Raw genomic sequence first — 57671 nt, forward strand, 5'->3', positions numbered from 1 at the left:
CCAGACTCATAGAACACAGGGTCCTCGTTCCTCCGGGAATCGGAGGAGAGGTTACCTGGGCCGCGGGCCCCGGAGAGTATAATGTTACGGAAACTGTTCTGAAGTTGAAAGAGCCGGGAGGCGGGGTCAGAGAGATCAATTTTAACCATAACTGGCCCGTACGGCAGCCGCGCCCGCTAAAGGAAAAACTGGCTATTTCCAAACCTCTTATTACGGGGCAGAGGGTTATTGACACACTCTTCCCTGTTGCCAAGGGCGGAACCGTTGTGATTCCCGGAGGGTTTGGAACGGGGAAGACGATGACCCAGCACGCTCTGGCAAAATGGAGCGACGCTGATATTATTGTGTATATAGGCTGCGGAGAACGGGGAAATGAAATGACTGATGTCCTTCAGGAATTTCCTAAGCTGATAGATCCCAGGACTAAACGCCCCATCATGGAGAGAACTATACTGATAGCTAATACTTCGAATATGCCTGTAGCCGCGCGGGAGGCATCTATCTATACGGGAATTACAATTGCCGAGTACTATAGGGATCAGGGGTATCATGTGGCAATTATGGCCGATTCCACCTCTCGCTGGGCCGAGGCGCTGAGAGAACTTTCCGGGCGTATGGAAGAAATGCCCGCTGATGAAGGGTATCCGGCGTATTTACCGACGAGGCTTGCCGAGTTTTATGAAAGAGCCGGGGTTGTTTCAACACATTCGGGTTCCGAGGGCTCGATCAGTATTGTAGGATCTGTTTCGCCTCCCGGCGGAGACTTCTCCGAACCTGTCACACAGCACACAAAAAGATTTGTCAGATGTTTCTGGGCCCTCGACCGCCAGCTCGCTAACGCGCGTCATTATCCTGCTATCTCATGGCTGGACAGCTACAGTGAGTATGTCGATGAGATAAGCGGCTGGTGGCAGGATAAATCAGGCGGCCGTTGGATAGAGCTTAGGCGCAGGATTATGGACCTTCTTCAACAGGAAGGTAAACTGCAGCAGGTTGTAAAATTGGTCGGTCCGGACGTTCTTCCAGATACCAAGAGGATTGTTCTTGAAACATGCGTGATGTTTCGAAACGCCTTTTTACAGCAGAACAGCTTTGACAAGGTCGATATGTACTGCACACCTGAAAAACAGATCAAGATGCTGCAGATTATTCTTGATTTTTATGAGTTGGGACTGGAGAACATCGAAAGGGGAGCCAATATACATCAGATCAAGAAATTGAAAGTTGTTTCTCTGATCAACAGGATCAAGTTTACCGTCTCAAATGATGATATTGATAAAATAGACGAAATAAGAGATGAATTAACGCGCTCTATGAAAGAAATTGAAGATATGTTTGAGTAAGAAACGGTGAGTTTATGACTGAAAAGAAAATCGTGAGCGGAAGGGAATATATAGGCATCGAGGAGGTTTCAGGGCCTCTCGTTATGGTAAAAGGGATTCATAACATTGGGTATAATGAACTCGCGGAGGTGATAGATCCTGACGGGAATGTCAGGCTCGGGATGATACTCGAAACCAGTGAAGGCGCCGCTGTCATACAGGTTTTTGAAGGTACATCCGGGCTTTCCATACCCGAAACTAGAGTGCGTTTCCGGGGCGAGCCTTTAAAGTTCGGAGTAAGCGGCGAGATACTGGGCAGGGTTTTTAACGGTCTCGGGCAGCCCATAGATGACGGGCCGCCGCCCAAAGAGGATATGAGAATGGATGTTAACGGTCTTCCGATTAATCCAACGGCCAGAGAATATCCCCGGAAATTTATTCAAACAGGTATTTCCGCGATAGACGGAATGAATACACTCGTACGGGGGCAGAAACTGCCCGTTTTTTCAGGTTCCGGACTTCCCCATAACAAAATAGTGGCTCAGATAACCAGGCAGGCGAAGATAATCGGCGAGGAAGCCCAGTTTGCCGTAGTCTTCGCGGCGATGGGAATAAAACACGATGTGGCCAGTTATTTTATAAAGAACTTCGAGGAATCGGGAGTTCTAGAGAAGGTTGTCCTTTTTCTGAATCTGGCGGATGACCCGTCTGTCGAAAGGCTGGTTACTCCCCGGACAGCACTCACGGCGGCGGAATTTCTGGCTTTTCAGATGAATATGCATGTGCTTGTGATACTGACCGACATGACGAATTACTGTGAGTCGCTTAGAGAAATTTCCACGATACGCGAGGAAATACCCAGCAGAAAGGGATATCCGGGATATCTTTACAGCGACCTTTCTAGTATTTATGAACGCGCTGGAATGATCAAGGGTGTCGAGGGCTCAATAACACAGATGCCCATTCTTACGATGCCGAATGATGATATTTCGCACCCCGTTCCCGATCTGTCAGGTTATATCACCGAAGGTCAGATAGTTCTCGAGAGGGAGCTGGACCACAGGAATATTTATCCGCCTATAGCCGGGCTGCCTTCACTTTCACGTCTTATGAAGGACGGGATAGGTGAAGGAATGACAAGGGAGGATCACGCTCACGTCGCGAGCCAGCTATTCGCCGCGTATTCACACGTGAAGGATGTCAGAGCTCTTGCCGCTGTTATCGGCGATGAGGAGCTTACGCCGCTCGACAAAATATATCTTGATTTTGGAGAAAGATTTGAGCGTGAATTTCTGTCTCAGGGTGAGTATGAGAACAGGGATATTACTAAAACTCTTGAGATAGGATGGGAAATAATCTCCTCTCTTCCAAAGGAAGAACTCTACAGAATTTCAGAAGAGGAGATAAATAAGTATTACGGCAAGGAATAATCAGGCCGTTGACAGTTATTTATAGCGGAGAAGTGATAAAATGGCAAAATATGAGATTGCGCCTACGAAAAGCAATATGATGAAGATTAAGCGTGAACTCGGCTTTGCCCAAGAGGGATGGGAACTCCTCGATCAGAAGAGACAGATTCTTGTAGTTGAACTTATGGGACTTATCGACCGTGCCGTGGAAGCACAGCGTGAAACGGAAAAGAGACTGAGCGAGGCGTTCGAAGCCCTTGATCAGTTAACTCTCCGAATGGGAAGAAGGGAAATAAGCCTCACGGCTCCCGCGGTGAATATCAAATCTGACATTTCTTTCTCGCAGAGAAGAGTTATGGGGGTTTCTCTGCCGAAAGTAAAAGTCAACTTCAGGGATAATCCTCCTTACTTCGCGGCCCCGGAGAGCAGTATCTGGATAGATGAAACGATAAAGAGGTTTCGCGAGGTGCTTCATCTTCTCGGCGATCTGGCTGAAGCGAGGATTTCACTTATGAGACTTTCCCGTGAAGTGTCAAAGACTATCAGGCGCGTGAATGCTCTGGAAAAAATATTTATTCCCGATTATAAAGAAACACTCGGATATATTGAAATGGCTCTGGAAGAATCAGAAAGGGAAGCGTTCTTTGTCCTCAAGCTGGTCAAAGACCGTATTTCCCGCAGAAAAGGGGAAATCAATGGATAGTGTAAATCCCTTAGGTAATATTCTTCTCTACATCGACGGAAGTGAGTCTTCTGTCCTGGCCGCGCGTATGGCTATCACAATGGCCAAGGTGTACGGTAGCAATCTGCGGGTGATTTATGTTGTTAATGAAAAACTCCTGAACGAACTTCTCAAAGCGAAGGTTTTTGTTGAAGTGGAGAAGATGGATTACGAAAGGGATATAGAGAATGACGGGAAAAGATATTTGAACTATGTCAAGAAACTCGCCGAGGGTAAGGGAGTGCATTTAGAAACCGTTCTTCGTAAAGGTGTTGTTTATGAAGAAGTATCGAAAGAAGTGGAAGAACACGAAGCGGATCTTGTTATTCAGGGTGAACTCGGCGAGGTGCAGAGTCTCAAGGATTCTTTCTATGAAGAGGGAGAACGCATATTGCGCAAGGTTTCCTGTCCGGTGATGGTGGTAAGGGGAGAGGATAAAATCGAGGCTATCTTTGGAAACCTATAGTTTAATTTTTACTCCGAGGAGCTGTTCCTTGCGTTCAACACTCGAATTAATTAAGTTTGTCTAAAGTAAACCCAGACTCGGGGAAGATCTTCAAAGGCAGGTTATGAGATGAGATTAACAGATTACATCAAACCGGAGAGTATTGCCACCGATCTTATAGCTGAGGATAAGGAAGAAGTTATAGAAGAGCTAGTTGAGAAACTTTCCGAGAATACTGATTGCTGCGATATGGACAAGGTTTATCAGGCTGTAATGGATCGAGAAAAGAATGGGAGCACCGGTCTGGAAAAGGGAGTTGCTATTCCTCACGCTAAATGTGATGATATAGACAGATTGAGGATTGTGGTAGGTATTTCCGAGAAAGGTATTGATTTTGATTCCCAGGACGGAAAGCTGTCACATATTTTCTTCCTTATGATTGCTCCTTCTTCAGAAGCGGGCCCGCACGTTCAGGCTATCGCCAGAATTGTCAAGATGATCAGCATAGAGGGTGTTAGTGAAAGACTTATTAAAGCTGGGAATGCTGAAAAACTACTTGAAATTATAAGTTACGTTGAGAATGGCGGTTAGCAGTTTTTCTATTAATATTATTCTATGGAAAATCTTAAGTCGAAGAAGTTGATCGGATATTACGGGTTCCCCAGGCCCTCTGTGCTTGGATCAGTAAGAGAGCGTTTTGGATACAATCTGGAGCTTGTAGATCTCGACATCGCCCACGAAGCTCCCGATTCGAGGGTTGTTCAAACCACTACCTGTCGGATTATAGCAAATATCATAGATAACGCGATCGAATATTCAGAGAGACTGGCAGCTATAGTGGCGGACGTGGGAGAGGGAAAATGTGACAGGGGCAGATATGCTGCCCTTATTTTGAAAGAGATGGGGTTCAATGTCATTGAATCGCGTTTTCCCCCGGAGGAATTTGAAAACAGACCTCTTGTCTATTCAACCGGCGGGGGTTCTCTTGCCGAGAGGATAGATGCGATAATGGAGACTGTTATACGGCCACGCGATTCCGCCGGTGCCGCGCGCAAGTGTGAACCCACCCACGGTTTCTGGGGGGTTCCTCCCAGCGATTTCAGGATCCTGGATATTTTCCCGCAAACAACGCATATATACGGTTGGACGAGGTGTGTCGAGGCGGGAAGACCGGGTGATCTGCAGTTGGAATATTTCGTTGATGAAAATGTTCCCACGGTGTTTTTTACTCAGAGTTTTTGTGCTAAGCAGGATATGGCCCATTATCTCGCTGAGAAGCATGACGGGCTTTTTGTCGACTGCCATCGTAATGTCAACGATTCGATACTTTCAAAGGTCGAAGCTTTTATCAAGCTGTCTTAGTTAAATGTGAAGGAGACGCTGTCTTCATTGATACAGACGGAGAAGAAATTGAAACTCGCCGATTGCGGTAGCACATGGACTAAAATACTGGATGTAGAATCGGATTTCCTTGAGATCATAACAACTCGCGAGCTGGTTCGAAAAGACCTGCCGCTTTTCGACATTGCAACGGGACACAGCGCTAAAAAGCGTTGTGCTAAGTTCAAGAATGAATTGCTGGCACTGGCTGAAGGCGCCCTTTCTCTTGTTGACAAGGAGGATTTTTCGATTGTTGATGTTGGCGGAAGGGATGTTAAATTCATCCGGTTCAAAGGGAGAAAGGTTAAGAAGATTGACTGGAATCTTGCCTGCGGCGCTACGACCGGCGCTACAATCGAACTTCTAACGAATTATTACCAGATTGATTACCCGTCACTTGAGCCGGTCGATACATGGATAAATGTAACTTGCGGTGTTTTCGGTATGGAAAGGGTCTTAGAGTCCGTTTCAAAGGGAAAATCACCGCAAAGGAGTGTGGCTGAATTTATACACGGCATGGTCCGCAACGTTTTTGATTTCACGCAGAGACCTTCCGAAATATACCTGTCGGGCGGTTTCTGCGGCAACAGGTGTTTTCTGGACTCAATGGCGAGATATAGCAAAGTTATACCTCTGGGAAGAGCTGTTCTAATCGAAGGGCTTAAAGAGGAAACTGCGGGATAGTAATCAGCGGAAGAAGGAGATTATGAAATATCTGAAGCGCAATAATACTCTATCGGAAAGCAGGCGGAACAATTTATTTCAGGCGAAAACCGCGACTCTTTTTTTTGTCATTCTCCTGGTTCTTTCGTCCTTCTCATGCCGAAGACTGAAGTTTTCTTCTATAGATTTTCAGGAAAGAAAGCAGAAGCCGGGAGCGGGAATTGAGCTGTCAGCTCAATTCCTTTCCGACCCCGAAGAAATAAACCAGCTTTTTCACACCTTTCTGCCGGATTCAGGGGTCATCCCCGTTCAGGTAGGTCTGCGTAATAATGACACATTGCCGATTATAGTTAATGGATATTCCACAACCGGATTATGGGATAAGGTTGGCGGGATATCCCTTGTGTTAAAAGGCGAAGAATTTCTGCCTCTCGGGCCTGTTCAAGTTATGAAAAGGATGATTGGCGATAGAGCGGTCGAGTACAGGCCGAAAGGTCCCGGAGCATTCGTTAAGGGTTCTATTTTGCCGCCTCTGGGCATCTATTACGCGTATGACGAAGCAACGACCGGGAGACTCTTCAGAGGGCTCGCTGACAATTCTCTTTACGGGATAAATAGTCTGTTCTTCTTTGAGCCCATCGTTCTCGAGCCGGGTGATCAAAAAACGGGATATCTTTATTTCCCTATCTCTACCCTTCTCTCCCCTTATGAAGTTACCACGATTGAGGTAAAGGGGAAAGAGGATGAAATACGTAAAGTGACAAAATTAAAGGATGATTATTCGACTCCTTTTTCAGTAAAAGTAAAGGCAGTTTCCGCTGATTCTGATTTTGCCTTAAGGGGTTTGGGCCGGGATGGACTTTCTTTTTATGATATCTGCTTTGATTCGCGGAAATTATCGAATACAGAGAAGATCCGGGCATTCCTTCTTAATAAGGATAAGGAAGACAGCGGGAAAAGCAATCTCGTGTTTGTGGAATTTCCGCGTCCCCTTCGAAAGCCGCTTCAGCCGGAGAATAAAATAAAGTTAGATGATATCAACGCTATGGCTGAAATAGCAGACGTTGTAACGGAGAATGGCTTCGCCGCCTGCGGAGTGAACTTCACGCGCAAGTCCAGAGTTTATTTTTCCGCTTTCGACGGCGGCGGCGGGCCTCGCCGCTGGCAAAGTGATCTCGAAAGTAGTATTCTAAGGCTCGCCTTTGCCGATGACGGCGTTCTTGCCGTTTGTGATAATGGTTATTGTTATTATCTTTCCAGAGAAGACGGAGAAATTGATAAAAGATACGTAAAATTCAACGCTGACCTAGATGACATTTTCTGTTATTCAGACAGAATGTGCGTGTTCGGTAATAATAAACTGAAAGTATTATCAATAGACGGAAAACATCTTTTTGAAGAGATAGGCACATTTGACATCGGAGATGCCGACAGAAAAGTGGTCGGGAATATAAGTAACAAGGCCGTTCTTATTTACCACTCTAATGATACACCGGGAGACACGCTCGTTTTGATAGATCCGGAAGAAGGACGAGAAATCGCAAGAGAATCTATTCCCGGGAAAATAGCCGCCGCGAGCTGCGGCGGCGAGATAGCAGTTCAGCTTGAGTCCGGAGTTATTCTTCAATACTCATTTACGCGGGGCAGCCTTCTTCTGAATGAGAGTTCGTTACTTTTTCCCCGGGCGGATGAAATAGTGGAGGCGGGCGGGGTGATCCTCGCGGCGAGAGAGGAAGGCAGAATCGGTTTATTTGATATTAAGGACAGGCTGTTCTCGCCCCCTAATTTCAGACGTGAAACACCGGTAGTTTTCTCTCCGGCCAGGGAAAAGCGAGGAGCCGATGACAAGTAGCTGTTTTCTTCCGGATTAATCGGGTTTTTAAGTTGAAAGGCACCTTAAATGGAGAAAAGCAGAACAGATGTAGAACGGGTTCTGGCGACATTTTCAACGCACATGGAGCAGAAACATTCGACGCCTGATAAATTTATTGAGAATATCGAAGGGCTTCTTGATTTGAAGAGAAAAAGAGAGGGGGAGGATTACCTGCGGTCTCTCGAGAAGAATGTTGTGTATTTGCATTATTTCGTGGAAGAGGCAAAAGCGGTTCTGGAATTGATGCTGCGGAGAGTTAACGACGACGAGAAATTTATCCGGGTTGATCCCGGTTTGACTCTTTCTGAAATAGAGGAAAGGGTAAGGGAAGAAATCACAAACGAAAAAAAGGAAATTTCACAAATAGAGCGTTTCTCTGAAATATTAAAGAAGGAAAGCGGCGCGGGGAAGAGTTATGCTGAAAGACTTGAATTTAATTATTCATATCTTATGGCGGCAAGGAGTTTTACAGTAGATTTTATAAATATTATTTACGCACTTCAAAAGGATTATTATGTTGAGGGAATAAATTCTTCAACCCGTGAGAATATATTACGCTATATCGATATGACAGCCAATTATTATATTGGTAACGTAAGGGTTGAAAATGGGGGACAGTAAATTTCAAGTCTGATTATAGGGAAGAATTTATGGGGAGTTAAAAAGTAAGAAAAGAAGAAAGCTTATTCTTGAAAAAGAGAATCAAAAGAAGTATTTTCATTAAGGTCGGAGAGATTAAGGAATAATATCCGGAAGGTGTATTAATATTCATTGAAGGGAGAAAGAATTGTATAGTCAAAGTATGGTTATGACGAGCCCCGGACTTTCAGACAAAGCCGGACTCGCTGTCAATCGCGCGGGTAAGATATTGGCTTTTACTCTTTTTGCAGCTGTCGGGGCGCAGTTTGCTGTTCGCCTTCCCTTTACACCTGTGCCGGTTACCATGCAGACGCTTTTTGTAGTTATGGCCGGAGTCGTGCTCGGCCCGCGTGATGGCTTCTACGCCATGCTTTCATACCTTGCCCTGGGTATTTCAGGGGCGCCTGTCTTTGCCGGGCTTACTTTCGGTCCGGCCGTTTTGTTCGGACCCACGGGGGGTTATCTGATGGCGTTTCCCGCCGCGGCCTTCCTGGCCGGATATCTGCCTGAGATTGCCGGAGGAAATACGGCGGCGAGGGCTTTAGGTATTATTTCAGGTTTGGCGCTCATACTGCTCTCAGGAGCTGCTTATCTCTGTCTTATAACCGGCTTATCCATTGCTGATGCTCTCATGCTGGCTGTTATTCCGTTTATTATTGCTGAAATCGCCAAATTTCTGGCAGCTGTCTTTATAGCCGGCAGGATATAATAAAGGGATAATAAATACATAGATGATCTATTTCCGCCGGAACTCCTTGCTTGAGCGGATCTTAATCCGGAGTCCTTTCCGCCTCGACAGAGTCTTTTTCTTTCAGGACGAAACTGGCTGTTACAGCCACAACAGACGCGACGGCGAATGTCATAAACCTCGAGGTTATAACCTCTTCCATTCCCGTGCTTATCCATATAATTGTAAATAACATGCCTGTAACGATTGTAACAAGAGCGGCTCTTCCGTGAAATCTCTTCCAGAATAATGTGAGCAGTATCACAACGGAAAATGTACCGCCTATTCCGGCCCACACGTATCCTACGAGAGTATAAATCAGATTTGACGGTGAGAGATAAGCCGCGGCGAGAGCGATAACCGCGAGAACAGCTGTTGCTATTCTTGAGTGAATAAGCCCTTTTATATCGGTTTTGCCTCTGGCTTTAAGTGCCGGCTTTATTATGTTTTCTGAAAGTTCTGTTGATGAAAGTATAAGGAGTGAATCAGCGGTTGATATCATTGCCGCTATAGCTCCGGTGATAAGAACAGAGGCTATCGCGGGCGGAAAGATCTTGAGCATTACAGCGGGCATTACATATTCCTGATCTTCAAGGCCCGTTGGGCCGAAGAAGCATATCCCCAGCCAGCCGATAGAAAGAGCTCCTAAATAGGCAAGTACAGTCCAGATAATACCCACCGCGCATCCCCGCTTGGCTTGACTGCTATCCTTTATAGCCATAAAGCGCATGCTCAATTGCGGCTGCCCGCCAAGATATCCGAAGAACCATGAAAGTCCGCCCATTATCACTACTCCGGCGGCAAATCCCGAAGCTGCGCCGGTCATAGAGCTGTAATCTGTTCCGGCTTTGGAAAGGGCTATCGGGATGGATTGAGCGAAGAGGTCGGGATTAGAGCTGACGGCGATTATTCCGAAAATGGGGCCTGCAACTAGAGCGGTAATCATCACAATGGCCTGGACAGCGTCAGTATAAACCACGCTCCTGAATCCTCCGTATATCGTATATGGAACTATGATAATAGCTGTTAACAGCATTCCGAGTTTGGGATCTATTTCGAACATAGTATGAAGTGTTTTACCTCCGCCCAGAAATTGCGCGCCGATATAGAAGAAAAAGAAGAAGACGATCGTCAGGCTCGCGACCGCGCGGATTGACTTTTCAGAAGCGCTGTGCTTTCTGGCTATATATCCGACAAATGTGTTAACATCGTACTTTTCGGCTTCATCGCGCAGTCTTACAGCTATAGCAAGCCAGCAGACAATTATCCCAGCTACGCAACCCAGGGCGGTCCATATTCCTGTCAGCCCGGTAGCGTAAGCCAGTCCCGGGAGGCCGAGGAGCGCCCAGGAGGATTCCCCGGTCGCGCGTTCAGAAAGAGCCGCAATCCATCCGGGAAGATTCCTTCCGGCAATAGCGTAGTCCGAGGTGGTTTTTACTTTTCTGCCCTGATACAATCCCCAGAGTATCAGCAGGAGAAGATAACCTATCATCACAAAGAGTATTTGCTGTGTGTTACTTTCCATTGCTTTTCCTCTCCGCCAGGATTTCTTGATTGGATATTCTAAAACAGGATGAGAGGTTATGTCAAACGGAAGAAGAGAAATTGGAGTTCCCCCGATTTTTAACATTCCTTTGTATATCCGGCTATTGGTATTTCAAAACCCTCTCGGAAGACGAGCGGGCATGGTTTTCCCATTTCCTTTAGGGAAATGGGAAAGAGCGAGTCTGAGAGCGGGAGACGCTATTTCCTCGCAGGGGAAATAGACGGCGTTTTTGACAATACCAATAGCCGGATAGAAACTAAATGTCAATTCCACTTATCATTATGGGTAATTACTTGATAGTTATGCCATTACTAAAATATTGCCCTGATTTTTGGGGAATGTCCTGGAAGAAGAGAAAGACTTAAAGCTGATAAAAAGTAATCTTTGTTCCCGTGAAACAGGCCGGGTCTTTGGCAATATTAATGACCGGGTAAAAACGGTCTTTTAATAGCTGTTTCATCTTTTTCCATTCAGCATGGTCTAATTTACTGAGAGGATAAGGTCGAAACGTGTTTTGTCATTGTCAATACAATATGAGCAGCGAAGACCTGTTCTGATCCTCATATGTTTATTGCTCAAAAGAAAGCTTTCCAGAGGCAGTTCTATTCCGAAAGAACGGTATAAGAGTCTTTTCTCGTTGTCTTCTGTGAGTCCGTAGTCAAAGAAAAAACTGCCGTTAATTCTTTTGATGTAGAGGACCTTCCATATTGATAGATTTGTGTTCATAAGGGGGAAGGTGTAGTTGGCGGAAAACCTGTAGAAATTGTCAAGAATCCTCTCGTCACTCTCTATATATCCGCGGGGGAAGAAAACACTATTACTCCATCTGTACGTGTTGCTAAGCTTTTGTTCTTCAAGAGCCCCCTCGAAATGAAAGCTGTCGTGATCGAAAAGCCCCGGCAGAAATATTGTCGACCTTAAATTCAGCTTGTTACCCCGGTAGCTGCTTCCCACAGTGTGATTCAAAGAGACGATCAGGTTCTGCGCGAAGGAAGGATAGATGTCGTGAGGAGACTTCTGCTTTGAACGTGAAAAGAGAATATAATGATAGAGAGATTCAACCGAGTAGTCATAGTTTTCTGAATAATCGTATAATGAACGGTCTGAGATTTCTCTGTGTTCGGCGAATGAGCCGAAGCGAAGATGCCGGTAGTAAGTACCCCGGGACAGGTTCAGAGGAAAATAGACTCCGATTCTCCCTTCCGTTTCTTTCCATGTTCGAAAGTCATCTGAGTGTTCCAGAGGATCCGCTCTCTTTCCGTATTTACCCCCTATGCTGAACACGGGAAAACGGCCGGCGTAATCTAAGTTCAGGCTTATTGAGCCGGCATTCTTTCTGTAGTTATACCTGCACCCCAGAAGGGTTTGTGTTGTAAGCAGTACATCGTTAGAGAGCAGATTGAAAAATATATCTTCATTAGTCGTGTCGATAGATGGAATCAAGCTGTGGAAATTGAATGTGTGAAGAAGCGGATTGTATTTGCTGACCTTGTATTTCCGTTCTTCCGTCCTCTTTTTCTTACCGCCGGTGACAGATTTACTTATCGGTTTAAAGTAGCTTGATCTTCTGATCTTAACTTCATCGAGTGATTTCCATTTCGAAGGAGCCAGAGGGGAACTTACGATTTCATAACCCTTCGGGGTGTAGTCGCTGAAGTAGAGTTCTTTTTGATTCCCAGAAACTTCCGGGAAAAAGGCTCCATATGGTCTGGAAGTAACTTGAAATCTCTCCCCGGACTTAATTTCAACGGCATAGATATTGTTTATCCCCGAGTAGTCCGATTCATAGAGAATGTAACTTCTGTAAAAACAGGGTGATTTAATATGCTCTCCGGCGGTCGGCGGGATTATTGTCTTGATTATCCGCTTTTCGAGGTCGAATATTTTAAGAGAACTGCCTCTGTCTGTAAGATCGGTAAACGCGATTTTGGTTCCGCCGGTCGACCACGCCGGATCGAAAATGAATTCATTGGCGGGGACCCTATAAGATACTTCTGTTTCTCCCGTTAGCGTATCAATGATCTTTAAAAAGCACTTCCTTTCGGGCGTGAATTCAACTCCGGCTATCCGGCTGCCGTCAGCAGATAGAGCGCAGCTGGTGAATTTACCCTTTTGTGTGATCTGCTCTGTCTTTCCTCTGGCTGTATCCATAATAACTATGTCGGAATAGTTTCTGTACCTCCATCTTATATCAGGTGTTACAGTAAGCCAGGACAGCTTTCCTCCACCGGCGGATATTGACCTTTCATTGCTCATGAGAGGACGGTATGAAGAATTGTAGGGAAGCTCTCTTATGAATTTTTCTTTACCTGAAGGTGAAAAACGGACTACAGCGCAGTTATTGTCCGGGTCGGTTTTAATGGAGAGAATTCCGTTTTTAGTATATTGCGGACACAGATAGTGAGTCCACGGCTCCCGGCAGGGAGGACTTATTCTTTTAACCGGAGTGAACGCGAGGTCCGATTGTTGTTCTTCCCACATCACTTTTACTTCATCCATCGTGTCTTTATAGAGCTGCCTGATAGACCTTCCGGTTATATCAGACAGAGATTTATCGAATGTAGGATATATGACGTATTTACCTGTTTCGCCGAGAACTCTGTCCCATACATCCGCGCCGTATTCCCTGCAGGCGCGTGTTGTCATAAGATATCCGAGTTTGTAGGGGTCCGAGAAAATATACGGGTCGTCGTATGAACCGAGATAGTTTTCCTCGTAAGAAAGGCGCTTGCCGGAGAGTTCCTGGGCGCGCAGCCAAAGATCGAAAAAGGGAAGTCTGCCCCGCCCGCCGTTTGTAAAAATAGTTTCGGCAAGCACAGCGTCCCCTTCACTGAACCAGACGGGTATATACAAGAAATCGAAGGTCGCGGTGCCGATATCGCCGAGACCTAGAGACCATAATCTCTTGCCGGGCCCTGAACCCAGTTTTCTGTTTTGTACTATGTGGCGTCCTTCGTGAGATGCGAGAGTCTTGTACCATTCCGTGGCCGGAAAAGATGAAGGTGTGCTGTACCAGTGTGACATCAACGGAGCATAATTTACGTAGCCGTTTGAATCTGTTGACTGATTAATAAGCACTATCGGCACCGAACTGTATTCTGATTTCATTGTGAGATTATGGAGGCGGGCGAAGTGCTCCATCAGATTCGCTACGCGCTGCGCGTCCGCCTCTATCTCCGCTGGAAATATTATCTCAAAGTGTTCTGTCTTTATCTCTTTCCATTCTACTTCCGGCGGGGATTGCCCAAAGCCTCTGTCTGAACAAAAGAGAAGGAAGATCAGTATAATAACCGGAAGAATGGATCTTTTTATTCTTTTATCAGGTATCATGATATGGTTTTCTCTTTAAGCAGATCATTTCTGAAGATAGTAGACGATTTATCGCGTAAATCCAAACAGAATGTTCATTTGAAACTCCATCTGACCATTCTGTAAATGATGATCAGCAATTCTGCTGCCAATGTTCCGCCTTGTTTAATTAAGCGCGGAAGGTTACTCGAGCAAAAATTGAACGATTTTGTACATAAAAACCCCCCGGATGAGTTAACCTCTTGGTATAAAAACAAATTCCTCTATAACAGCATAATTGCTGTAAGGACTTTTAAATCAAAATAACTGGAACGCTCTTGATTGTCTTTTATTAGTATGGTATAAATTTGCTCGGCAGGGGAGAAGATATGGGTTTTGTACGGAAACTGTATAAGAACTTATTTATTTTATTAAAGTTGAATAAGCACCTTACTTAAAAGGAGATATTGAAAAAATATTCAAAGATAATATGTTGACAAGATAATCAAATATTAGTTTATGAGGAAACCGGATATACAATGATGGCGCGGACGCTTCGCGATTTAAAGAATGAATGGAGAATATTTAAATGAGATTTTGATAGCTGGAGGCGCTGTAGCGCCGCGCCATCGGGCTTGACAATCTGTGGCTTAGTTAGTACAATGTAATTACAGGAGGTGACATATATGAAGTCTAAGATTGTCAAGATAGGCAACTCCCAAGGAATAAGGATACCAAAACCTATTATAGAGCAGGTCGGGATAGAGCGGGATATCGAGATCATAGTTGAAGATAATCGCCTTGTTATAAGTCCGGCACAGAGGCCAAGGTCTGATTGGTTAGCGGCATTTCAGAAGATGGCAGAGCGTGGAGACGACAAGCTCCTTGATCTAGGAGAGATATCACCGACAAAATGGGATGAGGAGGAATGGGAGTGGAAGTAAATAGATTTGAGGTTTACCTGGTAAATCTGGATCCAACTGCTGGAAGTGAGATTAAGAAGACACGTCCGTGCTTGATTATTTCGCCCGACGAGATGAATCATAGTATTAGGACAGTTATTGTTGCTCCGCTTACTACAAAGGGCAGACCATATCCTACAAGGGTGTTATGCAAGTTTAAGGGTAAAAGCGGGCAAGTTGTTTTAGATCAAATCCGTACAATTGACAAGGAGAGACTGTTAAAGAAATTGGGGCGTTTAGATAAACGATCAGCATATGCAGTTCTGTCTGTACTTGCTGAGATATTTGCGCCCTAACTGCATAATGCAGCTGACGGTCCGTCCTGTCACGGCTCTGGCAGGGGTTGCGGCAGGCCGGCACCGGCTCGGCTTTTCGGTCAGAGACGCGCCGGGCCATCCCGCAGCTGATGCGAGGGATGTTATATGCAAGACAAACAGCTGGCGATTATGGATTTTGTGTAAAATAGGAGGTTAAAATGTTTCATGGAATGTACGGATACGGCTGGGGATGGATAATAGGCATTATTTTTTTTATAGCTGTAATCTGGATTATTGTAAGAATGGTAAGCCAGAACAATCAGTTACGGGGTAATAACAAAACTCCCCTTGACATTTTAAAGGAAAGATATGCCAAAGGGGAAATAGATAAACAAGAGTTCGAAGAACGAAAAAAAGATTTATAAAAAGGCTATGACATGAAAAATCATTCAGAACATAATCACAATGACCATAAACATCATGAGCATCGCTCTCACGATCATTCCGGCCATCATGCCATGATGATTAAAGATTTCCGAAAGCGGTTTTGGATTTCACTTTTGGTTACCCTGCCAATTTTGATACTTTCTCCCATGATACAGAACATTCTGGGATATATTATCAGTTTTGGTTATTCAGACTATGTGCTTTTTGCGTTATCGGCATTTGTTTATTTCTATGGGGGGTGGCCGTTCCTTACCGGTTTGGTTGTTGAACTGAAAAAGAAACAACCTGGAATGATGACTCTCATTGCCGTTGCCATAACTGTTGCTTTTGGTTACAGCTCAGCCACTACGTTTGGTTTGGAAGGTAAGAAATTCTTCTGGGAACTGGCAACTTTAATCGATATTATGCTCCTGGGGCACTGGATTGAAATGAAATCCGTTATGGGTGCCTCCCTTTCCTTGCAAAAACTAGTGGAGATGATGCCCGACGAAGCGCATTTGGTAAAAGACGGAGATACCAAAGATGTAAAAGTTGGGGAATTAGAAAAAGGTGATTTGGTGTTGGTGCGCCCCGGCGAAAAAATACCGGTGGATGGCATTATTACAGAGGGAGAAAGTTCCGTAAATGAATCAATGGTGACAGGGGAATCAAAACCGGTAAAAAAAGGCAAAGATAAAAAAGTCATTGGCGGAACAATCAACGGAAACGGTTCACTAAAAGTACAAGTACAACAAGTTGGCGAGGAAGCTTATCTGAGCAAGGTCATTGGTATGGTAAGAGAGGCTCAGGAAAAAAAATCAAAAACACAGCACCTTGCTGACAGAATTGCCTTTTGGTTAACCATTACCTCACTCACTGTGGGATTCGGTACACTTACTGTCTGGTTAATTATAGGTAAGCCATTTGTTTTTGCCCTTGAACGTATGGCCAGTGTAATGGTCATCACATGTCCCCATGCATTGGGGCTGGCCGTACCATTAGTCGTGGCTATATCAACATCTGTTTCTGCACAAAAAGGCTTGCTGATTAGAAATCGCACAGCCTTTGAAAATTCCAGAAAAATAAACCTGCTGGTATTCGATAAAACAGGCACCCTTACCAAGGGCAATTTTGTGGTAACCCGTTTCGGTTCATTGGTTAGCAATTATGAAGATAAGGAAATTCTGCGCATTGCAGGTGCACTGGAAGCCAAATCAGAACACCCCCTGGCTGCAGGTATCATGGATAAAATAAAAGATGAAAACATTAAAGTGCCCGATGCGGAAAACTTCACTGCCATCACCGGTAAAGGCATTGAGGCTGATGTTGAAAACAAAAAAGTGAAGGTGGTAAGCCCAAGATACATCAAGGAACAAAACATGGATATACCCGAAAAAGCTTACAAAAGCGAACAGGAAACTGTTGTTTTTCTGATAATTGATGAAGAATTGGCTGGTTTTATTGCCATGGCAGACGAAATTCGGCCGGAATCGTATGAGGCGATAAAAACATTGAAAAACAATGGCCTTAAAGTGTATATGATCACGGGCGACAATGAAAAAGTGGCCAAAAGCGTGAGCGATGAATTGGGGCTTGATGGATATTTTGCCGGAATATTGCCTGACCAGAAGCTTGAAAAAATAAAAGAATTTCAAAAAACCGGAAAGTTTGTTGCCATGACAGGTGACGGCATTAACGATGCCCCCGCACTGGCAACCGCCGATGTGGGCATTGCTGTGGGCTCAGGCACTGATATTGCCGCAGAAACAGCGGATATTATCCTGGTAAACAGCAACCCGAAAGATATTGCTTCGTTGGTAATTTTCGGAAAAGAAACCTACAAAAAAATGATACAGAACTTTGTCTGGGCAACTGGTTATAACGTGATTGCCATTCCGTTAGCCGCTGGAGTTCTGTATAGTAAAGGCATATTAATCAATCCAGCTATGGGTGCGGTATTAATGAGCTTGAGTACGGTTATTGTGGCTATCAATGCACAATTGTTAAAAAGAAAAATGAGCATAAATTAATAAGGGAGTATGTTATGAAGTATTATAAAGTGGACATACGTGCTCCTTTCTTAAAGGTACCCAAACCCAAATGAATCAGCGTCATTGCTTTTTTCTCCTTATTATAGTGGCTGTGTAAAATTTTTATGAATTCCGGCCAAACTACTTCATCTTTTTGCGGGCCATGATACATCCGCGCCGGAAATCGCAAACATTCATCCTTAAACGCCCGCGCCGTTCGAAAAGCCGAAACGAACCGCCGATATACAGCAAAAAGGTATCGTATACGTCCTTAAAATTATCGAGGTCAAGCATGATAAATGCGACATTCTTTTGATTCCTCTCGGCCTGTGCTAAGGCGATATCCGCGCGATCAGAGAAGAGCTTCCGGTTGGGAAGACCAGTCAGGGAATCGTGGTAAGCCATCTGCCGGATCTTCGCCTTAGCTTGCTTGCTTTCGGTAATATCCTGACAAAAACCAATAAATCTGTTATCAGTAATACTCGCCGCAACTAAATTAATCCAAAACTTCTCTCCGTTTTTCTTGCGTACAATATAATCGCTATTTTCATAACCCTCTGTTTTTAAATTTTTAAACAATGCCATTCCTTTATCTAAGAATTCCGGGGCAAGAAAGTCCGGGATGGTTAAATTCAACAGTTCTTCTTTTGTATACCCGGTCATCCGGCACGCTGCCGGGTTAACCTCAAGGTAACGACCTGTATTATCTGCCACAAAAATACCAAGAGGAGCTTTTTCCATGTAAGTTTTGAACTTGGCTTCGCTTTCCCGCAAAGCTTTCTCTACTTTATGGCGCTCTGTGATGTCGCGTACAACCGCATGAACAATCGGTTTGCCATCCAGTTCCATGGCAGTGAGCAGCACATCAGCCGGGAAGGTCTCGCCGGTGTCGTTTCTCTTGTGCATCCACTCAAAGTGAAAGCTGCCCTTTTCCACAGCTGTCGAAATCATCCGGTTGGCCAGCACCTGAGAGTCCGTTCCGTCAGGCTGCTCAACCGGCGACAAATCGGCGGGACTTTTTAATAAGAATTCCTCCCGGGTCCGGCATCCAAAGATCGAAAGGGCCGCTTTGTTGCAGTCGAAAAAGCCATTCTCATCAAGTAACATCACCGCATCGGTGACGGCATTGAACAGCTTTCGGAACTTCTTCTCCGAGTGGGCCAGCGCCTTCTCTGCACGCAAGTACTCTGCTTCAATTGCCTCCAGTTGCCTGATTCTTTCTTCTAAAGCGGTTATCTCTTTTACCTGTTTGTGATGGGTATTTGACTGATCGCTCATGTGCTCCCTCCTTTAAGGGAATTTGTAGAGCTGCGCGACGGGACAGTTTCTTCAGTTTTCTGGTCTATAGATAACCTATCGCCAAAATACCCGGGATTTCATCTGCCGGCAAAGGCCGGCTGAACAAGTAGCCCTGAATTTCGTCGCATCCCTGCTCCTGCAGGAAGGATAACTGATCTCCTGTTTCCACACCTTCGGCAATGGCCTTCATATTCAGGCCGTGCGCCATAACAATCATCGTCCTGACGATAGCCTGGTCTTTACTGTCGGAGGCCAGGCCGTCTATAAAGGACTTATCGATCTTCAAGAAATCCAGCGGCAGCTGTTTCAAATAGCTCAAGGATGAATGTCCCGTGCCGAAATCATCAATTGCAACTCCTATCCCTAGCGCTTTTAGTTCAGTCAAGATCTCAATAGCTCTTTCAGCGTCCTTCATAATAGTGCTTTCCGTTATTTCCAATCCCAGGCACTTCGGAGAAATCATCATATTTTGCAAGGCGGCCTTTATTATGCCTACCAGATCCTGTTTCTCAAATTGGAGGCTCGATACATTCAGGGCAACTTTGCTCTGCTTATAACCGGCCTTCTGCCATGCTTTAATTTGGGCGCAAACGGTGCGTATGACGAATTCTCCGATAGGCAGGATGAGACCGTTTGTTTCGGCTACGGGAATAAACTCCATCGGTGGAATCAAGCCCTTGCCGGGATGATTCCAGCGTATCAGCGCTTCCATCCCCGTAATTTTTCCAGTTGCCGCATCTACCTTCGGTTGATAGTAGAGTACAAGCTCATTTCGTTCCAGTGCCCTGTGCAGGTCGCTTTCCAGCGTCAAAAGTTCCTGAACAGCGGAATGCATTGATTTTGAATAAAAGTAAAAGGTGTTCGTACCTTTGGCCTTTGTGTGTCTCATGGCCTTTTCAGCGTTTACCAGAAGCTCGTCAACATCCGTTCCGTCATCAGGATACAGGGCAATGCCCATACTGGCGGTTATAAATACCTCGCGACCGTTTAAATCATAGGGTTTGGATATTTCCTCGAGTAATTGACTGACCGGTCTCACGGCGTCCTGGGCCTGGTTGAGATCATGGGCCAATACTATAAACTCGTCGCCGCCAGCCCGGGATATAACATTTCCTGTTTCTCCTTCGACTGCTCTGGCAACGAAGGCATTTTTGCGTAAAAAGCTGGTAAGCCTGCCGGCAACAGCCTTCAGCAGCAGATCTCCGGCGCCATGTCCGAGCGTATCGTTGATCCGGGTAAAATTATCCAACCCGATGTAAATAATGGCAAATATTTTGTTATGACGCCTGGAATGCGCGATTGATTCTTTTATAAGTTCTTTTAGAAACGTGCGATTTGGCAACTCGGTCAGCCTGTCATAATAAGCCATCAGGTGAATCTTTTCCGTCGCCTTCCTGATTTCCGTGAGGCTCTCAATGATCATCATGGCGTAAAGTATGTCACCCTCTTTGCCACGAATGGCAGAAGAGGTGGTATTAACCCAGACGATTCCGCCGTCCTTTCTGACATACCGCTTTTCAAAACGAACTACGGGACTGTGGCCTGCAAACAATTGTCTTGAAAGTTCCCTGCTCTTTTCTTTGTCATCCTCATGGGTTATGTCAGCAATGCGTTTACCGGCAAGTTCCTGTTGGGTATAACCCAGCAAATCACACAACATCTTATTCGCGGTAATAATTATGCCCTCCGGGTTTAGCAAACCCATCCCGAAAGGGCCTTCTTCAAAGATGCTTCTGAACCGCTGTTCGCTTACCCGTAATTCCTCCTCGGATTTCTTGCGCTTTGTGATATCAATGCAAGACGCTATAGTGCGATTGGTTCCGGGAATTATGTCCGCGGCCAGTAAAAGATTTCGCGTTTCACCGTAGCGGGTAATGAAACAAAACTCATACTGGTGTACTGCAGCATCCGGATTCTGGCGCCGTAAATAATGGTTTTTCTTCATCCAAACCATATCATCAGGGTGAACAAATTCGGTCCAGGATTTTTTCCCTTCAACCTCCTGCTTTGAATATCCGGAAAGTTCTTCGAAATAAGAGTTGGCATGGGAAATAATAGTGTCCACTTCAATAATGAACATGGCTGTGCCGGAGGTCTCGAATATAGCGCGGTAGTAGTTTTCAGACCGCCGCAGGGCTTCTTCGGACTGTTTGCGTGCGGTGATGTCACGGGCAATGCTGAGTATGCAGCTTTTACCCTCATAGTCGATTTTGCGGCTGCTTATCTCAACGGCAATTGTGCTGCCGTCTTTGCGCCGGTGAACCGATTCAAACACCAGGGAGCCCTGCTGATCAACATCCTGAAATCGTTGCGGCCCGCTGCCCGCATATTCACCGACATCAAGGTCCATGGGCGTCATGCGCAGAAGTTCCTCACGGCTGTAGCCAAGCCTTCTGCAGGCGACTTGGTTTACCTCCAAAAATTGCCCTGAGAGGTCGTGGATAAAAACAGCATCATTGTAACCGTGAAAAATTCCCCTGAATTTTTGCTCGCTATGCTTTAGCCGGGTTAGTGCGCGCATGTGCCTGATTATATTGGATAAAAACAGCATCATTCATTGGAACCCTGTAAAATTCCCCGAGTTTTTGCTCGCTATGCTGTAGCCACGCGTTAATTAATTAGATGATAGGATAAATAATCAAATAGTGCAAGGCGCAAAGCGGAAAAATCAGGCAAATGTGTTGCTGGTTCACAAATTGGCCGATTCGAGAAGTCCGCTGGCAACCGGCGAGGGCTCAGGTACAATATTGCAGATGTTGATTATGGCCTTAATACCAAAACTTGGGATGGAAAGACCTTATCCACGGTAGTATAGATAATCTCCTATACAAACATGCCGGGCTACATAAAATTTATCCGGATAAAAAAGAATTCATGTTCGTTAATCAGGCGATACTGTATCCGTATATCCTTTTAGCTGTTCGCGTATCTCCGAGGTGAACTTCTCCGGCGGCATTGGTTTATTTATGTAGAAACCCTGGAACTGGTCGCACGAATGGGTTCTAAGAAAATCGGCCTGTTCCTTCGACTCCACGCCTTCTGCGACCACCGTGAAACCCAGGCTTTTGCCCAGATCAATGAGAGCCGTAGTCAAGCTTTTGGTTTCGGTGTTAGGAATCATATTTTGAATGAACGAGCCGTCGATTTTAAGAGTGTTAAGCGGAAACTCCTTTAATTTGGACAGCGATGAGTAACCGATACCGAAATCATCTATTGCTACCCGCACTCTCATCTGTTTCAAATCCTTGAGAATCCGGATCGTCCCGTCCATGTCGTGCATGATAATAGCCTCGGTGATTTCCAGTTCGAGCAGCTCGGGTGCCATTCCGCTTTCCTGAAGCGCGTCCCCGACGTCCTTCAAGAAATCTTCATCAAAGAACTGCCGCTTGGAAATGTTCACGGCCATGCTCAATTTGGGAAAACCTTCGTTTTGCCATGCGAGGTTCTGACGGCAAGCGGTTTTGAAAACCCAGCGCCCGATAGGAACGATGAGCCCGTTTTCTTCTGCAAGGGGTATGAATTGCATAGGCGGAATTAACCCGAGATCGGGATGCTGCCAGCGCAGCAGCGCCTCTATGCCGGTAATGCGGCCAGTGGCCATGTCCTGCTTGCTCTGATAAAAAAGGCGGAACTCATTGTTCTCCAGCGCCTTGCGCAGACTCGATTCCAGGGTGAGGCGCTCCAGCGAGTCAGTGTTCAGTTTTTCGGAGTAGAACCGGAAGTTGTTCTTCCCTCCCTCTTTTACGTGATACATTGCGACATCGGCGCTTTTCATAAGTGTTTGTTCATCTTCACCATCGGCCGGAAACATGGCAATTCCGATACTTATTGTGATGCGAAACTCCTGCTCGGCAAGCGTAAAGGGCTTTGCGACTGCTGCCAGGATTTTTCCGGCAACTGTTGTCACCTGGGTTTCCTCAGTAATCTCGGGGAGCAGCATTATAAACTCGTCGCCTCCCAGCCGCGCGACGATATCGCTTTCCCGCAGGGACTCCCTGAGTCGTCTGCCCATCTTCTTGAGTAGCTCGTCGCCTGCCTCGTGGCCAAGCGAGTCGTTGATTGCTTTGAAGTGGTCGAGGTCTAAAAACATCAACGCCAGCCTTTTTTTATAACGGCGCGCGTGCTGCATTTGATGGTAAAGAAGCCGGCTGAAAAGCGCTCGGTTCGGCAGGCCTGTGAGATTGTCGTGATAGGCGAGATATTCGACGTTCCGCGCGTGTGCGGCCCGTTCTTCAATGGCGTTCGTGCGCGACTTCCGGAGCTGCCAGGTCAACCGGCCGAGCAGAACTCCGATAACGACCACCAGTATACTGACCAGACCGGCGCGCCGTATGTAGCGGCGCTGGATCCTGTCGGCGGGGGCGAGTTGTTCCGCTTCGGAAAGACCAACGACGATTGCCAGTTGGAATTCGTAAAGCTTTCTGGCGATGGTGTAGCGTCGAGTGTCGTCCCAGCGGTTTACAGTCACCTCGGCCGAATCATCGACGGGGGTGCTCTCCTGTACCAGCGCATTGTAGTTAATCGTTGTGCCCGCGGATATATCATTACCGGTGCGTCGTACCCGGAAAACGCCGTCGGTTCCCACCAGTCCGAGAACGCCGTGTTCTCCCAGCGCATCGGACTCATAGCCGCTGACAAAATAGCCGGCATGCACCGATACCGCCACGATCCCCGTGAACCGTTGTCCGGCCTCCCCGAAGCGTCTGCTGAAAGACAACCACCATTCATCTGACCCCCGGTAGTGCTGCGGCTGTCCGATTACCATATCCTCTTGCTCTTTCGCACGTTTAAAAAAATCCATGTTTGCCACGTTCTCGGGGATAGAAGAGCGATTTGTGCTATCGAGGATCTCTCCACGGGCATCAATTATGCTGACTGTGAAGACGATCTCGGGCGGCAGCAACTCTTCGGAGCGCAAATCTTCCAGGATCACCTGCGCGGGTTTGTCATCCAGTTGATAGCGGACCATCTTCAATGTGTGATCGATCTCGCGCAAAGCCCGCACGACCTGAGCTTCGTAGGTGTCAGCCACGTCCATGGTCATAGCCGCGGCAGTGCGATCAGCTGAGGCACGTTCTCTGGCGATGAGATTTAAAGTGACAGCCCAGATTACCGCCAGAAACAGAACGGTCATCACGATGGACAAAACGGGCGGCTCGATCAGCCGGTGAAACCAGCTCCGGCCGGCGGTGCTATCTATCTGCGGGACATCTTCGTTCGTTTGCTCGGTTACATCAATCAATTGGCACCACCCGCAAGCGTTCGTCCAAAAAATCGGGGGATAGGTATCCGATGGTATTGGGGTTTTCAGCCACTAACTCAGCCATAGCATCCCCGCTGGAAACGGTTGGCGGCGGCTGGCCGCGGCCGGTAAAGAGAAGTTTCGACCAGTGAGCCTTTATCTGCGACTGGGATCGTCCCAGGTATCTGCTGTAGAATTCGCCGCGCGTGGGCGAGCTTTCACTCAGATCGACGGGTTTCACTAAATTCCCGTTCGGAAAGCGGTTCATTCTGCCCAGGTAGATGTCTGTGAGCTGGGCGCGGGACAGGGTCTTGATCGGATTCTGCGAAGAGACCACTACCACCACCCTGGCGGCCTCGTCGGCGCGGACGGCGCTGGCCATGAGGCTTAAGAGATATATCCATGCAATCACTGTTATTCGTTTCATTTGCATCGGCAAACCAATCATCTCAAAATACAAAGTCGATCGCGGCGCTGAACAGGTTGACAGACCCCCCCGGCTCAAATCCCGGCTGTCTGTTGATAAGAACACCCGGTGATCCGTCTCCCAGATCAAGGTATTGGTACTGTACTTTCAGGTCCGCGTTCCGGATAAAATCCCAGCGTACACCCACGGATATGCTCTTTTGATTGGTTGCGGATCCCAGCATCTCGTTCAGCGCGGCATTGAGCGCTTCGGCCTGAGCGGCCTGCTCCGGCGAAAGGCCTGCCAGCGACAAACCCGGGTCCGAGGTGTCGCTGTAGGGTCGAGCTCGCGCCAGGGTCATATAGGGGGTAACCTCTCCGAAACGATACCCGCCGGTAATATACAAGCCTTCGATATCGCCAATAAAAGTACGGGTTTTCGCCAGCGCCCACTCGCCCATCACGAACCACTTGCCGGGGTCATAGCGCGAGCCGAAGCTCATGATTTCAAATCGCTTGCCGCCAATATCGTATCGGTCGGCAATTGCTTCGCCCTCCTCCCCGAATTGCCTGAACGCATCAAAGAACGGATCAAAATCTTTCATTGTAAGGCGGAAACTGCCATAACACGCAAACAGGGTTGCTGCGCCCCGTTCCAGAGTATTGCTCAGCACCACAACGTCGCGGGCGTTTGCCTCGCTTCCGTCGGGGATATTGACGTCCCTGGTGCCGTACAAGCCCCGCAGGGTATTGGTGAACCCATCGAAATGGAAACGGTAACTGAAGTCGATACCGTCAGCATTGGTAACGGGTATCATGTCATAGACTTCCTTGGGAGGACGGATCCATGGGGTCGCATACCTTACCTTGCGGTACTCGGAAACCATGAACGTCTGCTGTACCATGCGCCCGGCGCGTACGCTCAAATCCGGGGTGATGTCGAACTTGAGATTGGCCCACTCAACGAACGGCGTGTAGGTTTCGTCGTAACGCTGCTTGGAGACTACCTGCAGGATGCCGGTAAGCCGGGACGTGAGATTGGCGGTGAGCTGCAGTCCCAGCACGTTGTCTACTTCGGGGCTCCAGTCACGGGTGTAACCTGCCCCGTCGGGAGAGAACAAGTTTGAGGCGAAGTCCGCCTGGTCCTCGTCGGAACGGACCACTCCGAACGTACCGAAGCCGTTGAATGAAAAGTTAGGCGTTTCAGTAACCTGTGCACCCGCGGCGGTCACGCAGACGAGCATCACGGCCGCTGCAGCAATTATCAGTTTTCCCATCATCAGTCCTTGCGCAAAGTGTGCTTTACAAAAGCCAATCTTCATCCGCATGGCATGCCCTCTCAGACTGCTCCTTAAAGGGGCTTGAATTGGGAAGCTCCTTTATGTTTATTGGTTACTCAAAATCACACTCTAACATTAGAGAATAGACTCCGGTAATCTTTTATGTCAATAAAATTCTCAATCGCAAACACGACACTAATTTGCAAGCATTCTCCATTTGAAAACACTAATAACCCCGAACGACTCTGCAGTTCGTATCCCAAAAGGGCTTTTGCGCGCCTTGACTATGAACTTTTTACCTTGCCGTCCGAGACCGTAATAAGAGAATTCCTGCCCCGCGGAAGGTCATCGGGATTCTGTTTTCTCAGTGTGGAAGTACAAAGTGCTCCGAATTTAATTTTAAATTTATTATTGAACCTTGACAATGAATGTCAATAAAGGGTGAATGTTTCGCTTGTATAATATTGATATATAAGTAATAATTTAAATAGATTAGGAACTGAGTCGGGGGGGTAGGGGAAAAGAAATAGACGCGGCAGAAGATGCTCATCAGCAGAACAGAAAAACACCCGAATTCTCCGACTTTACTAAGCCACGGAAGGAGAACGCCATGAATATAATATGGTTTCTTTTGATCGGCGGGGTGGCCGGATGGCTCGCCGGCCTGATCATGAAGGGGAAGGGATTCGGAATCCTGGTAAACATCATAGTGGGTGTAATTGGAGGAATAATCGGAGGCTGGTTGTTCGGAGTGCTGGGTATCGGGGGAGAAAGTCTGATCTGGACTCTGGTTACCGCCCTGGTCGGAGCCGTTATACTTCTTTTCATAGTCAGTCTTTTTAAGAAAAAGGGAGTTGCCGAGTAACCGCTTCCGCCGCTGATCCACACCCCGTCAGGCAACATGGAGATCAGCTTAAATTCGAGCAGAAAGGAGGAAAGGCGAGATCAATGTAGCTGGTGCTGGTTGTTGCTTTGGCGGCAGTTGTGCTCCAGAAGCAAGCGTCCTGGCAAGTTCGTCTTCTCTGGCTGACCGGGGAAGTGCCAGGCATCATCCTGCTGCTCCTGACAGCAGCAGACCTTATCGTTAAGTGGCATAAAGGTGAAGTCATAATAAAGAATCTTCGGGAAAGATAAATTTCAATCCCTCGGTGAAGAAATTGCCAGAGGGAATCATTCTACTTGCAGGTGGGGGCATTCCCTACTCTCTTGGAGTAGCATTCTTTTCGGCATCAGGTTATAAATACAATCATCTGGAATAGCATATATTCGTTTTAATAGGAACCACTTGTCATATATTGGCAGCTATAAATCATGCTACCTAATTCCAATTATACGGAGGTTCAAGAATAAGTAGTCGGAGCCCGGTGTGCTCCGACTACTTCAAAAGCACCATCTTCCTGGTCCGCGGGATATCTCCGGCGATCAAGTGGTAAAAGTAGACACTACTTGTCGCCGAACCTGGCGGATGCATCCTCGAAGATTCTCTGGGCCTTTTGCAAGGCGGCTTCGAGCGCGGGTTTGGCCTCTTTCCGCCAAATGTCTCCGCTCGCCTCTTTCGCCTCCGCAAGTCTTGCTCTTGAATCAGCCAGCGCGTCCGACATCTGATACCTGGTATTCTGGAACTCGGCCTGCGCCGCGTCGCCGACTGGCGATGATTTTGCCAGAAGTTCCTGCCATTCCTTTTCGATCCTTTCAACAGTCTTCCGGGCGGCTATGAGGTCTTTCTCTTTCGACTGTGTCAGAAACTCTCCTGTGGCCTGCATGGCATCGTCGACCGCGTCGCCGGTGGTCTTCGCGGCGCCGCCTACAGCATCGCCCGTTTTCTGCATGGCATCGCCGACCGCGTCGCCGGTGGTTTTCGCGGCGCCGCCTACAGCATCGCCCGTTTTCTGCATGGCATCGTCGACTGCTTCGCCGGCGGTTTTTGCTTTCTCGGACGGAGTTTTATCACCGCATGCCGACAGACCCATTGCCAACATGAAAAGTGCAAGGAATAAAGCCAACGTTCTGCCCCTGGTGTATTTCGTATTTTTGAATATCATCATAACCTCCTTGTTTCAAACATCCTGCAGGGGGTTCCCCGGCATTTAAAATTAATTCATGCCTTCCTGATTCATCGCCGCATTCTTCAACTTATCGTTAGCGAAAACGGCGACCTCAACTCGACGGTTCAGCTGACGGCCGTATTCCGAACTGTTGGAAGCTATAGGGTTTGTCTCGCCCAGTCCGATTATGCTTATCCTCGAGCTCGGAATGCCGAGACCCATTAAATAGTTGGCAACGGCCCGCGCGCGGCGCTCGGATAATTGCTGGTTATATTCGTCCTTGCCGGTGTTGTCCGTATCGCCTTCGACGAGGATGTTCGTGTCGGGATATTTGTTCAAGATTTTGGCGAGTTTCTCGATGTTGATTTTCGCCTGAGGCTGCAGGTCCGATTTGTTTATGTCGAAAAGAAGGCCCGAATCAAATGTGATTTTGATTCCTTCGCCGATGCGTTCTATCCTCGCGCCCTCGAGATCCGCTCTCATTTCCTCGGCCCGCTTGTCCATCTCGTTGCCGATCATAACCCCGGCCGCTCCTCCGACTGACGCACCGATGATTGCGCCGAGAGCGGTGTTTCCCGTAGCATGTCCTATGGCACCCCCGACAGCCCCTCCGGCGCCGGCGCCGATCAACCCGCCAGTGGCTTTTTTATTCCAGGAACACCCGGGGTTGACGGCGAAGAGCACCATTACGATTAATAACAGAATTGATATCTTTTTCATTGTAATCACTCCTTAAGTACAGATTATCTGTCGATAAAACAATCGGGCCTCCCACCGCCTATAGCCGGCTTTCAACCCGTCCGATTTATACTTATTTACTGAACAACCTATTCCACCAGGATTTCCTTTCCGGCTGTTGTATTCTTGCCGTGTGACGTTCGTCGATTTCCTTGTAGATCGAAACCGCGAGGTCATCGCCTGTCTCGCCGGCGTTCATCTTCCTTTCTATGAATTGATTGAGTCGCTCATAATCGGTATTCTTGTCTGCGCCGTACGACATGGCACGGGTAATTTTTTCGATTTCATTTCCCCGCATCTCTCTGTTAATCGCCTTGTTCACGGCCGATTCGATATGTGTCAGAGGCACACCCTCGCGCGCCGTCCTCTCAATCGAAATAGTCGCTCTTTCCTCGTCTTCGCGAGTCATTCCCTTTCTTGTCCGGATCCGTTCGAGAATCCTGGTTTTAGACTGCTCCAGGTTGTGTTGCCAATCCGCTTTCTTTTGCGAATCCCAATCTGCGGATCCGGGGGGATAACTGTGTGCGATTTCGAGCTCCCGTTCCTTCATCCTCCCTGGAGGCACTCCGGCTCCTCCCCACCCCGTTTTGTTGCCATGCGACCATCCCGGAGGGTTCCCGTCTGGCCAATCCGACATTTCCCTGGCGGATATTCCGCGTGGTTTGTATTTGTTCTTATTGGTCTTCGCGGCTTTGGGGGTGTCCGTCGTCCTGCCGGTACCCCTGTTTTCTTTACCGACCAATTGCTCATTCTTCTTCCTTTCTTTGCGGCTTGTGTTCTTCGCCTGCCCTTTTCCCTGGGCATGCGCGGCCGCAAAGCCGGTTAGCAGCCAGATGGCTGCGACCCCGGACACTAATAGTTCGAAGCCTTTCATCCTTTTCATTATCTTTTCCTCCTTTCAGAATTTATCAGAATACGACCCTCGCTCCAGTTCATTCACTTTTGCCCTTAAATTTTCTTCAATTCGACCCGGCGGTTTTTCGCCCTTCCTTCCGCCGTTTTGTTATCCGCTATCGGTTTCGTTTCTCCGTATCCTCTGGCTGTCAGCTGCGATGCCGGGACGCCTTTGTTGACGAGGTAGTCGCGCACAGCTTTCGCCCGCTGTTCTGACAGATTCATATTGTATTTCTCGTTGCCGGCTGAATCGGTATACCCGCCCACTTCGACTTTCACTTCAGGGTGCTTCAGCAGACTCGCCGCAACACGGTCGAGTATCTGTCTGGAATCGGCGGTGAGAGCCGACTTGTCGAACTCGAATTTAACTCCCTCAAGGATCACGGGTTTTTCCGGAGTCGGGATGTATTCCTCGGCCGAACTCTTTATGGAAACGGATTTCTCCTGTGTGTTATTCTTCGAATCGGTGACCGTCAGCAAGGCCGTATAGTCCCCCTCCGTCTGATAGACATGGTTTGGATTCCGTTCCCTGCTCGTGTTCCCGTCTCCGAAATCCCACGCGAACTTGTAGTTCGGACAACCTCCGGTGGCGGAACCTGCAAACTCCACCGAAAGAGGAGCTGTCCCGCTCGTTGGATTCCCGGACGCAGTAACAACAAGCTTCGGACACTCGACCGTTACATAAACACTGTTTTCAGCGGCTGTATTTTTGGAATCCGTGACCGTAAGCGAGGCCGAACAGTCTCCCTCCGAATAATAGGTATGGCTGGGATTCTTTTCGTTGCTCGTGCTTCCGTCTCCGAAGTTCCACGCGTACGTGTAGTCCGGGCACCCTCCTCTGTGGGAACCGTCAAACTGCACTGTCAGCGGAGCCTGTCCGCTGGTGGGAATTCCCGATGCGGTGCAATAAAGCGGCGGACACTCTTTCCCGCCGAAATAGAAGGTCACGCCGGCAAACGCTTCGGCTATGCCTCGGGGCAGATCTAACTGATCAGTGCCCGTCCCAACAATGTCTCTCTCATCCCTGAAGTTGGTCAGGAGATGGGACAGGTAACGAAACTTTGCTCCTAATTCCAAAGAAAGCCATTCGGTGGGAAAATATTCCAATCCCGCTCCCACCATGAAATAAATTTCCTGGTCTTTTAAATAGTAACAGCTTGAGTCACTGGTAAAGGGAGGGACGCCGGTGCCGAGCAGGGAAGGGTCGGCCGAAATCAAGGTGTTCCAGTCTTTATCGGCCCATTTCCATTTATAGACACCCGAACCGCCGAAGATGTAGGGAGACCATTTTTTCTCCGGCATGAAATGATATTCGGCCACCACCCCAACCAGAAAAGCGCGCTGCCGGGGCCCGTCGGTCACGTTGTCAAAGGTCAATCCGGCTCCGTCCTGCATCCTTGAGCCTACGCTCAAGTCGGCCAGGTAGGTCTGCATGATCTGCCCTTCCAGGCCAAGAGTAAACTTACTGGTCAGACCATACTTCAGTCCGAGGTTAATCCCTTTGCCCAAGGTCCACATGTCGGAGTGGTCGGTAATACCGAGCTTATATATCAGGCCGTGAACGCCCACTCCCCACTTTCCGTTTTGATCCATAGCTTGCGCCGGGCCGGCCACCAAAGCCGCCAATACCGACCATATACAGATCGCCGTTAGTGTTAATATATATCTCTTCTTGTTCATTCTCTCACCACCATGGTTTCGATTTTCAAGAATACTTTCCACCGTCGTTTTAAACAGCACGACTTTATTCCGCCCTTACGGTCTGGTAACCGCATTGTCGTCCAGGGTAACCGCGCCATTCCTCGCAAACACTCTGCCATCCAGAGTCGCGCCGGTCTCCAGTGTAACTGCGTCAAGGGCCAGTATGTTTCCCTTAAAGGCCGAAGTTGTTCCAAGGGTCACTGCGCTGCCTGCCTGCCAATAGACGTTATCGGCCTGAGCGTTGCCTGCCAGAATGACCTGTCGGCCGGACGTCACGGTAAGATCGGACGCAATCTGGAAGATGAAAACAGCATTCGCGTCGCCCCCGGCGTCGAGAGTGAGATCCCCTGACGATATCGCAAGCGTAGAGCTGGATGTATAGGTGCCCGGGGGAAGGGTTTGCCCGCCTATGTTTCCGGCAACGGTTGCACCCGGCGGCTGCCCCTCTATGTAGAGATACGAGGTGGTCAAGCACAATTTGGCCGCGTTTGCCTCAGTATCATTGATGTGCAAGGTCCCGGTGTAGGTTCCCGGAGGAAATCCGGTTATCGCCGTACCCGGGCTCAACCCGATATCTCCGGTAATCTCCGTACCGCCGGTGTTGGTAATCGTCGTGCCGGCCAGAGTTGCAAAATCGGCCGCGCACCCGAGGATGGAGCTCGCGTCTGGAGGAATCCCTGGTGTTATGACGGTATCGGCGGGTGTTGAGCGTGCGCTCGCGTTTTGCGAACAGTCCAGGGCCTCAACGGTGTAGACATACGTCATGCCGGGAATAAGACCGGTGTCCCGGAAGCTGGTGTATCTTGTGTTGCCGATCAGAAAGGACCCTCTGTAGACATTATACGAACACACCACCAGGTTGTCGGTTGAAGCAGTCCAGGTAATTTCTACAGTGGTTGGGTCCACTTGCGTGTGCGTCACGTCGGTCGGTTGACTGGGAGCGATAAATTCCGGCTCGACGCTGTTGTCCGAACATCCCGCCAGCCCGGTTAGCGTTCCAAAAGCCAAAAAAGATAATGCCAAAGCGAAAAAAGCGCAACGAGCTGAAAACTTTTTCATTTCTCCTCCTTTACTCGATTGCCCGATCGGGGGGCGCCGCGCCAAAGAATACGGCGGGGGCCCCCCGATCGTTGTTCCGATCAGTCGCTAATTTTTCTTCAATTCGACCCGGCGGTTTTTCGCCCTTCCTTCCGCCGTTTTGTTATCCGCTATCGGTTTCGTTTCTCCGTATCCTCTGGCTGTCAGCTGCGATGCCGGGACGCCTTTGTTGACGAGGTAGTCGCGCACAGCTTTCGCCCGCTGTTCTGACAGATTCATATTGTATTTCTCGTTGCCGGCTGAATCGGTATACCCGCCCACTTCGACTTTCACTTCAGGGTACTTCAGCAGACTCGCCGCAACACGGTCGAGTATCTGTCTGGAATCGGCGGTGAGAGCCGACTTGTCGAACTCGAATTTAACTCCCTCAAGGATCACGGGTTTTTCCGGAGTCGGGATGTATTCCTCGGCCGAACTCTTTATGGAAACGGATTTCTCCTGTGTGTTATTCTTCGAATCGGTGACCGTCAGCAAGGCCGTATAGTCCCCCTCCGTCTGATAGACATGGTTTGGATTCCGTTCCCTGCTCGTGTTCCCGTCTCCGAAATTCCACTCGAACGTGTAGTTCGGACAACCTCCGGTGGCGGAACCTGCAAACTCCACCGAAAGAGGAGCTGTCCCGCTCGTTGGATTCCCGGACGCGGTAACAACAAGCTTCGAACACTCGACTGTTACATAAACACTGTTTTCAGCGGCTGTATTTTTGGAATCCGTGACCGTAAGCGAGGCCGAATAGTCTCCCTCAGAATAATAGGTATGGCTGGGATTCTTTTCGTTGCTCGTGCTTCCGTCTCCGAAGTTCCACGCGTACGTGTAGTCCGGGCACCCCCCTCTGTGGGAACCGTCAAACTGGACTGTCAGCGGAGCCTGTCCGCTAATGGGATTTCCAGATGAGGTGCAAATAAGGGGCGGGCACTCTTCCCCGCCGAAATAGAAGGTCATGCCTGTGTACAGTTCGACGATCCCTTTGGGCAGATCAAGCTGGCCCGGATCTGATCCAACGATGTCCTGATCGTCCGTAAAATCGCTTAGAAGGTGTGTCAAATAACGAAACTTGGCTCCAACCTCAAAAGAGAGTGACTGTGAGGCGAAAAGCTCCAACCCGGCTCCGCCCATAAGGTACAGTTCCTGGTCCTTTAATTCGTAAGTGTTCCCGGCTTTATCCGTCTGGGGCAAATTCGCATCGACGAGAGCGGGATCGTCGGAAAACAAGGTGTTCCCGTCTTTGTCGGCCCATTTCCAGAAGTAAATCCCGGGCCCGGCAAAAAGTACAGGCGACACTCTCTTGTCCGCCATGAAACGATATTCTGCAAACAGTCCTGCCACATAGGCGCGCTGCCGGGGCCCGTCGGTCACATTGTCAAAGGTCAATCTGGCTCCGTCCTGCATCCTCGAGCCTGTGCTCAAGTCGGCCAGGTAGGTTTGCATCCAGCTCCCTTCAAGGCCGATTGCGAATTTGGGGGTTAACCCGTACTTCAAGTCGGCGCCGGCGAGCCATCCCGGCGTCCAGAGATCGGAGTGATCGGTCAGGACAAGTTTGTAGGCTCCGCCGTACAGGCCTAATCCCACTTTTCCGTCCATGCCCTCTCCATGCAGCGGTTGGATCGGCAAAACCAAAACTGCCAGTACAACCATCGCGCTCAATAACCAAAAATATTTTTTCATCATATTTCCTTTTGTTATAAAAAATGCCGTTCAATACCCCTCAAAAATTTATGATAATTCCCCGAATTAAGTGCCGAAACAGCAAAACCATGTTTTCCAGTAAGACACGAACAAAAGAGCTCCGCCGGCAAGAACCGCCGCCACTCCGGCCCAGAGAGGGACATTGACGGCGTTCTTTTCCTGAATCGAAATCTCCAGCATGCCCAAATTGGCTTCGTGGTTCTCTCTGGCGTAGACAAACCTGCCATATACGAGGCCGATGATACCGGCGATAATCAAGAGAATTGCGACTATCTTTATAGTAGTACTCATGAATTCACTTCCGCTTTAACCGCGCGAGCGCCGGCTCTGGAGAAACCGAACGACCAGCACCACGAGCGCGATAACCAGAAGAACATGAATTACTCCGCCGAATGTGTTCGCGGTAATAAGCCCCACCAACCACAGAACCAAAAGAATTATTCCTATTATCCAAAGCATTTCCAAACCACCTCTTTCAATCATTCAAACAGGTTAACCATTATCCTGCTTTATTAAAAGGGCACCCCGCTCAATACTCCCCGGCGATCCTGACGGATCACGCAATTAGGATAATAATGATTACTATAAGGAGTGCCGTGACGACGCCGATAGTTATCGATTTGTCGGCCTGTTCCATATCCTGGACGACATAATCGGAGAAGGCGTCAAGCTGGGCGTCGGGAACCCTGGTGAATCCATTGGCGCCCGCCAGCTCGTCCTGCTTCTCCTTCAGGCTGGTTTTGGTCCGGTCTATGCCCGCTCGGTCCGATTCCGACACGATCGATGAATTCCGGATCTTGTCAAGAGCCGCCGACATATTCTGAATCTTTAAGCTCAGGATATCGCGCTTCTGCGACGGGTCGTCCGTCGCCTTCACCTTAACCGCGGCGTCATTGAAGTAGTTTTGAATCTTGCCCTGCCCGAAGGCCGTTCCGGCCAAGAGGAGGATACTCATCATCAGGACTGTACATAGTACATGCCGTTTTAACATTTCTGTTCCTTTCGTGGTGTATTATAAAAGTGGTATATTAAAAAATACTCCCTCTGTTATTTATCCGCACCGCAACAATCCATTCCGCCTCCTTTCCAATAATTGTCCGGCGCTTCCTATCTATTAAAAATATACTCGGAAATGGGACGCGGGTAAATCGATCCGGAGGATGAAAAAGGAGCTAGTCCTGATGGATGAGATGGATACATCTCGTGACGGAGTATCAATGATCCGGACCGTTTGAAGTGAATGGGTAAGTTCCGTCAAGCAGAGACAGCAGCAGAAGAAACATGTTACTCGAAGTGGAAAGATATCTTTCGGTGATCCGGCAGAGATACACACCTTAATTAACCCGGCCGGCAAACCGGCTCCGCCGTACCAGAGTGCCTGTTGTGGGCGATCAGTTCGCTGTTATAAGGGCGATTCTACGCAGTTTTGTAAGCGATCCGCTTCCTAGGAATATCACTTTTCCAGCCTTTTCCAGCACCTTTTCGATAATGGCATCCACCGCATCATCGTTCACCTCGCGGATGTCCAGTTCCTCCGGCCTGATGATAGAATGATCCGTACTGCGGATGCCGCCTTTCATATGATAATCTTCTTCGACGAATAAAGTGTCCCTCTCGTTCACTCCCGCCAAACGTCCCACTTCTTCAATTCCGGATGCGACCTTCCGCGATTTTTCCGCATCTTCCAGCTTCTGCATCGCCCATTCATTCGTGCCGGCCATCACGTCCTTTACTATCGGCCATACGATTTTACCGAGATCGTGCGTAGAGGTGGCGCTATAATCGCCTTCGACCCAGCCTATCAACACATCGTGATGAGATGTCACGGACCCGAATATCGACAGGTTTCTCCTCGCCCCGACCAGGACAAATTGAAGCGGATCCCGTTTGAAATAGTGATCGAAGCGTTTGTCGACCGTGCGAATGAAATCCCTCGCCTGCTTGTCTCTTATCCCCGGGTTGGCGCTATTACCTGTCAGTGCGGAAGATTCGATCGGAAAAATCCTGTTCTGAATATCGATAAGTTTATCCCGGAATGCTTCGTAAATCCTGTTGGTATGCTCGCCTAAAGAAAGAACATAGTAATGTGTGATCAATTTCATTTTCATCTCATCCTTTTAAACTGAATTAAAGTGAAGGCTTTGTTATGCGAGTTTTTCGCACGATTTCGGGGATCACTTCACAAACCTCCAGCATTCCCATCCCGAATGGCTCTTTTTGTTTTTCAGACGTCCGAACCGCGGCGCACGATACAACACCGTTACCCCCTTGTTAATTCCCGGCAGCACGTACGCCGGATCCTCCGCGCAATCGCATCGCTTAATCGATCCGGGTGTTATTCCTTTCAATGAATTCAGGGTCTGTTCGTAAACGCCGGCGACGGATCGCGTGAACGGCCGGACGGCCTCCATGTCGTAGACTACTACGGTCACAGCCGTCTGCAATTCCTCCGTCAGTCTGTCGAACGCGTGCCGCGCGAATGTTTTCGCGAATCCAAACACATCTTCTTCCCGCAAACCGATGTTCAATCGTTCGAATGGGCTGAGATCGAAGTACGAGAGGTGAAGATTGTCCGGAGAGGCAATGACGTACCGCGCGAGCGGAGCAAGGGCGTTCATGGTATAAGGTGTGCCGTTGAAACATGTGGAAAGCACGACCAGATCGACCTTCGTTGAATCTTGCGCGAATCCTTTCAATCCTTCCGCGAGATCGGCTATCGTGAAGGTCCGGTTCCCGTAAGAGGCGTCGTAGCCCTTCCCTCCGAATTCGGGGATTTCATGGCCGAAATACAGAAACATACTCACCGGCTTGGGCGATCCTTCCGCGCGGAAACGGGTGTAAAGCTCCGTTTCGGGATCGAAACGTGATTCGCCCTGGTCTCTCCAGTACGATTCTTTCGCGATAAGACTGCCGTTCCGATAGTAATAAAATGTACCGTCGCGGCGCGGGAAGATGAACATGAAATGCCTTCTGCGTTTTTCATGAAATATGAACACCTCGGCCTGGGTATTCCGCTGCGCGACCGTTATCGCTTTCTTGAGGGTCACCTCATCCGCTTTGTGGGCATTGCCGCCGGTATCATGATAGAGGTAACCTCCGTCGCCGTGAATGATGCACACTATGGAATACCGCGATGGAAGCATTTCCTTATCTTCCGGAGCAGCCTCGCGGCCCGCGGGAGGGATTGAGCCGCACGAACATAAAAACAACGCGAGCGCCGCACAGGCGGTGCCCGCAATCGGTATCGTGCGTATCCGAGTGACTCTTTTGAAAAATCGATGAAGCATGTAATTCATTCCAGATACCTCGATAGCCGGCGATCCTGATGGATCACGCAATAAGGATAATAATGATTATTATAAGGAGTGCCGTGACGACGCCGATAGTTATCGATTTTTCGGCCTGTTCCATATCCTGGACGACATAATCGGAGAAGGCGTCAAGCTGGGCGTCGGGAACCCTGGTGAATCCATTGGCGCCCGCCAGCTCGTCCTGCTTCTCCTTCAGGCTGGTTTTGGTCCGGTCTATGCCCGCTCGGTCCGATTCCGACACGATCGATGAATTCCGGATCTTGTCAAGAGCCGCCGACATATTCTGAATCTTTAAGCTCAGGATATCGCGCTTCTGCGACGGGTCGTCCGTCGCCTTCACCTTAACCGCGGCGTCATTGAAGTAGTTTTGAATCTTGCCCTGCCCGAAGGCCGTTCCGGCCAAGAGGAGGATACTCATCATCAGGACTGTACATAGTACATGCCGTTTTAACATTTCTGTTCCTTTCGTGGTGTATTATAAAATAAAACTCCCTGTTATTTATCCGCACCGCAACAATCCATCCCGCCTCCTTTCCAATAATTGTCCGGCGCTTCCTATCTATTAAAAATATACTCGGAAATGGGGCGCGGGTAAATCGATCCGGAGAATGAAAAAGGAGCTAGTCCTTTAGAATCAGCCCTTCACGCGAGCCGGGGAGATTCAAATCCGGAGTTCTATCGTTCGGAATCTTTCTCTCGGACAAAGGCAGCTATCTGCAGGCGGGTATTGAGGGCCAGCTTTTCCAGAATATTGTGCACATGGCTCTTTACGGTGTAGGTGGAGATATAGAGGCGTTCGGCTATTTCCTTGTTTCCGAGACCCTCGGTAATGAGGGTGGTGACGTCCAGCTCCCGGCTGGTTAACTGCATCGAATTTTTGGGGATCCCATTGCCTGTTTTAAGCGCCGCCTGGATGATTTCAGTGAAGAGTGAATTAGTCAGGGCCGTTGGAAGCACATCTTCGCCCTCCGCGACCCTTTTAATTGTTTGAATGTAATCCTCCAGCGAAGCGGTCTTGAGAATAAAGCCGCTGCCGCCGGCTTTCACGAACTCTATGATATCGGATTGTTCGGGGAACATGTCCATTGCGATAAATCGCGCCGTCTGTAATTCTTTCATCAGTCCGGCCATCAGATTCAAGCTGGTCTCCTTTTTCAGCCCCAGATTCAGGAGAATGATGTCGGGGGAGATTTTCATCTTCTTCAACTGCTCAACAATGTCGCCGTCTTCGGCTAGTGCGTCGACTTCGAAATAGCTCTGGGCGTTCAGCATGGCTGCGATGCCTTCGCGGAGAAGACGATTATCTTCGATCAGCAGTATCCTGATTTTCGCCATGGCAATACTCTTTCATTGCATAGATTCATGTTTTTGCAATATGTCGGTATTTTATTTCTCCTTACAAAAGCGTAACACAGCTTTTTACCCTTTTCAAATCTATTTGAATTAGTTTTGTTAAAATAATAATTATTTATTTAACCTGAATTATTCAAAAATTGCAACACCTTTTTATAAGTAACCGTACTGAGATAAATATTGGGTTTGACAATCTGGGGCTTAGTTAGTACAATGTAATTACAGGAGGTGACATATATGAAGTCTAAGATTGTCAAGATAGGCAACTCCCAAGGAATAAGGATACCAAAACCTATTATAGAGCAGGTCGGAATAGAGCAGGATATCGAGATCATAGTTGAAGATAATCGCCTTGTTATAAGTCCGGCACAGAGGCCAAGGTCTGATTGGTTAGCGGCATTTCAGAAGATGGCAGAGCGTGGAGACGACAAGCTCCTTGATCTTGGAGAGATATCACCGAAAAAATGGGATGAGGAGGAATGGGAGTGGAAGTAAATAGATTTGAGGTTTACCTGGTAAATCTGGATCCAACTGCTGGAAGTGAGATTAAGAAGACACGTCCGTGCTTGATTATTTCGCCCGACGAGATGAATCATAGTATTAGGACAGTTATTGTTGCTCCGCTTACTACAAAGGGCAGACCATATCCTACAAGGGTGTTATGCAAGTTTAAGGGTAAAAGCGGGCAAGTTGTTTTAGATCAAATCCGTACAATTGACAAGGAGAGACTGTTAGAGAAATTGGGGCGTTTAGATAAACGATCAGCATATGCAGTTCTGTCTGTACTTGCTGAGATATTTGCGCCCTAACTGCAGAATGCAGCTGACGGGCCGTCCTGTCACGGCTCTGGCAGGGCGCTGCGCCATCGGGTTTTGAGGATTTCCATCCGCATTCTGTACGTCGCTAAAGCGCCGGCCATCACGCGAATGCAGTGGGTGGTAGGGCCCTTGTGAGCAAGCTCGCGGCCTCTCCCGCAACTGATCCACAAGCCCGTTAGCTCGACTTTATACATTAATGTATGCTATTGACAAACGCTAAGTCCATCGATATAATATACGTATGACGTGCGTGTTATCGATGGAGGTATAGTATGAATACGGTGACGCTTTCACCAAAATTTCAGGTTGTTATTCCTAAGGCGATTCGGGAGATACTTAAGCTTAAACCAGGCCAAAGGATCCAAGCAATAGTCTATCAGAATAGAATCGAACTCATTCCAGTCAAATCAGCAAAAGATATGCGAGGATTTATAAAAGGTATTGATACGGAGATCGAGAGGGAGGGAGATAGGGTATGAATGTGGTTGATTCGTCGGGATGGCTGGAATTCTTCGCTGATGGACCGAATGCCGATTTTTTTACTTCGGCTATTCAGGATACAGAGAAATTGATCTTACCTACGCTGAGTATATTCGAAGTATTCAAAAAGATCCTGCAGCAAAGAGAAGAGGGGGAAGCTTTGCAGGCAATAGCTCTTATGCAGCAAGGTGCTGTAGTGGAGTTGACATCGAGTCTGGCACTGGAAGCAGCCAGGCTGAGTATTGAAGAAAAGCTACCACTGGCAGACAGTGTGATGTTAACGACATCTAGGGCATATGAAGCTACCTTATGGACTCAGGACTCTGACTTCGAGGGTATGAGCGGTGTAAAGTATGTTAAAAAGATATGATTTAGCGAGCTAACTGCAGCATGCAGCTGTCGGATCTGCCCTGTCACGGCCCTTGCGGGGACAAGTCCCGCGGCCTTTCCCGTAGCTGATCCGCAAGCCCGTTGGGCGGTAATTACAAGCCAAGATAAACGATATGAACATTTTTGTCCTGGATTACGAAATTCAGAAATGTGCCGAGTACCATGCCGATCAACACGTTTTGAAGATGATTCTTGAAAGTACACAAATGCTCTGCACTGTACTAAACGAATTGGGTCTGCGGGCTCCTTACAAATCGACCCATCTTCATCATCCCTGTACTTTGTGGGCTGGCGATTCTTTTGAAAACTGGAAATGGCTGCAGGCTCTGACGCTCAGTCTCAATGAAGAATATAGATATCGTTTCGTCAGTGAAAAGGACCACAAATCGGCTATAATTGCTCGAGAATTACCTGATCCTCCAATCGATAATCGTGGCCTTACAGCTTTTGCTCAGGCAATGCCTGATGAGTATAAGTGTTCTGGTGATGCTGTTAAAGCATATAGACAGTTTTACGTTGCTGAAAAAGCTCATTTCGCAACATGGACAAAAAGACCTGTTCCTGATTGGTTTGAAAGCTGACTTAAATTGCGGAAATATTATTGATTTAAGAAACGAGATCGGCTGCTGAGGCGTTAACTTCGTTTAGAGTTTTACTGAGAGAAACTCCTGAACATCCCGCTTTCTTTTATGGAAACCGGGAAGCCATCAAGCTGCTGGGGAATCTTGTCCTGAAGCTCCGGGGTAAGACGGGTTACAAAAATCGTTATGCATGGGCTGCCATCTTTCCTTCCCTCGCCTGTTCCCACTACCCCCGGTATAGAGATCAGTTTTTCAGTATGCCGTTTCAGGACTTCTTTTATTGGTTCATGCGACATATTCAGCAGAGCTTCCTCTGATAATCATCAAACCCGGCCAGGCCGGGTTTGATTAAAAAAGGCGCAGCCCCTTTCGCAGAGGCCGCGCCAGTTATTGGTTCTCCTTAATAGGTTACTGTCACCTGATTCGAGCATGGAGAGCCGCCAATTTCACATACCTTGTATGTGAACGATCCTCCTCCAACTTGATCTGTGGCGTCGGTGTAAAATCCGTCATTGGCAGTAGTGGTGATCAGTACACCGTCACGGTAGATTTCCACGTCGGTCCCTGTTGCACCGCTCCATTCAAGGTCGGCATGCTTGCGTCCGCGCACCTTGTAACCGGTAACGGTCAGGGTGATATCAGTGCTGCTGCTGGTTACTGTGACATCCTGAGAGGCCGTGTCGGTAGCGCCGTCATCGTCGGTAACGGTCAGATAGACGGTATAGGTACCGTCACTGCCGTAGGTGTGCGAAGGGTTCTGAGAGGTCGATGTAGCGCCGTCTCCGAAGTCCCAGCTCCAGCTGGCAATGCTTCCGTCAGAATCGGTACTCTGATCGGTGAAATCAGCTGTCAGGTCTGTGGTGGTATAGGTGAAATCAGCTGTTGGCGGGTTGTTTGTGGTACTGCTCGATACCGTCACATCCTGAGAGGCCGTGTCGGTAGCGCCGTCATCGTCGGTAACGGTCAGATAGACGGTATAGGTACCGTCACTGCCGTAGGTGTGCGAAGGGTTCTGAGAGGTCGATGTAGCGCCGTCTCCGAAGTCCCAGCTCCAGCTGGCAATGCTTCCGTCAGAATCGGTACTCTGATCGGTGAAATCAGCTGTCAGGTCTGTGGTGGTATAGGTGAAATCAGCCGTAGGCGGATAATTTGTGGTTCCGCCGCTGGCATCGTCCACTGTCACGTTGAATCTATTCAGAACTGCGTCTATCGGGTTCGCCAGAGTATAATCGGAACTTCCGGCAAACAGCAGGGCAACCGGATTCGCGTTGCTGTCGTCTGTTACGATCAGAGAACCGGAATCGCCTCCGCCACTGAATGTTCCGGGGGTAATCGATATCTGATCCACGAAAACGGCTGACTTTACGCAGCTGTACGGGCCGCGGGTCTCATAGCAGACCTCCACGGTCACGTTCAGTTCGGAAACCTCACCATGTGTCCAGACTGTGGTACGACCGTACTTCTGGACCTTCATTCCGATCTGTGCACTCTTTATCGTTGAACTGGGAGTGCCGTAACCGTCGCCGTCAGGTGTGGAGGTCCCTACATTACCGGTGGTTGTCGCCGCGATCGCAGCATCGATATAGTTGCTGCTTCCGTCGAAAAGGATCGGCTCGTAATCGTAAAGTGTCCCTATGGCATCCTCGGGGTCTTGCCCACCGTCGTACGGTCCGGGCTGAAGCTCGTTGTCACCTATGGAAGCTTCATTTATGTTTGCATAAACGTGATTGTTGCTCAGCGCATATACATTCCCTGAGCCATCCTTTACCCTGCAGCCGATCGTGCCGGCGGTAATGTCCGGATGGCCGGTGGATACGCCGATCGGTACCGGGCGAGCAAATCTGGCGGTGGGGTCTGCAAAGATCTTGAATCTGCCAGTTTCCTTTGCTACCAGAGGTATGCCTTCGACAAACTCCGGAATAGCATCCAGAGCAGCATCGTTTACCAGAGACTCAAGATCTACAGGTATCTGGTCAACCGCTGAGGCGGTGTAGACCACCACAGCAAGCTCGCCGTCTTCATTAAGCCCTGTTCCTGTTCCTACTACTTCAGGGTGGGTGAATAGACGATCAGTATGCCGGTCCTGAACAGCCATTACCTCTTTAACCTTCGGATGGTTTACACTGTACTTTGCTTGCGTGTCAATCTTAACGGGCTCGTTCGGCATATTGGCCTGGTCGCTGCAGCTTAGCCATAAGCCGGAAGTAACTGCTACGGCCAGAAGCAACGCGACCGCAAGGCTTCTTTTGAAATGTCTTAAATGCATTATATTATTTCCTCATTTTTTAAAACAAAGTGGCTCGATTTACTGTGAATTTATATATGTTTGAGTCTGCTATGGAGGGAGGCTTACTTTTTTGTGTATAATCATTAAGTAGGTCTTAAAGATCATATTGCGCAACTTACCTTCCCTAATCCGGCGAGGTCTGAAATTTGTTTTCCCGCTTCATCCACACGAGACGAGTATTCGAAACGGTAATTCAACGCCATTGAGCTGGAACTGCTATCAGCAGTCAAAAGGTAAGCTTATTTAAAATCATATTTTAATTTTATAATCCTGATCAGTAACGCCAACCCCTTTTTGAGAATCCAGCCGCACTGTCCCGTGCGAAGAATATATCAAATACTTTAAAAATGAGCTTACCAGATTTATTTTTATCTGTCAAGGATAACAAAGGTAACAAAGGTTGATGATCCCAAAACTTATGACAGAATAAAAAATTGAGGAAATTCCTGTTCGGATAGGTTATGATTTAATAAGGAGCCATATTAAAACCTCGGGAGGATAAGGTGCGATGCCCGTAAAAATTCATAATCATCCACTGCACCCGATTTGGTTAGGATTCAGAAAAATGCTGGCTGTTATTATGGCAGTCTGGGTTTTTTCCCTTGATCGGGAAAAGGGCAGAATACCAGAACTGGTAATAAATCTATGATATGGAGCGGAGCGGCTTACCAATTAAAAGCCGTGGCTGCCGGGCATTTACCCCGGCCGGCTCCTCTCAGCCGGCTAGAAAAGACACCCCCTTCCCCGGGCGCTCATCTGAGCAGGATCATCTTCCTCGTCTCCGAGAAATCGTTCGCGGTTAGCTTGTAGAAATACACGCCGCTCGCTGCTATTGAGCCCGAGTCGTCGCGGCCGTCCCAACTCTCCTCGTATGTGCCGGCCGGGAGGTCCCCGTCGAGCAGGGTTTTCACACGCCTGCCCGCGGCATCGTAGACAGCCAGCATCACGCGCGAGGGCTGCTTCAGACCGAAACTTATCGTCGTACGCGGGTTGAAGGGATTGGGGTAGTTCTGGCTGAGGTAGCTTGCCTCCGGCACAGGGAGCATATCGTCGCCGGTTATTTCGGCCGGGCCGAGCAAGGCATACCCGCTCTCGTTACCGTGTATATCAACCGCGGAGAGCTTGTACCAGTAGCAGGTCTCCCACTCCCAGCCGCCGTCGAAGTATTCCGGGTCTGTCGGAGTGGCGATCATGTTGCCCGTGCCGGGGGTGAAGGTCTCTTCGGTCCCGCGGTAGACGGCGTAGTACCAGAGGTCGTTCTCCTCGTTCTCGTCCCAACTGAGCTGGAGCCCTTCGGGGCTCTGCGACTGTTCGCCCGACAGAGCCATTGGTGGGGTGGGCGAGTTGTTGTCGACCGAGTACCCGCTGTCGGGCTCGCTCATGTACCAGATCGAGGGGATCGTCGTGTGGATGCTGATCAGGTATGCCGACCAAGGGATGCCGCCGGAGGTAGAATCGGCCAGCGTACCCGCGGCGTAGATGTACTCCGTCTCCTGGCAGGCGGCAAAGCTTCCGATGATCTCCCACGTGCCGGGCGGGAAGTCGGCGGCCTGCAGAAACTCCCGCGATACCTCGCCCTTTATAGGATCGTATGTCCCTTCTTCGATCGCCGAGAGAAGCACGGGGTCGTCCACACGCCTCCAGACGTTGTACGTCGACACTGGATGGCTGTGCCATCCGGCGTCGTCCCACGTACTGCGTTCGATCGTGAGCCTCACAAGACCGCCCTCGTCACCGGGGATATCGGAGGCCGACAGTATAATCGGCGGCAGGTACCCGACCCGCTCTTCGAAGTCGATCATCTGGGCATATATGTCCTCGTGCCCGCTGCGGAAATCCTCCCAGGCGACGATAGCGGGACCGTCCTCGTCGCAGACTACCCGCGTCTCTAACTGATTTGCCGCCTCGACCGACAGATTGACACCGTCGGGTTCCCACAGCATGTTTCCCGAAGGATCTATCCGCTGGGCGTATACTTCATCATCCGACCCGTTTCTATGGTCTCTCCAGGTAACTATCGCTCCACCGCTGCAATCCATGACTGCATGTACGTCTGTCTGAAATCCGGAGGCGCCGCATACCTGAACTCCGTGTGCGGTCCAGAGCACCGTCCCCGATCCGTCTATCCGCTGGGCGTAGATGTCGGTTCCATTACCGAGATAATTTCGCCAATCGACCCATACCATGATAGCTCCCGAGGGATTAGCTGATTCATCCGGGATCAACTGCAAGGAGAGCTGGTCTTGCCCCGCCGCGCATATCACGACCCCGTCGGTAGTCCATTGGGGATTTCCGGACTGGTCCACCCTCTGGGCGTATATATCGAGATCCGTACCGTCGCGGAAGTCCAGCCACGCGAAGATCGCTCCCAGGGTTTTTCCATCAGACACCACCTTCGGTTCTGTCTGGTCTCCGGCAGCGGTGCACACGTCTATCCCGCCGCTCCACTCGACCGTACCCGTGGTATCGAAACTCTCGGCGAAGATGTCGACATCAGCATAGCGGTAGTCCTCGAACGCTATTATCGATTCGCCTCCCCCCCCGAAAGTTATATCCGAATTGAGATGATCCGAATAAAGGTTGACAACAAGCTTTCCACCGCCGGCCCAGAGTTGCCTCCCTGACGGGGTCAGGCGCTGCGCGTAGATAGCCCAGCCTGACGATCGATTGTCGAACCAGGTGATGATTATCCTGTCGTATTGATTATAAAGAATCTGCGGTGTTACCTGATCACTCGAATAATCGCATAGTATCGTCTCATTGTCTATGAGCAGGGGAGTTCCGGAGGAGGTCAGGATCTGGCAATATAAATCTGTTTCCTGTGAAAGATGATCCTCCCACGCCAGGACTACCGATCCACTAAATCCGATCGCCTCGATATCATGGTTCAGCTCGATCGATTCGTACGCGTACAAGGGATCGGAGACACGGATCCCGTCGACCGTCCATTGCGCGCTGCCGTATGAATCGATCCGCTGCGCGTAGATGTGCCAGTCCCCGTCCCTGTAATCCTCCCACGCGAGGACTGCGCCGTTCGCCCCGTCGGTTGTCATCCGTATTCTCGTTTGAAGGCTCGAATTTGTGCATACGGGCGTTCCCGACTCGATCCAGTCCGCGAGCAGCAGGGGAGCCCCTATGATCATAAGAGACAGAGCCGTCAGAAGAGATGTTTTCAGAAGTTTTATCATGACATATCCCCTTTCAGGATATTCAGCCGCGGATTCCAGCTGGATCCGGTATGGATAAAGATCCCTGATGCCGCGCTAAGACGGCGCGAGGCAGTTGATTCTGCCAGCATCAAGTCATGCCCCTAATGAATAGATTATATCATATAAAGCGTTATATGAAAAGGGAACAAAATCGTCATGGCGGGAATAGGAAGAGAATAGTAAAGGGTGAATATAAGTTCCTAATGTATAATTTTTGTAATATTTTAATTTGCATCAGGTTATGATATAATGACAACGCATCACTATAGAAAAAGGCACTCCGGAGCGATCCATAAAACGGTAGACCTATTTAAAAAACTCCAGGTGCAAGCAGACCGGTTTATTATGGTAGCCTTAAGGAGGTAGACTATGAGATGGCCTAATACTATCCCTGTTTTCCTTTTAGTTCTTGTTCTTGTATGCAGAAAGTTCCCCCATTTTTTGACCCCGAACAGTAAATTTTGATGAAGACGGAAGTAGGATACCACCACCGCCCCAAGAGCATCTAAACGAGGAAGGATATGAGTTCGGTAAGAATGTGGGAAATGTCCTTCTTTTGGGGAGTGTTTTAAAAAATGCAGCCAATCTTCTGTCTAGATTTATTCCTGGTGGGGGCCGGTTAGTTGCTGTCGGTGCAGGAGTGCAGGGTATCGCTGTATCTGCGGAAGGAGTTACAGAAGCTGCAGGAGAGCTTGTTGCGTCAGGAACAGTATATATGGCTGCAGAATCAGGAGGAGGAGGTGTTTACACCCAAGAAGAGATGGAAGCAATAATAAAAGCCAGAAAACACATCAAGAACATTTAAAACCAGATGGATAAGTTACTTGAAAAAAGAGATACAGAGGGTTGGACGGATTCTGATAGGGAAAAATATAAAATATTAGAAAACAACTATAATGGACTGGCTGAGTTGATTACTACAGGGAAAGCGCCGGAATTTCCTCCGGATATGATAAAGAACGATCCTATTTTAAAGCATATAATACACAAAAAATAATTATCTTAGGCTACTTGCTATTATCTCAAGGCCTTGTTTTAATTCAGAACCATCTTCTAATATTTCTAATATTGAAATTATATCATCGCCTGTGTTCTTCAATTGATCACTTAGTTTAATCTCCCCTGAACTCGATTTCCCGTTCATCAAAGAGCGCCTTCAAACTCTTCAATATCAGCAGGATCATTCCACTCTTACACATAGAGGCAAAATGTCCTTCACGGAAATTATAAATGCAGTCGATGTTGGCTATGGTTTAGAGGTTTCAATTGGATTTTTTTATTGGGATTATGGAAAATATTGGAGTAAAACCGCTATTGAAGCAGATCGGAATAGGTGGTAGGTTTGTTCCGGAATCTACGCAGGCAAGCCCGCCGCGCTAGCAATCAGAATGCAAACTTGGATTTTTTAGACACCCACTTGTTTGACAATTGGTCTGCGAAAATATCTTTGAGCGAATTCTTGCTGCAGCGATGTGAATATTCTACAGAATAAGGTAGAGGCTCGGAATTAAAAAGAGTGTAATCCCCGTGGCTAAGAGTATGCCGAAGGCGAGGCCTGCCGCCATCGGGATTGGAAACCTTGCCTGAAGGCTGAGTTCGAGGATCATAAACTATTAAGGGATTTGAAATTGAATAATTTATTCTCTAATCTTAATTGTATTATAATAAATAATTTTATCTACAAGCCCATCACCATTAAGATCTCTTGACTTAATTTCTTCCTCACTCCAATTTAACTCTTGTATTTTTTTAACTCTATACTGGATATTTGCCCAGGATTGACAATCCTCATAATATTTTTCAGCAATATCTGATAAAGATTCTCCCCAACCAATTCTATGATATTTTTTAATTTTATTTTCTTGTTTTGTTTCAGAAGATTTATCCTGTTCAGAAACTCTAGATTCAGCAGAAGGTGCAATAACAACATTTCTGCTTGAATCCTGGAATTCTTGTAAATCATTAAGTCCATGAGGATCATACTTAATAACTGCTGTTACAAGAATTCCTGCAAAAATTACTCCAGCAACATATTTAATCCACTTATTCATAAACCAAAAACTCCCTTGCTACTAAAAGATTATAGTAAAGAAGAATAATTTAATCAAGTCTTATCTACAATTCAACCCGTCGTTAAATTCATCCCTGAACATGCTCTTGACTTCTTTTAGATCCACTGATAAATTGTGATTAGAGAGGTTTAATTCTCGCATGGTGTGTTCTCCTTTCTTTGTCTAAAGAGTTTTTGAAGAATACACCATCTTTTTTTGCTCTTAAACAAAATTACACACTTTATTTTACATTACCCTAATATCTATGAAATCACAAAAAACTTCAAAAAATTCTAAAAAAAATATTATAATAGCCAAACAATTGGCTTTTATCTTTAGAAAAAACCTAAGGGAAAATCTGTTTTGAAAGATACGGTTACTAGAATGTTTTCTGCTATTTTGGTTATAACCTCAATTATTATTGCTTCGACCGTTGCCCATCCTCAATCTCCGGACACAACCATGCTAAGGAAAAGGGTAAAGCTGGCTGGATCTTCCACCCCCAGAAAATAAAACAGTTCAATTCATGTTTAAGTAAATTTAAAATATTGACAAACTGGAAATCATTTTTTATTATGTGAGTGAGCGTTCACTATAGAAGAGATTATGGAAACTTTTACCAAGAGACAACAGGAAATCATCAACGCCGCCATCAAGTTAATATCCGAAAAAGGGATTCAGCAATTAACAATCAAAAACCTTTCGGGAGAAATCGGTATTGCCGAGGGGGGTATATATCGTCATTTTAAAAGCAAAATTGATATTCTGTTGGCAATCCTGGTCAGTTTTGAAAACAGGATCGGAGCGGTCGCCAAAAAGCTGGAATCAACTGATAATAGCGATGCTCTCACCAAACTGGAAACTACTTTTGATGAGGCTTTTAAAAACTTTAAAGCCAATCCGGTCCTTGCGGCGGTTATTTTTTCCGAAGAAATATTTCAGAATGATAAGAGGCTGTCTAATAAGGTCTTTGGGATCATGAAACAGAACCAGGAAACAATTCAGAGCATTATTAAATCCGGCCAGCAATCCCAATGTATTCGGTCCGATATCTCAAATATACAGCTTGCTCTAATTATCATGGGAGCACTGAGACTTATGGTTACTCAGTGGAGGCTCTCAGGATTTGCTTTCGACCTGGAATCTGAAGGCCGTCAACTCTGGAGCAGCATAAGAAGGATATTGGCTGATTAATTTCGATAATTAATAATACGGGGGAAACACTTATGAAATATGCGCTGAAATATCCGAAAATGGTACTGGCCATAAGCCTGTTGATAACGGCAGCCTTTTTTATTGTAATGCGGCAAAACAGCCGGATGGAGACCGACCTTGATGACTATATGCCACAGAATCATCCCGATTTTGTTTACAGTAACAAGGCGGAAGAATGGTTTAATATTAAAGACGGTATTATCATCGCAATTGAAAACAGAAATGGTATTTATAATACGTCAACTCTTGAGAAAGTGGAATCCCTGACGAAAAAATTGCAAGGCATGGAAGAAATTGAAAAAGACGATGTAACTTCCCTTTATACTGCCGACAATATCATTGGGACTGACACGGGTTTGGACGTCAGTCCCTTTTACAGGAAAGTGCCTCAAAGCGAGGAAAAACTGACTGCCCTGAGAATCAACGTTCGCGACAATAAAATGGCCTACGAACGGATAGTGAGCAGCGACGAAACCGTGACTGTCATAATCGCTGAAATAGGCGAAGATACCTTTTCGCAGGAATTTTATCGCCGACTGATAAATCTCGCTGAAGAGTACGAAGGTCCGGAAAAACTGTATGTGGCTGGCCGGCCTATTGTTGAAGGAACAATGGCTTATCTGGGGCCGCGGGACATGAAACGTATGGTGCCGATTGTCATTCTGGTAATAATTATTGTTTTACTGATGGTACAGCGCAGCATAAAAGCAGCAATATTCACACTACTCGTTGTATTTTTCAGCGTGATCTGTGTTTTCGGGCTAATGGCTGCGGTAGGGGTCCCCATTTACGCGGTATCCACAATGATACCGGTCATGTTGATTGCCATCGGGGTGGCAGATGGTATTCATTTATATAGTCATCTGCATATTTTTATGAAAGCTGATCCACAAGCCGACACAAAAACGGCTGTGTCCGATATGCTCAATGAAATGTGGAAGCCGGTAGTAATGACCTCGGTGACAACAGCGGTTGGATTTATTTCACTGTTAACCTCTGAAGTCTATCCCATCAAATATTTCGGTCTCTTCACTGCCTTTGGGGTCTTGGCCGCGATGGCATTTTCACTGTTTCTCATTCCGGCTGGTTTACTCACTTTTGGATTGCCCCGGTGGAAAAATAAAAATTCAAATACTCGAGAAAATGAAAATAGATTTCTGAATGCCATTGCCAGGTTGGTGATAAAACATAAATACTTTACTCTGGTGTTGACAGCTTTGATTATAATAATTTCAATTTTCGGTATGACTAATGTCTGGATCAATTCCAGTTTTTTAGATAAATTCGAAGAAGACAGCGACATTGTAAGTACAGACGCTTTTATCAACAAACATTTTGGAGGTACTTCGACATTGAATGTGATCCTGGATTCCGAAAATCCGGATGCCTTCAAGAAGCCGCAGATTCTGAGAAAAATTGACAAACTGCAGACCGATGTGGAGAGTTCGCTGCAAGTGGTGGGAAGTTCCTTTGCCCTTACCGATTACCTCGAGCGTATGAATAAAGTCATGCATGCCGACAGCGCCAAGTATGATGTTATTCCGGAAAGCAAGGAACTGGTAGCTCAGTATCTGCTATTGTACGAAATGTCAGGAGATCCGGAGAATCTCTGGAAAGTAGTGGATTACAATTATCAGAAAGCCAATCTGACCTTTCAGCTGAAAAGCGACAATTCCATCGCCCTGAACCGCGCTATTGACAAAATCGAAGAGTATAAGCCCGATTTGGAAAAATCAGGAGTTACTGTCAATTATGCCGGGTCCGGCTACAAAGCTCTGATTTTTACCGACCTGATCCTTGAAGGACAGATAAAAAGCCTGATAATTTCACTGGCTATCGTAGTATTGCTGCTCTCTCTCATGTTTAAAAACGCGATGGCAGGCATTATCGGCTCCGTACCGATTACGATCACCGCAGTGATAAGTTTCGGAGTGATGGGTTTGCTTAACATCCCATTAAGCACAACTACAGCTTTGCTTTCCAGTATTGCCATCGGGATTGGGATAGATTACGCCGTTCATTTCATTGAGCGGTACAAAATCTACGCGGCTGAAACCGGTGATCCTCAGTTAACCGGCCATAAAACCATGCAGCATTCCGGAAGGGCCATCGTATTTAATGCTTTAGTGGTAATCTCCGGATTCCTGGTTCTGCTGACTTCGGTATTTCCGCCAAACAGGGCGCTGGGAGCTCTCGTTTCCATGAATATGTTCACCAGCTTCCTGGGAACAGTAACTGTCATGTATCTTCTGCTGAGACTTTCAAATATTTTCTTCAAACAAAGAGAAAAGGAGTTGTAAAATGAAATGCTGGAAAATCATTTTCAGTCTAATGATTGTTTCAATGTCTATTCCACTTCCGTCACTTGCCCTGGAGGATATAAGCGGACTGGAAATTATTCAGAATGTCTACACCCGCCCGACAGGCTCTGACCAGGAAGGCAAACTTACCATGACCCTGATTAATTCCCGCGGTGAAAAACGAATGCGCGAAATCAAACAGTACATCAAAGATTTCGGCTCCGAAGAAAAGAAGATCATGTTTTTTATCTCTCCTGCAGATATTCGCAATACTTCCTTTATGAACTGGAGTTATGATAAGGAGGGGCGGGATGATGACCAGTGGATCTATTTACCTGCCTTAAAAAGAGTAAAACGCATTTCCAGCGACAGCAAGAGTGACTATTTCATGGGTTCGGATTTCACATATGATGATCTGGGCGACCGGCACCCATCAGAAGATACGCATAAGCTGCTGCGGCAGGAAAAGGTCGACGGCGAAGACTGCTACGTCGTGGAAAGCATTCCCAAAGAAGAAGGATATATGTACTCCCGCACTCTTACCTGGGTCATCAAAGAAAAATGGGTCGGGTTGAAAAAGGAGTTTTATGACGAAGATGGCGAACACCTCAAGACACTGAGTGTAAAGAAGTATGAAAAAATCAAAGATTACTGGATCATTACAAACAGCCAGATGCAAAATGTTCAGAAAGATCATGTCACAAACATGTTGCTGGAAGATTTGAAAATTGACACCGGCCTTAAGGACAACTTGTTTACGGAACGTATGATGAGAAGGGGTATGTATTGAAGAATATTTGCAGAATGCAGACCATACTTTTCAGAAAGCTCAGATTTTTTCTGTTAATCGCGCTGGCTTTTTGCTTTTCAACCACCGCAATGGCACAGGACCTGTTCATGAGCGGATATGTCCGGAATTACACAGGCGCTTTGATCAATGAAGGTGGTGAATATTCCATCATTCAGAATACATTCAATCTGAACCTGGAACACAGCAAGAGCAATGTTTCTTTTAAAGTAAATCCCTATATCTATCAATACAGTGAAAAAGAGCAGGAAACAGGGCTGCGCCAGGCGTACATGGATATCTATTTCAAATCTATCGACTTGCGTATAGGAAAACAGCAGATCATCTGGGGAAAAGCTGACGGAGTATTTATTACCGATATCATTTCTCCCAAGGACATGAGCGAATTCCTGCTGCCGGACTTCGAAGAAATCAGAATGGGAGTTACGGCCGTGAAGGCCGATTATTATCGGGGAAACCAGACGTTTGAAGTGGTTTGGCTACCGGTTTTTACACCGACACGGCTGCCTGACGAATCTTCCATCTGGTCGCCGGAAATTCAATTTCCCATGACTCCTCAATTTGATTATTCTCAGCAGAAAGTGACCGGATCCCTGGAGAACAGCGAATGGTTTATCAAATATTCCGCACTCACTTCGGCCATCGATTATGAACTGATGGCCGGTTATGCCTGGGACGACGATCCCACTATGCACATCGAAAAAGACATTGATCCTGAAACAATGCAGTTAACCGGCCTGACGGTGATTCCCCAGCATCACCGGCTGACCATTGCAGGCGGGAGTCTCAGCAGCACCCTGGGGCCGGTTGTTCTGCGCGGTGAAGGGGCTTTCTATTCGGGTAAATATTTTAACTCTGCTGATCCTGAAGCCAGCCGGGGCGTTGCGGAGAAAAATTATCTACATTACCTGGCGGGCCTTGATTACACTTTGATGGGTATCAATATCAGCGGCCAGTTCATTCAGGAGAGCATTCTGGATTACGACCCCATGATTGGCCGGGATGAATTCGAAAATACGGTCACTTTATTGTTGCGCGAGGATTTTCTTCGTGAAACTCTGACTCTGGAGCTGTTTTACTATATCGGGTTGAATAACAATGACGCCCTTATTCGTCCGAGCATCTATTATGATCTTTATGACGGGTTTGAACTTCTGGCGGGAGCCAATCTTTTCATCGGAGAAGAAGGTCGTTTCGGGCAGTACGATGAAAACGATATGGTTTACGCAAAATTAAAGTATAGTTTTTAACCGGAGAATAGCGTTGGAAGAAAGCTCGATTAAGGATTTATCTTTAACATAAAGAGATATTTTGTTCATGAAGAAACTCGCCGGATAATCAGACCTCCCAGAATAAGAATTATAAGAAATTGGGGTTTTTTCTGTCAAAGAGGGAAGTGCGGACAAGAGGGTTTGCAGATCTGATCAATAAATGAAAATTGCTAAATCCAGGCAAGCCCTATTTTATAAAGGAAGTATCTCAGAACCAAAATTGAAAAGAATGTGTTCTTTTATGGTTGGAGAATCTTAAGCGTGAGATTGGCGAACAATTTGATCGGAGCATTCCGGTATTTGTAACAGCTCGCAATAAAAATCGGCATCCGATTCCTCTTTAATAATAAGTTAAAACTGATTGACATAATCCTTCCCGATGTTGTAACCTGCAATCATGAAAAGAAGTTAACATTCTGGGAATTTCAAAAGGGGGGAATATGCTTAAGGTAAAGAAGATTCTCTGTCCTATTGATTTCAGCGAGAGTTCTTACAAAGCTCTGGAGATGGCGTGCGGATACGCGAATCATTTCGCGGCAGACCTGATCCTGGTCCACGTAATTGCGCCCGTACCCACCATGATGGCCGGTCCCGAACCCACAATGGCCTTCGACGTAAGCACGTACGAAGATCATCTCATGAAAACCAACGAGGAACACATCAAAAAGGTCGCAGACGAGAGAGTTTCGGACGATATCGATGTAAAACCGATGATCCTTAGAGGCGATCCGGGCGATCAAATTATAAGGATTTCCGACGAGGAGGAAGTGGACCTTACCGTAATATCATCCAGAGGGCATTCCTCTTTCAAGGAGATGCTGTTCGGATCGGTAGCGGAAAGGGTAATAAGACATTCCAGTAATCCTGTTCTCTCAATAAGGTAGAATTAAAACAGAGTGAATCCGAATCTCCCGCGGCATGGAAAAACAGCCTGAAAATCCATGCCCTTCCCGATCGGAGTATGGAATCGTGCTAAATGTACCAGGATTTTATCTCGAATAAAGCCGGCCTGACACGCAAATACATCTGACAAGCCGTTCAGAAGCTCGCAGATGATTTGCTGGTCGTCACCTACACCGGTCTCGAAATAGGATAGCCCATGGCTAAAAAGATGCCACACCCACCTCGCCCCCTTAGGGTATCATCGAAACCAGCCGCGACAGAGGAGCTGATGAGTTCGAATATTTCAACGAGGATGAGGCTGAGCCGGCAGTGCCGGCAAGCTCGTATTCGACAAGAATTCGCCCGTGCGGCAGGCTGTTACTAAATCGGCTTGTTCAATATTCTCAACACTGGTAAGATGCACTCATGAAATAAAAACCCCTCAATTCAGGTTAGGGTTAAATAAATTGACAAAAGGCAAAATGAAGTGATATTTATTCTAGAACAGCTGTTTTCAAGCAGCATTCTTGTTTTGTTTTATTATCCGGGGGAGAGGTTATATGCCGTGAAACGGTAAGGTGGCAGTTAAATGAATATATTATTTACAACATCCGCGGCGCCTTCTAAAAGCCCCTTTTTCACCAGTGAAAAGAGACCTCCTTTAGGTCTGGGAACACTTATATCAATAGCCAGGAATAAGGGCCACGGGGCGTTCTTTATTGATAATTATCTCTCTCCGTCAAGATTTATCGAAAAAGGGTTTCTGCAGGAGAATGACATTGATATTGTGGCGATTCATGCTAATACGATTTGTTTCCGCGATACTCTGAGGATGTTAAACGCGATTGAGGATCTAAGGAAGAGAGACCTGTGGCGGGGAAAGATGATCGTAGGCGGACCTCACACCTCTGTCGCTGTAGAGACAATTCCCGAATTCGTAGATCATGTTGTGCAGGGTGAGGGTGAAAAAGCTCTCGAAGATATTCTAAGCGGCAGGGCCGAGTCGCGGATTATAAGGGGAGAAAGAATAACGGATCTGGATTCACTCCCTTCTCAGCCATGGGATATCTTTACGAAATTACCGTATGATTATCAGTGCAAATGGATAGATGAGGCCCCTGTTTTTACAATAAATACCAGTAGAGGATGTCCTTTTAATTGTACTTTCTGTTCTGTTTCTTCCGTTTGGGGAAAACGTTATTCCTTCTTAAGCGCTGACAGGATCATTTCAGAAATCGAGTATCTTATCGAAAATCATAACGCTAAAGGGATTTATTTCAGAGAAGACCATTTTACTTTGAATACAAACAGAACCAGGGAATTTTGTGAAAAACTGATAGTAAAAAATATTGACATAAGCTGGGCTTGTGAAACCAGAGTGGATGTCTTAAGCGAAGAATTGATAGAGCTAATGAGCAGGGCCGGCTGCAGGGCTTTCTACCTCGGCGTTGAGAGCGGAAGCCAGAATGTTTTAGATAAGCTCCGTAAAGACATTACTCTCGAGCAGATTGAGAATGTTTCCATCTGGAGTAACAGATACAGCGTAAGGACATACTGGAGCCTTATCGTAGGGACTCCCCATGACACCTTCAAAGATTATATTGCCACAAAAAGATTGATAAAGAAGCTGAAACCCTATTCCCACGCTTTTAATGTTTATGTCGGAATTCCGGGAAGCTCATTGTATAAATACATTTCACGGAATAACCTCTATGAATATAAGGATGATATAGGCTTGTTATATTTGCCGGGATTTGATGTTAAGACAAAATATTTTTATGGAGCAAACAGCAAAAAGCTTGTAGATTACAGGTTCAGACTGAGAACTCCATTTGATAAGCGGCTTTTGAAAAGAATGTGGAGAGTTCCGTTCAGGATTCTAAAGAATAGATTATCGGGCTTTATAAAAAAAATTGCTTCCCCGCGGTGAGCTGTTTTCGAAAATCTCCTATATATTCTATCTTCTGATACCCTTCCCCAGAATATGCAGACCTTTCAGGAAGTCTCTGTCTTCGGGCTCGAGTTTCAACAACCACAGGGTGAGAGCAAAAAGGGAGAGAGATATCGATCCCGCGAGCGTAAGTGTGACCAGTGTGTGAAATGGCATAATGAAAGGTTTTATTATCCACAGCGCCGCGGCTGAAATAAACCCCGCCAGGACAGGTTTAATAAAACCTTTGTTTAGGAAAGTGAGTTTGAGAATTATCCGTACTTCAATAACTCTTGCCAGTCCGCTGACAACGAGGGATATCATCGTTGCCCAGGCAGCGCCGAAGATACCAAAACGCGGTATAAGTATGATATTAAGTGCGACATTAAGCAGGAAAGCTCCCAGAGAATTCCACAAAGACAGTTTTACGTATCCGGACATAGACAGAATGGGGCCGGCTGATCCGAGCACAGCTTGCGAGAAAGTGGCGGCGGTCAGTATAACCAGAACAAGGGCGCCTGAGATGTAATCGGGGCCGAACAATAACATGATTTTTGTGGGAAGCAGCAGCATAACCAGGGCAAAAGGAGTCGCGAATGTAAACAGCCAGCGGCTTACAAGCCTGTAGAGATCGGACATTTTTCCCGTTTCACTTTTGGAGTGCATTTGAGAAAGAAGAGGTGAATAGATACTTGCAATGGAGAGCAAG

General features: G+C 47.4%; 56 protein-coding genes (2 of these 56 cut by a window edge). 29 read left to right on the plus strand and 27 right to left on the minus strand.

Annotation, left to right across the window (positions count from 1 at the left end; all coding sequences use genetic code 11):
- From U5O15_00495 to U5O15_00540, 10 genes are all read left to right on the plus strand, one after another.
- Nucleotides 1-1343 carry the 3' portion of a V-type ATP synthase subunit A gene (locus U5O15_00495; protein MDZ7859141.1) on the plus strand. 427 nt of this gene lie to the left of the window's left edge, so only the last 1343 of its 1770 coding nucleotides appear in the window; the start codon falls outside the window, past its left edge; it ends in the stop codon at nt 1341-1343.
- A gap of 14 nt (nt 1344-1357) precedes the next feature.
- Complete coding sequence (locus U5O15_00500; protein MDZ7859142.1) at nt 1358-2752, plus strand: V-type ATP synthase subunit B; 1395 nt, start codon at nt 1358-1360, stop codon at nt 2750-2752.
- A 40-nt stretch (nt 2753-2792) separates the two neighbouring features.
- Nucleotides 2793-3434: a V-type ATP synthase subunit D gene (locus tag U5O15_00505; protein MDZ7859143.1), complete on the plus strand. Its 642-nt coding sequence runs from the start codon at nt 2793-2795 to the stop codon at nt 3432-3434.
- Nucleotides 3427-3918, plus strand: a complete 492-nt coding sequence (locus U5O15_00510) for a universal stress protein (GenBank protein ID MDZ7859144.1) — start codon at nt 3427-3429, stop codon at nt 3916-3918. The genes U5O15_00505 and U5O15_00510 overlap by 8 nt, the downstream gene beginning before the upstream one ends.
- Nucleotides 3919-4026: 108 nt before the next feature.
- Entirely contained in the window at nt 4027-4488 is a 462-nt protein-coding gene (locus U5O15_00515) for a PTS sugar transporter subunit IIA (GenBank protein MDZ7859145.1), read from the plus strand.
- 24 nt (nt 4489-4512) lie between these two features.
- Nucleotides 4513-5259, plus strand: a complete 747-nt coding sequence (locus U5O15_00520) for a hypothetical protein (protein MDZ7859146.1) — start codon at nt 4513-4515, stop codon at nt 5257-5259.
- Nucleotides 5260-5265: 6 nt separating this feature from the next.
- A complete protein-coding gene (locus tag U5O15_00525) occupies nt 5266-5961 on the plus strand; it encodes an ATPase (GenBank protein MDZ7859147.1) in 696 nt (231 codons plus the stop codon).
- Nucleotides 5962-5983: 22 nt separating this feature from the next.
- The gene (locus U5O15_00530) at nt 5984-7792 is read left to right on the plus strand and encodes a hypothetical protein (GenBank protein MDZ7859148.1); all 1809 of its coding nucleotides are present in this window, start codon (nt 5984-5986) and stop codon (nt 7790-7792) included.
- A 48-nt stretch (nt 7793-7840) separates the two neighbouring features.
- A complete protein-coding gene (locus tag U5O15_00535) occupies nt 7841-8434 on the plus strand; it encodes a hypothetical protein (GenBank protein ID MDZ7859149.1) in 594 nt (197 codons plus the stop codon).
- 166 nt (nt 8435-8600) lie between these two features.
- Complete coding sequence (locus tag U5O15_00540; GenBank protein ID MDZ7859150.1) at nt 8601-9161, plus strand: biotin transporter BioY; 561 nt, start codon at nt 8601-8603, stop codon at nt 9159-9161.
- Between the two features lie 61 nt (nt 9162-9222).
- On the opposite strand, the gene U5O15_00545 is transcribed toward U5O15_00540, so the two are convergent.
- From U5O15_00545 to U5O15_00555, 3 genes are all read right to left on the minus strand, one after another.
- The gene (locus U5O15_00545) at nt 9223-10704 is read right to left on the minus strand and encodes a sodium/proline symporter (protein MDZ7859151.1); all 1482 of its coding nucleotides are present in this window, start codon (nt 10702-10704) and stop codon (nt 9223-9225) included.
- Between the two features lie 132 nt (nt 10705-10836).
- Entirely contained in the window at nt 10837-10998 is a 162-nt protein-coding gene (locus tag U5O15_00550; protein ID MDZ7859152.1) for a hypothetical protein, read from the minus strand.
- 207 nt (nt 10999-11205) lie between these two features.
- A complete protein-coding gene (locus U5O15_00555; GenBank protein MDZ7859153.1) occupies nt 11206-14055 on the minus strand; it encodes a hypothetical protein in 2850 nt (949 codons plus the stop codon).
- 644 nt (nt 14056-14699) lie between these two features.
- Here U5O15_00555 and U5O15_00560 point away from each other — a divergent pair.
- From U5O15_00560 to U5O15_00575, 4 genes are all read left to right on the plus strand, one after another.
- Nucleotides 14700-14957, plus strand: a complete 258-nt coding sequence (locus U5O15_00560) for an AbrB/MazE/SpoVT family DNA-binding domain-containing protein (protein ID MDZ7859154.1) — start codon at nt 14700-14702, stop codon at nt 14955-14957.
- Nucleotides 14942-15271, plus strand: coding sequence for a type II toxin-antitoxin system PemK/MazF family toxin (locus tag U5O15_00565; GenBank protein MDZ7859155.1), 330 nt, complete (start codon nt 14942-14944; stop codon nt 15269-15271). Before U5O15_00560 ends, U5O15_00565 begins: the two co-directional genes overlap by 16 nt.
- Nucleotides 15272-15450: 179 nt before the next feature.
- Entirely contained in the window at nt 15451-15657 is a 207-nt protein-coding gene (locus tag U5O15_00570; protein ID MDZ7859156.1) for an SHOCT domain-containing protein, read from the plus strand.
- A gap of 12 nt (nt 15658-15669) precedes the next feature.
- On the plus strand, nt 15670-17688 hold the full coding sequence (locus U5O15_00575; protein MDZ7859157.1) for a copper-translocating P-type ATPase: 2019 nt from the start codon (nt 15670-15672) through the stop codon (nt 17686-17688).
- A gap of 141 nt (nt 17689-17829) precedes the next feature.
- On the opposite strand, the gene U5O15_00580 is transcribed toward U5O15_00575, so the two are convergent.
- The 5 genes from U5O15_00580 to U5O15_00600 form a co-directional block, all read right to left on the minus strand.
- Nucleotides 17830-18966 (minus strand): PAS domain S-box protein, encoded by a 1137-nt coding sequence (locus tag U5O15_00580; protein ID MDZ7859158.1) that lies wholly within the window; start codon nt 18964-18966, stop codon nt 17830-17832.
- A 64-nt stretch (nt 18967-19030) separates the two neighbouring features.
- The gene (locus tag U5O15_00585; GenBank protein MDZ7859159.1) at nt 19031-21541 is read right to left on the minus strand and encodes a PAS domain S-box protein; all 2511 of its coding nucleotides are present in this window, start codon (nt 21539-21541) and stop codon (nt 19031-19033) included.
- A gap of 327 nt (nt 21542-21868) precedes the next feature.
- Nucleotides 21869-24229 (minus strand): EAL domain-containing protein, encoded by a 2361-nt coding sequence (locus U5O15_00590; GenBank protein MDZ7859160.1) that lies wholly within the window; start codon nt 24227-24229, stop codon nt 21869-21871.
- The gene (locus tag U5O15_00595) at nt 24222-24656 is read right to left on the minus strand and encodes a phosphate ABC transporter substrate-binding protein (GenBank protein MDZ7859161.1); all 435 of its coding nucleotides are present in this window, start codon (nt 24654-24656) and stop codon (nt 24222-24224) included. Before U5O15_00595 ends, U5O15_00590 begins: the two co-directional genes overlap by 8 nt.
- A gap of 22 nt (nt 24657-24678) precedes the next feature.
- Nucleotides 24679-25962: a porin gene (locus U5O15_00600; protein MDZ7859162.1), complete on the minus strand. Its 1284-nt coding sequence runs from the start codon at nt 25960-25962 to the stop codon at nt 24679-24681.
- A gap of 562 nt (nt 25963-26524) precedes the next feature.
- Here U5O15_00600 and U5O15_00605 point away from each other — a divergent pair.
- Nucleotides 26525-26779 carry a GlsB/YeaQ/YmgE family stress response membrane protein gene (locus U5O15_00605; GenBank protein MDZ7859163.1) on the plus strand — a complete coding sequence of 85 codons (255 nt, stop codon included), beginning with the start codon at nt 26525-26527 and terminating at the stop codon, nt 26777-26779.
- Nucleotides 26780-26898: 119 nt separating this feature from the next.
- Nucleotides 26899-27048: a hypothetical protein gene (locus U5O15_00610; protein ID MDZ7859164.1), complete on the plus strand. Its 150-nt coding sequence runs from the start codon at nt 26899-26901 to the stop codon at nt 27046-27048.
- A 308-nt stretch (nt 27049-27356) separates the two neighbouring features.
- On the opposite strand, the gene U5O15_00615 is transcribed toward U5O15_00610, so the two are convergent.
- From U5O15_00615 to U5O15_00675, 13 genes are all read right to left on the minus strand, one after another.
- Nucleotides 27357-27956: a hypothetical protein gene (locus U5O15_00615; GenBank protein ID MDZ7859165.1), complete on the minus strand. Its 600-nt coding sequence runs from the start codon at nt 27954-27956 to the stop codon at nt 27357-27359.
- A 51-nt stretch (nt 27957-28007) separates the two neighbouring features.
- On the minus strand, nt 28008-28679 hold the full coding sequence (locus U5O15_00620) for an OmpA family protein (protein MDZ7859166.1): 672 nt from the start codon (nt 28677-28679) through the stop codon (nt 28008-28010).
- A 91-nt stretch (nt 28680-28770) separates the two neighbouring features.
- A complete protein-coding gene (locus U5O15_00625) occupies nt 28771-29580 on the minus strand; it encodes a hypothetical protein (GenBank protein ID MDZ7859167.1) in 810 nt (269 codons plus the stop codon).
- A 65-nt stretch (nt 29581-29645) separates the two neighbouring features.
- On the minus strand, nt 29646-31313 hold the full coding sequence (locus tag U5O15_00630; GenBank protein ID MDZ7859168.1) for a PKD domain-containing protein: 1668 nt from the start codon (nt 31311-31313) through the stop codon (nt 29646-29648).
- A gap of 33 nt (nt 31314-31346) precedes the next feature.
- Complete coding sequence (locus tag U5O15_00635) at nt 31347-32351, minus strand: ice-binding family protein (GenBank protein ID MDZ7859169.1); 1005 nt, start codon at nt 32349-32351, stop codon at nt 31347-31349.
- An 87-nt stretch (nt 32352-32438) separates the two neighbouring features.
- Nucleotides 32439-34055, minus strand: coding sequence for a PKD domain-containing protein (locus tag U5O15_00640; GenBank protein ID MDZ7859170.1), 1617 nt, complete (start codon nt 34053-34055; stop codon nt 32439-32441).
- A gap of 66 nt (nt 34056-34121) precedes the next feature.
- Nucleotides 34122-34367 carry a hypothetical protein gene (locus U5O15_00645; protein ID MDZ7859171.1) on the minus strand — a complete coding sequence of 82 codons (246 nt, stop codon included), beginning with the start codon at nt 34365-34367 and terminating at the stop codon, nt 34122-34124.
- 15 nt (nt 34368-34382) lie between these two features.
- Nucleotides 34383-34535 carry a lmo0937 family membrane protein gene (locus tag U5O15_00650; GenBank protein MDZ7859172.1) on the minus strand — a complete coding sequence of 51 codons (153 nt, stop codon included), beginning with the start codon at nt 34533-34535 and terminating at the stop codon, nt 34383-34385.
- Between the two features lie 97 nt (nt 34536-34632).
- Nucleotides 34633-35034, minus strand: coding sequence for a hypothetical protein (locus U5O15_00655; protein MDZ7859173.1), 402 nt, complete (start codon nt 35032-35034; stop codon nt 34633-34635).
- A 433-nt stretch (nt 35035-35467) separates the two neighbouring features.
- Nucleotides 35468-36178, minus strand: a complete 711-nt coding sequence (locus tag U5O15_00660; GenBank protein ID MDZ7859174.1) for a hypothetical protein — start codon at nt 36176-36178, stop codon at nt 35468-35470.
- A gap of 72 nt (nt 36179-36250) precedes the next feature.
- Nucleotides 36251-37285, minus strand: a complete 1035-nt coding sequence (locus tag U5O15_00665) for a hypothetical protein (protein MDZ7859175.1) — start codon at nt 37283-37285, stop codon at nt 36251-36253.
- 121 nt (nt 37286-37406) lie between these two features.
- On the minus strand, nt 37407-37808 hold the full coding sequence (locus tag U5O15_00670) for a hypothetical protein (GenBank protein ID MDZ7859176.1): 402 nt from the start codon (nt 37806-37808) through the stop codon (nt 37407-37409).
- Between the two features lie 254 nt (nt 37809-38062).
- Nucleotides 38063-38722 (minus strand): response regulator transcription factor, encoded by a 660-nt coding sequence (locus U5O15_00675; protein MDZ7859177.1) that lies wholly within the window; start codon nt 38720-38722, stop codon nt 38063-38065.
- Nucleotides 38723-38977: 255 nt separating this feature from the next.
- Here U5O15_00675 and U5O15_00680 point away from each other — a divergent pair, with 255 nt between their 5' ends.
- From U5O15_00680 to U5O15_00700, 5 genes are all read left to right on the plus strand, one after another.
- Complete coding sequence (locus U5O15_00680; protein ID MDZ7859178.1) at nt 38978-39235, plus strand: AbrB/MazE/SpoVT family DNA-binding domain-containing protein; 258 nt, start codon at nt 38978-38980, stop codon at nt 39233-39235.
- Entirely contained in the window at nt 39220-39549 is a 330-nt protein-coding gene (locus U5O15_00685) for a type II toxin-antitoxin system PemK/MazF family toxin (GenBank protein MDZ7859179.1), read from the plus strand. The genes U5O15_00680 and U5O15_00685 overlap by 16 nt, the downstream gene beginning before the upstream one ends.
- A gap of 281 nt (nt 39550-39830) precedes the next feature.
- Entirely contained in the window at nt 39831-40037 is a 207-nt protein-coding gene (locus U5O15_00690) for an AbrB/MazE/SpoVT family DNA-binding domain-containing protein (protein MDZ7859180.1), read from the plus strand.
- Entirely contained in the window at nt 40034-40408 is a 375-nt protein-coding gene (locus U5O15_00695) for a type II toxin-antitoxin system VapC family toxin (GenBank protein ID MDZ7859181.1), read from the plus strand. Before U5O15_00690 ends, U5O15_00695 begins: the two co-directional genes overlap by 4 nt.
- Before the next feature lie 133 nt (nt 40409-40541).
- Entirely contained in the window at nt 40542-41009 is a 468-nt protein-coding gene (locus tag U5O15_00700; GenBank protein ID MDZ7859182.1) for a pyrimidine dimer DNA glycosylase/endonuclease V, read from the plus strand.
- 71 nt (nt 41010-41080) lie between these two features.
- Here the strand turns inward: U5O15_00700 and U5O15_00705 are convergent, their stop codons facing one another.
- The 3 genes from U5O15_00705 to U5O15_00715 all read right to left on the minus strand — a co-directional run bounded on the left by U5O15_00705 (nt 41081) and on the right by U5O15_00715 (nt 46484).
- A complete protein-coding gene (locus tag U5O15_00705; GenBank protein MDZ7859183.1) occupies nt 41081-41305 on the minus strand; it encodes a hypothetical protein in 225 nt (74 codons plus the stop codon).
- A 104-nt stretch (nt 41306-41409) separates the two neighbouring features.
- Nucleotides 41410-43275 (minus strand): PKD domain-containing protein, encoded by a 1866-nt coding sequence (locus tag U5O15_00710; GenBank protein MDZ7859184.1) that lies wholly within the window; start codon nt 43273-43275, stop codon nt 41410-41412.
- A 773-nt stretch (nt 43276-44048) separates the two neighbouring features.
- Nucleotides 44049-46484, minus strand: coding sequence for a FlgD immunoglobulin-like domain containing protein (locus U5O15_00715; GenBank protein ID MDZ7859185.1), 2436 nt, complete (start codon nt 46482-46484; stop codon nt 44049-44051).
- 559 nt (nt 46485-47043) lie between these two features.
- Here U5O15_00715 and U5O15_00720 point away from each other — a divergent pair.
- Both U5O15_00720 and U5O15_00725 read left to right on the plus strand, forming a co-directional pair.
- Nucleotides 47044-47310: a hypothetical protein gene (locus U5O15_00720; protein MDZ7859186.1), complete on the plus strand. Its 267-nt coding sequence runs from the start codon at nt 47044-47046 to the stop codon at nt 47308-47310.
- Between the two features lie 6 nt (nt 47311-47316).
- Nucleotides 47317-47502 carry a hypothetical protein gene (locus U5O15_00725; protein ID MDZ7859187.1) on the plus strand — a complete coding sequence of 62 codons (186 nt, stop codon included), beginning with the start codon at nt 47317-47319 and terminating at the stop codon, nt 47500-47502.
- Here the strand turns inward: U5O15_00725 and U5O15_00730 are convergent, their stop codons facing one another.
- Entirely contained in the window at nt 47503-47649 is a 147-nt protein-coding gene (locus U5O15_00730) for a hypothetical protein (protein ID MDZ7859188.1), read from the minus strand.
- 493 nt (nt 47650-48142) lie between these two features.
- Nucleotides 48143-48556: a hypothetical protein gene (locus U5O15_00735; GenBank protein MDZ7859189.1), complete on the minus strand. Its 414-nt coding sequence runs from the start codon at nt 48554-48556 to the stop codon at nt 48143-48145.
- Between the two features lie 606 nt (nt 48557-49162).
- Here U5O15_00735 and U5O15_00740 point away from each other — a divergent pair.
- The 6 genes from U5O15_00740 to U5O15_00765 all read left to right on the plus strand — a co-directional run bounded on the left by U5O15_00740 (nt 49163) and on the right by U5O15_00765 (nt 56962).
- On the plus strand, nt 49163-49750 hold the full coding sequence (locus U5O15_00740; GenBank protein ID MDZ7859190.1) for a TetR/AcrR family transcriptional regulator: 588 nt from the start codon (nt 49163-49165) through the stop codon (nt 49748-49750).
- Between the two features lie 32 nt (nt 49751-49782).
- Nucleotides 49783-52071, plus strand: coding sequence for an MMPL family transporter (locus tag U5O15_00745; protein MDZ7859191.1), 2289 nt, complete (start codon nt 49783-49785; stop codon nt 52069-52071).
- 1 nt (nt 52072) lies between these two features.
- Nucleotides 52073-52861: an outer membrane lipoprotein-sorting protein gene (locus tag U5O15_00750; protein MDZ7859192.1), complete on the plus strand. Its 789-nt coding sequence runs from the start codon at nt 52073-52075 to the stop codon at nt 52859-52861.
- On the plus strand, nt 52858-54129 hold the full coding sequence (locus U5O15_00755; GenBank protein MDZ7859193.1) for a DUF1302 family protein: 1272 nt from the start codon (nt 52858-52860) through the stop codon (nt 54127-54129). Before U5O15_00750 ends, U5O15_00755 begins: the two co-directional genes overlap by 4 nt.
- A gap of 461 nt (nt 54130-54590) precedes the next feature.
- On the plus strand, nt 54591-55034 hold the full coding sequence (locus U5O15_00760) for a universal stress protein (GenBank protein MDZ7859194.1): 444 nt from the start codon (nt 54591-54593) through the stop codon (nt 55032-55034).
- A 587-nt stretch (nt 55035-55621) separates the two neighbouring features.
- Entirely contained in the window at nt 55622-56962 is a 1341-nt protein-coding gene (locus U5O15_00765; protein MDZ7859195.1) for a radical SAM protein, read from the plus strand.
- A 27-nt stretch (nt 56963-56989) separates the two neighbouring features.
- Here the strand turns inward: U5O15_00765 and U5O15_00770 are convergent, their stop codons facing one another.
- A protein-coding gene (locus tag U5O15_00770) for an oligosaccharide flippase family protein (GenBank protein ID MDZ7859196.1) crosses the window boundary here: on the minus strand, nt 56990-57671 show its 3' portion. Its footprint extends 818 nt past the window's final position; the window shows 682 of its 1500 coding nt (coding positions 819-1500); its start codon lies beyond the right edge, outside the window — the gene reads right to left on this strand; it ends in the stop codon at nt 56990-56992.

The organism is Candidatus Krumholzibacteriota bacterium, assembly GCA_034520215.1.
GTDB lineage: Bacteria > Krumholzibacteriota > Krumholzibacteriia > Krumholzibacteriales > WJIX01 > JAGHBT01.

Excerpts from the sequence above, each read along its gene's own strand:
- U5O15_00500 (MDZ7859142.1), top strand. The coding sequence starts at position 1,358 with ATGACTGAAAAGAAAATCGTGAGCGGAAGGGAATATATAGGCATCGAG.
- U5O15_00505 (MDZ7859143.1), top strand. The coding sequence starts at position 2,793 with ATGGCAAAATATGAGATTGCGCCTACGAAAAGCAATATGATGAAGATT.
- U5O15_00510 (MDZ7859144.1), top strand. The coding sequence starts at position 3,427 with ATGGATAGTGTAAATCCCTTAGGTAATATTCTTCTCTACATCGACGGA.
- U5O15_00515 (MDZ7859145.1), top strand. The coding sequence starts at position 4,027 with ATGAGATTAACAGATTACATCAAACCGGAGAGTATTGCCACCGATCTT.
- U5O15_00520 (MDZ7859146.1), top strand. The coding sequence starts at position 4,513 with ATGGAAAATCTTAAGTCGAAGAAGTTGATCGGATATTACGGGTTCCCC.
- U5O15_00530 (MDZ7859148.1), top strand. The coding sequence starts at position 5,984 with ATGAAATATCTGAAGCGCAATAATACTCTATCGGAAAGCAGGCGGAAC.
- U5O15_00535 (MDZ7859149.1), top strand. The coding sequence starts at position 7,841 with ATGGAGAAAAGCAGAACAGATGTAGAACGGGTTCTGGCGACATTTTCA.
- U5O15_00545 (MDZ7859151.1), bottom strand. The coding sequence starts at position 10,704 with ATGGAAAGTAACACACAGCAAATACTCTTTGTGATGATAGGTTATCTT.
- U5O15_00555 (MDZ7859153.1), bottom strand. The coding sequence starts at position 14,055 with ATGATACCTGATAAAAGAATAAAAAGATCCATTCTTCCGGTTATTATA.
- U5O15_00560 (MDZ7859154.1), top strand. The coding sequence starts at position 14,700 with ATGAAGTCTAAGATTGTCAAGATAGGCAACTCCCAAGGAATAAGGATA.
- U5O15_00565 (MDZ7859155.1), top strand. The coding sequence starts at position 14,942 with ATGGGAGTGGAAGTAAATAGATTTGAGGTTTACCTGGTAAATCTGGAT.
- U5O15_00570 (MDZ7859156.1), top strand. The coding sequence starts at position 15,451 with ATGTTTCATGGAATGTACGGATACGGCTGGGGATGGATAATAGGCATT.
- U5O15_00575 (MDZ7859157.1), top strand. The coding sequence starts at position 15,670 with ATGAAAAATCATTCAGAACATAATCACAATGACCATAAACATCATGAG.
- U5O15_00580 (MDZ7859158.1), bottom strand. The coding sequence starts at position 18,966 with ATGAGCGATCAGTCAAATACCCATCACAAACAGGTAAAAGAGATAACC.
- U5O15_00585 (MDZ7859159.1), bottom strand. The coding sequence starts at position 21,541 with ATGATGCTGTTTTTATCCAATATAATCAGGCACATGCGCGCACTAACC.
- U5O15_00595 (MDZ7859161.1), bottom strand. The coding sequence starts at position 24,656 with ATGAAACGAATAACAGTGATTGCATGGATATATCTCTTAAGCCTCATG.
- U5O15_00600 (MDZ7859162.1), bottom strand. The coding sequence starts at position 25,962 with ATGCGGATGAAGATTGGCTTTTGTAAAGCACACTTTGCGCAAGGACTG.
- U5O15_00605 (MDZ7859163.1), top strand. The coding sequence starts at position 26,525 with ATGAATATAATATGGTTTCTTTTGATCGGCGGGGTGGCCGGATGGCTC.
- U5O15_00615 (MDZ7859165.1), bottom strand. The coding sequence starts at position 27,956 with ATGATATTCAAAAATACGAAATACACCAGGGGCAGAACGTTGGCTTTA.
- U5O15_00620 (MDZ7859166.1), bottom strand. The coding sequence starts at position 28,679 with ATGAAAAAGATATCAATTCTGTTATTAATCGTAATGGTGCTCTTCGCC.
- U5O15_00625 (MDZ7859167.1), bottom strand. The coding sequence starts at position 29,580 with ATGAAAAGGATGAAAGGCTTCGAACTATTAGTGTCCGGGGTCGCAGCC.
- U5O15_00635 (MDZ7859169.1), bottom strand. The coding sequence starts at position 32,351 with ATGAAAAAGTTTTCAGCTCGTTGCGCTTTTTTCGCTTTGGCATTATCT.
- U5O15_00640 (MDZ7859170.1), bottom strand. The coding sequence starts at position 34,055 with ATGAAAAAATATTTTTGGTTATTGAGCGCGATGGTTGTACTGGCAGTT.
- U5O15_00645 (MDZ7859171.1), bottom strand. The coding sequence starts at position 34,367 with ATGAGTACTACTATAAAGATAGTCGCAATTCTCTTGATTATCGCCGGT.
- U5O15_00650 (MDZ7859172.1), bottom strand. The coding sequence starts at position 34,535 with ATGCTTTGGATAATAGGAATAATTCTTTTGGTTCTGTGGTTGGTGGGG.
- U5O15_00655 (MDZ7859173.1), bottom strand. The coding sequence starts at position 35,034 with ATGATGAGTATCCTCCTCTTGGCCGGAACGGCCTTCGGGCAGGGCAAG.
- U5O15_00660 (MDZ7859174.1), bottom strand. The coding sequence starts at position 36,178 with ATGAAATTGATCACACATTACTATGTTCTTTCTTTAGGCGAGCATACC.
- U5O15_00670 (MDZ7859176.1), bottom strand. The coding sequence starts at position 37,808 with ATGATGAGTATCCTCCTCTTGGCCGGAACGGCCTTCGGGCAGGGCAAG.
- U5O15_00675 (MDZ7859177.1), bottom strand. The coding sequence starts at position 38,722 with ATGGCGAAAATCAGGATACTGCTGATCGAAGATAATCGTCTTCTCCGC.
- U5O15_00680 (MDZ7859178.1), top strand. The coding sequence starts at position 38,978 with ATGAAGTCTAAGATTGTCAAGATAGGCAACTCCCAAGGAATAAGGATA.
- U5O15_00685 (MDZ7859179.1), top strand. The coding sequence starts at position 39,220 with ATGGGAGTGGAAGTAAATAGATTTGAGGTTTACCTGGTAAATCTGGAT.
- U5O15_00690 (MDZ7859180.1), top strand. The coding sequence starts at position 39,831 with ATGAATACGGTGACGCTTTCACCAAAATTTCAGGTTGTTATTCCTAAG.
- U5O15_00695 (MDZ7859181.1), top strand. The coding sequence starts at position 40,034 with ATGAATGTGGTTGATTCGTCGGGATGGCTGGAATTCTTCGCTGATGGA.
- U5O15_00700 (MDZ7859182.1), top strand. The coding sequence starts at position 40,542 with ATGAACATTTTTGTCCTGGATTACGAAATTCAGAAATGTGCCGAGTAC.
- U5O15_00705 (MDZ7859183.1), bottom strand. The coding sequence starts at position 41,305 with ATGTCGCATGAACCAATAAAAGAAGTCCTGAAACGGCATACTGAAAAA.
- U5O15_00710 (MDZ7859184.1), bottom strand. The coding sequence starts at position 43,275 with ATGCATTTAAGACATTTCAAAAGAAGCCTTGCGGTCGCGTTGCTTCTG.
- U5O15_00715 (MDZ7859185.1), bottom strand. The coding sequence starts at position 46,484 with ATGATAAAACTTCTGAAAACATCTCTTCTGACGGCTCTGTCTCTTATG.
- U5O15_00725 (MDZ7859187.1), top strand. The coding sequence starts at position 47,317 with ATGGATAAGTTACTTGAAAAAAGAGATACAGAGGGTTGGACGGATTCT.
- U5O15_00730 (MDZ7859188.1), bottom strand. The coding sequence starts at position 47,649 with ATGAACGGGAAATCGAGTTCAGGGGAGATTAAACTAAGTGATCAATTG.
- U5O15_00735 (MDZ7859189.1), bottom strand. The coding sequence starts at position 48,556 with ATGAATAAGTGGATTAAATATGTTGCTGGAGTAATTTTTGCAGGAATT.
- U5O15_00740 (MDZ7859190.1), top strand. The coding sequence starts at position 49,163 with ATGGAAACTTTTACCAAGAGACAACAGGAAATCATCAACGCCGCCATC.
- U5O15_00745 (MDZ7859191.1), top strand. The coding sequence starts at position 49,783 with ATGAAATATGCGCTGAAATATCCGAAAATGGTACTGGCCATAAGCCTG.
- U5O15_00750 (MDZ7859192.1), top strand. The coding sequence starts at position 52,073 with ATGAAATGCTGGAAAATCATTTTCAGTCTAATGATTGTTTCAATGTCT.
- U5O15_00760 (MDZ7859194.1), top strand. The coding sequence starts at position 54,591 with ATGCTTAAGGTAAAGAAGATTCTCTGTCCTATTGATTTCAGCGAGAGT.
- U5O15_00765 (MDZ7859195.1), top strand. The coding sequence starts at position 55,622 with ATGAATATATTATTTACAACATCCGCGGCGCCTTCTAAAAGCCCCTTT.